The organism is Cytobacillus mangrovibacter (assembly GCF_042865275.1).
Taxonomy (GTDB): Bacteria; Bacillota; Bacilli; order Bacillales; family Cytobacillaceae; genus Cytobacillus; species Cytobacillus mangrovibacter.
On sequence record NZ_JBIACJ010000004.1, the window covers coordinates 288,357 to 345,109 of the forward strand.

Annotated in this window: 61 protein-coding genes, 2 riboswitches and 1 other annotated feature (2 of these 64 cut by a window edge); of the genes, 39 read left to right on the plus strand and 22 right to left on the minus strand. The window is 38.8% G+C overall.

The window, feature by feature from the left end:
- Positions 1-12: riboswitch (SAM riboswitch) on the plus strand; it begins 96 nt to the left of the window's first position.
- Between the two features lie 165 nt (positions 13-177).
- From ACFYKT_RS09940 to ACFYKT_RS10020, 17 genes are all read left to right on the plus strand, one after another.
- On the plus strand, positions 178-1,203 hold the full coding sequence (locus ACFYKT_RS09940; RefSeq protein WP_389219194.1) for a methionine ABC transporter ATP-binding protein: 1,026 nt from the start codon (positions 178-180) through the stop codon (positions 1,201-1,203).
- Complete coding sequence (locus ACFYKT_RS09945) at positions 1,196-1,864, plus strand: methionine ABC transporter permease (protein WP_389219017.1); 669 nt, start codon at positions 1,196-1,198, stop codon at positions 1,862-1,864. The genes ACFYKT_RS09940 and ACFYKT_RS09945 overlap by 8 nt, the downstream gene beginning before the upstream one ends.
- Positions 1,865-1,877: 13 nt before the next feature.
- Entirely contained in the window at positions 1,878-2,735 is an 858-nt protein-coding gene (locus ACFYKT_RS09950; RefSeq protein ID WP_389219020.1) for a MetQ/NlpA family ABC transporter substrate-binding protein, read from the plus strand.
- 992 nt (positions 2,736-3,727) lie between these two features.
- The gene (gene sufC, locus ACFYKT_RS09955) at positions 3,728-4,513 is read left to right on the plus strand and encodes a Fe-S cluster assembly ATPase SufC (RefSeq protein ID WP_389219023.1); all 786 of its coding nucleotides are present in this window, start codon (positions 3,728-3,730) and stop codon (positions 4,511-4,513) included.
- Positions 4,514-4,531: 18 nt separating this feature from the next.
- Complete coding sequence (sufD, locus tag ACFYKT_RS09960; RefSeq protein WP_389219025.1) at positions 4,532-5,842, plus strand: Fe-S cluster assembly protein SufD; 1,311 nt, start codon at positions 4,532-4,534, stop codon at positions 5,840-5,842.
- Positions 5,842-7,071 (plus strand): cysteine desulfurase, encoded by a 1,230-nt coding sequence (locus tag ACFYKT_RS09965; protein ID WP_389219031.1) that lies wholly within the window; start codon positions 5,842-5,844, stop codon positions 7,069-7,071. Before sufD ends, ACFYKT_RS09965 begins: the two co-directional genes overlap by 1 nt.
- Positions 7,061-7,492, plus strand: a complete 432-nt coding sequence (gene sufU, locus ACFYKT_RS09970) for a Fe-S cluster assembly sulfur transfer protein SufU (protein ID WP_389219034.1) — start codon at positions 7,061-7,063, stop codon at positions 7,490-7,492. Before ACFYKT_RS09965 ends, sufU begins: the two co-directional genes overlap by 11 nt.
- Positions 7,493-7,680: 188 nt before the next feature.
- Positions 7,681-9,078 (plus strand): Fe-S cluster assembly protein SufB, encoded by a 1,398-nt coding sequence (gene sufB / locus ACFYKT_RS09975; RefSeq protein WP_389219037.1) that lies wholly within the window; start codon positions 7,681-7,683, stop codon positions 9,076-9,078.
- Between the two features lie 412 nt (positions 9,079-9,490).
- Complete coding sequence (locus ACFYKT_RS09980) at positions 9,491-10,330, plus strand: DUF72 domain-containing protein (protein ID WP_389219040.1); 840 nt, start codon at positions 9,491-9,493, stop codon at positions 10,328-10,330.
- 120 nt (positions 10,331-10,450) lie between these two features.
- Positions 10,451-10,753 (plus strand): YunC family protein, encoded by a 303-nt coding sequence (locus ACFYKT_RS09985; RefSeq protein WP_389219043.1) that lies wholly within the window; start codon positions 10,451-10,453, stop codon positions 10,751-10,753.
- Positions 10,754-10,948: 195 nt separating this feature from the next.
- Entirely contained in the window at positions 10,949-12,034 is a 1,086-nt protein-coding gene (locus ACFYKT_RS09990; RefSeq protein ID WP_389219046.1) for an HD-GYP domain-containing protein, read from the plus strand.
- Positions 12,035-12,173: 139 nt separating this feature from the next.
- Positions 12,174-12,368, plus strand: a riboswitch (Lysine riboswitch).
- A 151-nt stretch (positions 12,369-12,519) separates the two neighbouring features.
- Positions 12,520-14,088: a Na+/H+ antiporter NhaC family protein gene (locus ACFYKT_RS09995; RefSeq protein ID WP_389219049.1), complete on the plus strand. Its 1,569-nt coding sequence runs from the start codon at positions 12,520-12,522 to the stop codon at positions 14,086-14,088.
- Between the two features lie 354 nt (positions 14,089-14,442).
- Positions 14,443-15,645 carry an ABC transporter substrate-binding protein gene (locus tag ACFYKT_RS10000; protein WP_389219052.1) on the plus strand — a complete coding sequence of 401 codons (1,203 nt, stop codon included), beginning with the start codon at positions 14,443-14,445 and terminating at the stop codon, positions 15,643-15,645.
- Positions 15,646-15,764: 119 nt separating this feature from the next.
- A complete protein-coding gene (locus ACFYKT_RS10005) occupies positions 15,765-16,640 on the plus strand; it encodes a branched-chain amino acid ABC transporter permease (protein ID WP_389219055.1) in 876 nt (291 codons plus the stop codon).
- An 11-nt stretch (positions 16,641-16,651) separates the two neighbouring features.
- A complete protein-coding gene (locus ACFYKT_RS10010) occupies positions 16,652-17,599 on the plus strand; it encodes a branched-chain amino acid ABC transporter permease (RefSeq protein ID WP_389219058.1) in 948 nt (315 codons plus the stop codon).
- Between the two features lies 1 nt (position 17,600).
- Positions 17,601-18,389 (plus strand): ABC transporter ATP-binding protein, encoded by a 789-nt coding sequence (locus ACFYKT_RS10015; RefSeq protein WP_389219061.1) that lies wholly within the window; start codon positions 17,601-17,603, stop codon positions 18,387-18,389.
- The gene (locus tag ACFYKT_RS10020; RefSeq protein ID WP_389219064.1) at positions 18,382-19,089 is read left to right on the plus strand and encodes an ABC transporter ATP-binding protein; all 708 of its coding nucleotides are present in this window, start codon (positions 18,382-18,384) and stop codon (positions 19,087-19,089) included. Before ACFYKT_RS10015 ends, ACFYKT_RS10020 begins: the two co-directional genes overlap by 8 nt.
- A 46-nt stretch (positions 19,090-19,135) precedes the next feature.
- On the opposite strand, the gene ACFYKT_RS10025 is transcribed toward ACFYKT_RS10020, so the two are convergent.
- Positions 19,136-20,128 (minus strand): M23 family metallopeptidase, encoded by a 993-nt coding sequence (locus ACFYKT_RS10025; protein WP_389219066.1) that lies wholly within the window; start codon positions 20,126-20,128, stop codon positions 19,136-19,138.
- A gap of 177 nt (positions 20,129-20,305) precedes the next feature.
- On the opposite strand from ACFYKT_RS10025, the gene lipA reads away from it, so the two are divergent.
- The gene (gene lipA / locus ACFYKT_RS10030; RefSeq protein ID WP_389219068.1) at positions 20,306-21,217 is read left to right on the plus strand and encodes a lipoyl synthase; all 912 of its coding nucleotides are present in this window, start codon (positions 20,306-20,308) and stop codon (positions 21,215-21,217) included.
- Positions 21,218-21,265: 48 nt separating this feature from the next.
- Here lipA and ACFYKT_RS10035 read toward each other — a convergent pair whose 3' ends face one another.
- A complete protein-coding gene (locus tag ACFYKT_RS10035) occupies positions 21,266-21,838 on the minus strand; it encodes a YhcN/YlaJ family sporulation lipoprotein (protein WP_389219070.1) in 573 nt (190 codons plus the stop codon).
- A gap of 130 nt (positions 21,839-21,968) precedes the next feature.
- Between ACFYKT_RS10035 and ACFYKT_RS10040 the strand changes: the two genes are divergently transcribed.
- A complete protein-coding gene (locus tag ACFYKT_RS10040; RefSeq protein WP_389219072.1) occupies positions 21,969-22,244 on the plus strand; it encodes a YutD family protein in 276 nt (91 codons plus the stop codon).
- A gap of 51 nt (positions 22,245-22,295) precedes the next feature.
- On the opposite strand, the gene ACFYKT_RS10045 is transcribed toward ACFYKT_RS10040, so the two are convergent.
- Positions 22,296-22,589 carry a cytosolic protein gene (locus ACFYKT_RS10045; protein WP_389219073.1) on the minus strand — a complete coding sequence of 98 codons (294 nt, stop codon included), beginning with the start codon at positions 22,587-22,589 and terminating at the stop codon, positions 22,296-22,298.
- A 320-nt stretch (positions 22,590-22,909) separates the two neighbouring features.
- On the minus strand, positions 22,910-23,176 hold the full coding sequence (locus ACFYKT_RS10050; protein ID WP_389219075.1) for a DUF3055 domain-containing protein: 267 nt from the start codon (positions 23,174-23,176) through the stop codon (positions 22,910-22,912).
- 190 nt (positions 23,177-23,366) lie between these two features.
- Here ACFYKT_RS10050 and ACFYKT_RS10055 point away from each other — a divergent pair, with 190 nt between their 5' ends.
- The 3 genes from ACFYKT_RS10055 (at position 23,367) to ACFYKT_RS10065 (ending at position 26,205) form a co-directional block, all read left to right on the plus strand.
- The gene (locus ACFYKT_RS10055; RefSeq protein WP_389219076.1) at positions 23,367-24,671 is read left to right on the plus strand and encodes an EAL domain-containing protein; all 1,305 of its coding nucleotides are present in this window, start codon (positions 23,367-23,369) and stop codon (positions 24,669-24,671) included.
- A 19-nt stretch (positions 24,672-24,690) separates the two neighbouring features.
- Positions 24,691-25,128: a type VII toxin-antitoxin system HepT family RNase toxin gene (hepT, locus tag ACFYKT_RS10060; RefSeq protein WP_389219078.1), complete on the plus strand. Its 438-nt coding sequence runs from the start codon at positions 24,691-24,693 to the stop codon at positions 25,126-25,128.
- A gap of 309 nt (positions 25,129-25,437) precedes the next feature.
- Positions 25,438-26,205, plus strand: coding sequence for a TIGR01457 family HAD-type hydrolase (locus tag ACFYKT_RS10065; protein ID WP_389219080.1), 768 nt, complete (start codon positions 25,438-25,440; stop codon positions 26,203-26,205).
- Between the two features lie 48 nt (positions 26,206-26,253).
- On the opposite strand, the gene ACFYKT_RS10070 is transcribed toward ACFYKT_RS10065, so the two are convergent.
- Entirely contained in the window at positions 26,254-26,754 is a 501-nt protein-coding gene (locus ACFYKT_RS10070; RefSeq protein WP_389219081.1) for a phosphatidylglycerophosphatase A family protein, read from the minus strand.
- Between the two features lie 472 nt (positions 26,755-27,226).
- On the opposite strand from ACFYKT_RS10070, the gene yutH reads away from it, so the two are divergent.
- The 4 genes from yutH (at position 27,227) to thrB (ending at position 31,771) form a co-directional block, all read left to right on the plus strand.
- The gene (yutH, locus tag ACFYKT_RS10075) at positions 27,227-28,234 is read left to right on the plus strand and encodes a spore coat putative kinase YutH (RefSeq protein ID WP_389219083.1); all 1,008 of its coding nucleotides are present in this window, start codon (positions 27,227-27,229) and stop codon (positions 28,232-28,234) included.
- Between the two features lie 257 nt (positions 28,235-28,491).
- Entirely contained in the window at positions 28,492-29,790 is a 1,299-nt protein-coding gene (locus ACFYKT_RS10080; RefSeq protein WP_389219085.1) for a homoserine dehydrogenase, read from the plus strand.
- Positions 29,787-30,848 (plus strand): threonine synthase, encoded by a 1,062-nt coding sequence (gene thrC, locus ACFYKT_RS10085; RefSeq protein WP_389219086.1) that lies wholly within the window; start codon positions 29,787-29,789, stop codon positions 30,846-30,848. The genes ACFYKT_RS10080 and thrC overlap by 4 nt, the downstream gene beginning before the upstream one ends.
- Positions 30,845-31,771, plus strand: coding sequence for a homoserine kinase (gene thrB / locus ACFYKT_RS10090; protein WP_389219088.1), 927 nt, complete (start codon positions 30,845-30,847; stop codon positions 31,769-31,771). Before thrC ends, thrB begins: the two co-directional genes overlap by 4 nt.
- Before the next feature lie 281 nt (positions 31,772-32,052).
- Here the strand turns inward: thrB and ACFYKT_RS10095 are convergent, their stop codons facing one another.
- On the minus strand, positions 32,053-32,292 hold the full coding sequence (locus ACFYKT_RS10095; protein WP_389219090.1) for a NifU family protein: 240 nt from the start codon (positions 32,290-32,292) through the stop codon (positions 32,053-32,055).
- A gap of 159 nt (positions 32,293-32,451) precedes the next feature.
- Here ACFYKT_RS10095 and ACFYKT_RS10100 point away from each other — a divergent pair, with 159 nt between their 5' ends.
- Complete coding sequence (locus ACFYKT_RS10100; protein WP_389219092.1) at positions 32,452-32,775, plus strand: YuzD family protein; 324 nt, start codon at positions 32,452-32,454, stop codon at positions 32,773-32,775.
- A 103-nt stretch (positions 32,776-32,878) separates the two neighbouring features.
- Here the strand turns inward: ACFYKT_RS10100 and ACFYKT_RS10105 are convergent, their stop codons facing one another.
- Entirely contained in the window at positions 32,879-33,946 is a 1,068-nt protein-coding gene (locus tag ACFYKT_RS10105) for an NAD(P)/FAD-dependent oxidoreductase (protein WP_389219094.1), read from the minus strand.
- A 422-nt stretch (positions 33,947-34,368) separates the two neighbouring features.
- Between ACFYKT_RS10105 and ACFYKT_RS10110 the strand changes: the two genes are divergently transcribed.
- On the plus strand, positions 34,369-34,608 hold the full coding sequence (locus ACFYKT_RS10110) for a YuzB family protein (RefSeq protein WP_389219095.1): 240 nt from the start codon (positions 34,369-34,371) through the stop codon (positions 34,606-34,608).
- A 55-nt stretch (positions 34,609-34,663) separates the two neighbouring features.
- On the opposite strand, the gene ACFYKT_RS10115 is transcribed toward ACFYKT_RS10110, so the two are convergent.
- Entirely contained in the window at positions 34,664-35,365 is a 702-nt protein-coding gene (locus tag ACFYKT_RS10115; protein WP_389219097.1) for a DUF2225 domain-containing protein, read from the minus strand.
- Between the two features lie 273 nt (positions 35,366-35,638).
- Between ACFYKT_RS10115 and ACFYKT_RS10120 the strand changes: the two genes are divergently transcribed.
- On the plus strand, positions 35,639-36,001 hold the full coding sequence (locus ACFYKT_RS10120) for a HesB/IscA family protein (RefSeq protein WP_389219098.1): 363 nt from the start codon (positions 35,639-35,641) through the stop codon (positions 35,999-36,001).
- Between the two features lie 106 nt (positions 36,002-36,107).
- Here the strand turns inward: ACFYKT_RS10120 and ACFYKT_RS10125 are convergent, their stop codons facing one another.
- Positions 36,108-37,103, minus strand: coding sequence for an NAD(P)/FAD-dependent oxidoreductase (locus ACFYKT_RS10125; RefSeq protein WP_389219099.1), 996 nt, complete (start codon positions 37,101-37,103; stop codon positions 36,108-36,110).
- Positions 37,104-37,455: 352 nt separating this feature from the next.
- Here ACFYKT_RS10125 and ACFYKT_RS10130 point away from each other — a divergent pair, with 352 nt between their 5' ends.
- From ACFYKT_RS10130 to ACFYKT_RS10145, 4 genes are all read left to right on the plus strand, one after another.
- The gene (locus ACFYKT_RS10130) at positions 37,456-38,673 is read left to right on the plus strand and encodes an NAD(P)/FAD-dependent oxidoreductase (protein ID WP_389219101.1); all 1,218 of its coding nucleotides are present in this window, start codon (positions 37,456-37,458) and stop codon (positions 38,671-38,673) included.
- A 363-nt stretch (positions 38,674-39,036) separates the two neighbouring features.
- Positions 39,037-39,162, plus strand: a complete 126-nt coding sequence (locus ACFYKT_RS10135) for a YuiA family protein (RefSeq protein WP_389219103.1) — start codon at positions 39,037-39,039, stop codon at positions 39,160-39,162.
- 198 nt (positions 39,163-39,360) lie between these two features.
- Positions 39,361-39,684, plus strand: coding sequence for a YuiB family protein (locus ACFYKT_RS10140; RefSeq protein ID WP_389219105.1), 324 nt, complete (start codon positions 39,361-39,363; stop codon positions 39,682-39,684).
- A 237-nt stretch (positions 39,685-39,921) separates the two neighbouring features.
- Positions 39,922-40,638, plus strand: coding sequence for a 3D domain-containing protein (locus tag ACFYKT_RS10145; RefSeq protein ID WP_389219107.1), 717 nt, complete (start codon positions 39,922-39,924; stop codon positions 40,636-40,638).
- Between the two features lie 98 nt (positions 40,639-40,736).
- Here ACFYKT_RS10145 and ACFYKT_RS10150 read toward each other — a convergent pair whose 3' ends face one another.
- Positions 40,737-41,213 carry a divergent PAP2 family protein gene (locus tag ACFYKT_RS10150; RefSeq protein ID WP_389219109.1) on the minus strand — a complete coding sequence of 159 codons (477 nt, stop codon included), beginning with the start codon at positions 41,211-41,213 and terminating at the stop codon, positions 40,737-40,739.
- A 246-nt stretch (positions 41,214-41,459) separates the two neighbouring features.
- Here ACFYKT_RS10150 and ACFYKT_RS10155 point away from each other — a divergent pair, with 246 nt between their 5' ends.
- Positions 41,460-42,962, plus strand: coding sequence for a leucyl aminopeptidase (locus ACFYKT_RS10155; protein WP_389219111.1), 1,503 nt, complete (start codon positions 41,460-41,462; stop codon positions 42,960-42,962).
- Between the two features lie 149 nt (positions 42,963-43,111).
- Complete coding sequence (locus ACFYKT_RS10160; RefSeq protein WP_389219113.1) at positions 43,112-44,425, plus strand: Na+/H+ antiporter family protein; 1,314 nt, start codon at positions 43,112-43,114, stop codon at positions 44,423-44,425.
- 93 nt (positions 44,426-44,518) lie between these two features.
- Here ACFYKT_RS10160 and ACFYKT_RS10165 read toward each other — a convergent pair whose 3' ends face one another.
- From ACFYKT_RS10165 to ACFYKT_RS10180, 4 genes are all read right to left on the minus strand, one after another.
- The gene (locus tag ACFYKT_RS10165) at positions 44,519-45,037 is read right to left on the minus strand and encodes a MerR family transcriptional regulator (RefSeq protein ID WP_389219114.1); all 519 of its coding nucleotides are present in this window, start codon (positions 45,035-45,037) and stop codon (positions 44,519-44,521) included.
- A 399-nt stretch (positions 45,038-45,436) separates the two neighbouring features.
- Positions 45,437-46,465, minus strand: a complete 1,029-nt coding sequence (locus ACFYKT_RS10170) for an alpha/beta fold hydrolase (protein WP_389219115.1) — start codon at positions 46,463-46,465, stop codon at positions 45,437-45,439.
- A 4-nt stretch (positions 46,466-46,469) separates the two neighbouring features.
- On the minus strand, positions 46,470-46,835 hold the full coding sequence (locus tag ACFYKT_RS10175; protein ID WP_389219117.1) for a hypothetical protein: 366 nt from the start codon (positions 46,833-46,835) through the stop codon (positions 46,470-46,472).
- A gap of 21 nt (positions 46,836-46,856) precedes the next feature.
- Complete coding sequence (locus ACFYKT_RS10180) at positions 46,857-47,630, minus strand: SDR family oxidoreductase (RefSeq protein ID WP_389219119.1); 774 nt, start codon at positions 47,628-47,630, stop codon at positions 46,857-46,859.
- Between the two features lie 199 nt (positions 47,631-47,829).
- Here ACFYKT_RS10180 and ald point away from each other — a divergent pair, with 199 nt between their 5' ends.
- From ald to ACFYKT_RS10195, 3 genes are all read left to right on the plus strand, one after another.
- Positions 47,830-48,960 carry an alanine dehydrogenase gene (ald, locus tag ACFYKT_RS10185; protein WP_389219121.1) on the plus strand — a complete coding sequence of 377 codons (1,131 nt, stop codon included), beginning with the start codon at positions 47,830-47,832 and terminating at the stop codon, positions 48,958-48,960.
- 160 nt (positions 48,961-49,120) lie between these two features.
- Positions 49,121-49,331 (plus strand) — a binding site (T-box leader).
- Positions 49,332-49,615: 284 nt separating this feature from the next.
- Entirely contained in the window at positions 49,616-51,046 is a 1,431-nt protein-coding gene (proS, locus tag ACFYKT_RS10190; protein ID WP_389219123.1) for a proline--tRNA ligase, read from the plus strand.
- Between the two features lie 111 nt (positions 51,047-51,157).
- On the plus strand, positions 51,158-51,403 hold the full coding sequence (locus ACFYKT_RS10195; RefSeq protein ID WP_389219125.1) for a hypothetical protein: 246 nt from the start codon (positions 51,158-51,160) through the stop codon (positions 51,401-51,403).
- A 98-nt stretch (positions 51,404-51,501) separates the two neighbouring features.
- Here ACFYKT_RS10195 and ACFYKT_RS10200 read toward each other — a convergent pair whose 3' ends face one another.
- Positions 51,502-51,897: a hypothetical protein gene (locus tag ACFYKT_RS10200; protein ID WP_389219127.1), complete on the minus strand. Its 396-nt coding sequence runs from the start codon at positions 51,895-51,897 to the stop codon at positions 51,502-51,504.
- A gap of 164 nt (positions 51,898-52,061) precedes the next feature.
- Here ACFYKT_RS10200 and ACFYKT_RS10205 point away from each other — a divergent pair, with 164 nt between their 5' ends.
- Positions 52,062-52,448, plus strand: a complete 387-nt coding sequence (locus ACFYKT_RS10205) for a hotdog fold thioesterase (protein ID WP_389219128.1) — start codon at positions 52,062-52,064, stop codon at positions 52,446-52,448.
- A 106-nt stretch (positions 52,449-52,554) separates the two neighbouring features.
- Here ACFYKT_RS10205 and mnhG read toward each other — a convergent pair whose 3' ends face one another.
- The 7 genes in view from mnhG to ACFYKT_RS10240 are tightly spaced (at most 3 nt apart) and all read right to left on the minus strand, a layout consistent with a single transcriptional unit that may run on beyond the window.
- Entirely contained in the window at positions 52,555-52,923 is a 369-nt protein-coding gene (gene mnhG, locus ACFYKT_RS10210; protein WP_389219196.1) for a monovalent cation/H(+) antiporter subunit G, read from the minus strand.
- Positions 52,907-53,191, minus strand: coding sequence for a Na(+)/H(+) antiporter subunit F1 (locus ACFYKT_RS10215; protein ID WP_389219130.1), 285 nt, complete (start codon positions 53,189-53,191; stop codon positions 52,907-52,909). Before ACFYKT_RS10215 ends, mnhG begins: the two co-directional genes overlap by 17 nt.
- On the minus strand, positions 53,191-53,667 hold the full coding sequence (locus ACFYKT_RS10220) for a Na+/H+ antiporter subunit E (protein ID WP_389219132.1): 477 nt from the start codon (positions 53,665-53,667) through the stop codon (positions 53,191-53,193). The genes ACFYKT_RS10215 and ACFYKT_RS10220 overlap by 1 nt, the downstream gene beginning before the upstream one ends.
- 3 nt (positions 53,668-53,670) lie before the next feature.
- On the minus strand, positions 53,671-55,155 hold the full coding sequence (locus ACFYKT_RS10225; RefSeq protein WP_389219134.1) for a Na+/H+ antiporter subunit D: 1,485 nt from the start codon (positions 55,153-55,155) through the stop codon (positions 53,671-53,673).
- Positions 55,148-55,489, minus strand: a complete 342-nt coding sequence (locus ACFYKT_RS10230) for a Na(+)/H(+) antiporter subunit C (protein ID WP_389219136.1) — start codon at positions 55,487-55,489, stop codon at positions 55,148-55,150. Before ACFYKT_RS10230 ends, ACFYKT_RS10225 begins: the two co-directional genes overlap by 8 nt.
- Positions 55,489-55,911 (minus strand): Na(+)/H(+) antiporter subunit B, encoded by a 423-nt coding sequence (locus ACFYKT_RS10235; protein ID WP_389219138.1) that lies wholly within the window; start codon positions 55,909-55,911, stop codon positions 55,489-55,491. The genes ACFYKT_RS10230 and ACFYKT_RS10235 overlap by 1 nt, the downstream gene beginning before the upstream one ends.
- Positions 55,898-56,753 carry the final stretch of a Na+/H+ antiporter subunit A gene (locus ACFYKT_RS10240; protein WP_389219140.1) on the minus strand. 1,541 nt of this gene lie beyond the right edge of the window, so the window shows 856 of its 2,397 coding nt (coding positions 1,542-2,397); the start codon falls outside the window, past its right edge — the gene reads right to left on this strand; the stop codon is at positions 55,898-55,900. The genes ACFYKT_RS10235 and ACFYKT_RS10240 overlap by 14 nt, the downstream gene beginning before the upstream one ends.

The window sequence follows — 56,753 nt, forward strand, 5'->3', positions numbered from 1 at the left end:
GGGAGATGAGAGAAAGGACAATAATTAATTTATGCCTTTCTGCTCATGTCAGAAGGGCATTTTCTGTTTTCTTTGAATGTTAAGTGCTTAGAGGCAAATACTGAATAGGTACTGTCTATTTTAAAAGTCTTCTAAATTGATATGGAAAATCGGATTTAAAGAGGGTGCAACATGACGATGATCTCAATAAAAAATATCCAAAAGATTTATCCTTCCAAACAAGGTCAAGTAAAAGCAGTTGATGATGTTAATATCGAAATTAATGATGGCGAAATTTTTGGTGTCATTGGTTACAGTGGAGCAGGGAAAAGTACATTAATTCGAATGTTGAATGGTCTTGAAATACCAACCGAAGGAACAGTAGTTGTTGCAAATAATGAAGTGTCTAAAATAAAAGGCAGCCAGTTAAGAAAGGCTCGCCAAGAAATTAGCATGATCTTTCAGCACTTCAATTTACTTTGGTCAAGGACTGTTAGACAAAATATCTCATTTCCGCTTGAGATTGCAGGTGTGTCAAAAAGAGAAAGAGCTAAACGAGTAGATGAATTAATCAAGCTTGTTGGTCTTGATGGAAGAGAGGATGCCTATCCATCACAGCTCAGTGGTGGGCAGAAGCAACGGGTTGGGATTGCTCGAGCACTAGCTAATAATCCAAAAGTATTATTATGTGATGAAGCAACATCCGCTTTAGACCCACAAACTACGGACTCGATTCTCGATTTACTTGTAGATATTAATGATCGTTTAGGATTGACGATTGTGTTAATTACACACGAAATGCATGTGATTCGAAAAATCTGCCATCGTGTTGCTGTGATGGAAGAAGGTAGAGTAGTTGAACTTGGACCAGTTCTAGAAGTATTTAAAAATCCACAAGAATTAATCACAAAACGTTTCGTACAGCAAGTCACTGAACCTGAGGAAACTAGAGAAACAATTGAACACTTGCTTGACTTATATCCTCATGGTCGTGTCGTGCAATTAGGCTTTGTTGGAGAGTCAGCAGAACAGCCGCTTATTACGAATATTATTCGGAATTTTCAGGTGACGGTTAATATTCTTCAAGGAAAAATATCGCAAACTCAAAATGGTTCTTATGGCACATTATTCATTCATCTTGATGGTGAGACAGAAGAGCTAGATAAAGCGATGAAATTTATCCATTCCCAGCAAGTTGGAGTGGAGGTGATCTCAAATGCTTAATGAATGGTTTCCAAATGTGAACTGGGAGAAAATGTGGGATGCTACGGTTGAGACCCTTTATATGACAAGTATTTCAGTAATAGCTACTTTTATCCTTGGTGCAGTAATGGGATTATTACTTTTCCTAACATCTAAAGGGAATATATGGGAGAATGGAATAATTAATAAAATCATTGGGGCGTTCGTTAATATTTTCAGATCGATTCCCTTCATTATATTAATCGTTCTCCTTATCCCATTTACGACATTTTTAATGGGCACAATGATTGGGGAAAATGCGGCACTCCCAGCTTTAATTATTGGCGCTGCTCCTTTTTATGCTCGAATGGTTGAAATCGGGTTAAGAGAAATTGATAAAGGTGTCATTGAAGCGGCTAAATCAATGGGGGCAAAAACAAGCACAATCATCTGGAAAGTTCTCTTACCGGAATCAATGCCTGCTCTTGTATCAGGTATTACTGTAACCGCGATCGCGTTAGTAGGCTATACAGCGATGGCTGGTGTTATTGGTGCAGGGGGTCTTGGGAATCTTGCCTTTCTTGAAGGCTTCCAAAGAAGCAGAGACGATGTTACCTTAATGGCTACAATTATTATTCTTGTCATTGTATTTATCATTCAATTTATTGGTGATTTCATAACAACAAAATTAGATAAACGATAAGGAGAGGTCAAAAATGAAAAAATTATTACCATTTGTATTCGCATTAGCAATTACTCTTTTCCTTGCTGCATGTGGAACATCAGACGAAAAAGGCAGTGAAAATGGTGCGGCAAGTGAAGGAAATGAAAGTGGAGAATCTTCTAAACTAACAGTAGGTGCTTCAAATGTTCCGCATGCTGAAATTCTTGAAGAAGCTAAACCAATTTTAGCTGAAAAAGGAATTGAATTAGAAATCGTTACATTCCAAGATTACATCCTTCCGAACAAAGCATTAGAATCAAAAGAATTGGATGCAAACTATTTCCAACATATTCCTTACCTTGAGCTTCAAATTGAAGAAAATGGTTATGACTTTGTTAATGCTGGTGGAATTCATATTGAACCAATGGCTGTATACTCGAAAGAATATGATTCAATTGCTGATCTTCCAGAAGGTGCACATATTATCTTAAGCAACTCAGTAGCTGAGCATGGACGTATTTTATCCATTTTAGAAAAAGAAGGCTTAATTAAGTTAAAAGACGGTATTGATAAAACAAAAGCAACACTTGAAGATGTCGTTGAAAATCCAAAGAATGTCGATTTTGATGCAAACTATGAGCCAAAACTTTTAACACAAATTTTCAATAATAATGAAGGCGATGTAGTAGTTATTAACTCGAACTATGCAATCGATGCGGGTCTTAATCCGATTGAAGATTCAATTGCCATTGAGGCGAATGAATCACCATATGCGAATATCATTACTGTTCGTAAAGGGGACGAAACAAAAGATTCAATTAAGACACTTGTGGAAGTTCTTCGTTCGAAAGAAATTCAAGATTTCATCCTTGAAAAATACAAAGGTGCAGTTGTACCTGTATCTGAATAATTTAAATAGAAAAAGCAGGCTCCTAATGGTGTCTGCTTTTTCTATTTGGAGGAATCTGCACTAATTATAAGAATGACGTGAATGAAAGCGTTTTACCCACGATATTTCAATTTTCTGCATTTAATTTCTGCGAATTTCGTCATTGTATGACGGCTGTGACGGTGGTAAAATTTGAACGTGAAATAAAATCGCACTGACGAAAGGATTGGTTTTTATTAACCAGCTACAGTTGAATTACACAAGCGATATGGAAAAAGCAATGCATGGAGCGCATGGTGTTGGATATGAAACTTATTGCAGAAAACATGACGTTCGAATGGAAGTCGAAAAAAGACGTCAAGAAGAATATGTCAAATGTCAGCAAATGGTTGCTACCCTAGAGAAAAAAATCCATTCCTAGTCTTAAAACAATATATTAATGAAGAAAGTGGGGAAATCAGCTTATCTAAACTGATTTCTCTTTTTTTTATAAGTAAGCTCGTTTTTAAAAGATTGTTACTTTTGAATAACATGTATGAAAAACTATTTACAAAAAAAATTGGTTGATTGGAGCGGAAGGTGCGAGACTCCTGCGGGAAGTGTGGGACAGGTGAGACCCCGCAGGAGCGGATGCTCCGAGGAGGCTCACCGCCCACCCCGCGGAAAGCGAGTACCTGGAGCGCAAATCAACCTCTACCAACTACGTCCTCAATAGTAACAATATTTGCGAAAACAGCTTTCTCTATACAAGTATGTTTAATTTAACTACATAAAAGAAATTATTGTGGTAAGAATAATTAAGTAAATGATTATGAAGATATAACAATATCGGTCAGTAAAAAAGTGTGATTTTCATACACTAATTGAAATATGCATAAAAGTTTTGTTAATGGTCTGAAAGAGTTGCTAACAGATTTCATTTGTTATAAGATTGTAATGAGAATAAAGTGAGAATAGAGGATTGCGGTTATTGCCGTAATATAAAATCTTCTTTTATTGATGGAGGTATAGTAATGGCAGGATCTAAATTAACTATTAATGATCTTCATGTTTCAATTGAAGACAAAGAAATATTAAAAGGTGTAAACCTTGAAATAAAAGGTGGAGAAATCCATGCAATCATGGGGCCAAACGGAACAGGAAAGTCAACGCTTTCATCTGCAATCATGGGCCACCCAAAATATGAAGTAACAAGCGGAAGCGTTACATTAGATGGAGCAGATGTGCTGGAAATGGAAGTTGATGAGCGTGCACGTGCAGGCCTCTTCCTTGCTATGCAATATCCAAGTGAAATTACTGGTGTAACAAATGCTGACTTCTTACGTTCAGCAATCAATAGCCGTCTTGAAGAAGGAAATGAAATTTCATTAATGAAATTCATCCGTCAAATGGATAAAAAGATGGATTTCCTTGAAATGGATCAAGATATGGCACAGCGCTATTTAAATGAAGGATTCTCAGGCGGAGAGAAGAAGCGTAATGAAATTCTTCAGCTAATGATGATCGAACCGAAGATTGCCATTTTGGATGAAATCGATTCTGGTCTCGATATTGATGCATTAAAGGTTGTTTCAAAAGGGATTAATGAAATGCGCGGAGAAGACTTTGGCTGCTTGATCATTACTCACTATCAACGCCTATTAAACTATATTACTCCTGACCATGTTCACGTAATGATGCAAGGCCGCATTGTGAAGTCAGGCGGACCTGAACTTGCGCAACGCTTAGAGTCAGAAGGATATGACTGGATTAAGAAAGAGCTCGGTATTGAAGACGAAACAGTTGGCCAAGAAGCGTAATTTGTTAGGAGGATCATTATGTCAACAGAAACAAAGTTACCATTTGATAAGGAATATGTGAGCTCCTTTTCAAAAGAAATGGGCGAGCCGGCATGGCTTACAGAGCTTCGTTTAAATGCACTAGCAAACGCTGAAAATCTGCCGATGCCAAAGCCAGATAAAACAAACATTAATAAATGGAACTTGACACAGTTCCAAAAACATATGGTAGACAGCAAAGACTTTACTTCTTTAAACGAACTTCCTGAAGAAGTACAAACATTGATTAACCTAGAAGATGCGGACCAAAATTTATATATTCAACGAAATAATAGACCATCGTATCTATCTGTTTCGAAAGAGCTTAAGGATAAAGGTGTTATTTTCACAGATATCTTTACAGCTTCAAGAGAACATGGTGATCTATTGCAGAAATATTTCATGCAAGATGGAGTAAAGGCTGATGAGCATCGTTTAACTTCCTTACATGCTGCTTTAGTAAACGGTGGAGTCTTTCTTTACGTTCCCAAAAATGTAGAGTTATCTGCACCGATCCAAGCTATATATATTCATGACAACGAAGAGGCTACTCTTTTTAACCATGTTATTATCGTTGCTGAAGACAATAGCTCGGTCACATATGTGGAAAACTATTTCTCAACAATGGATGCTGCAAATGGAGTATTCAATATTATCTCTGAAGTAATTGCTAAAGCGAATGCGAAAGTTCAATACGGAGCAGTTGATACGCTGGCTAAAGGGCTGACTGGCTATGTGAATCGTCGTGGAGTTGCGGATAGAGATGCACGCATTGAATGGGCGCTTGGATTGATGAATGACAGCAATACCGTTTATGAAAATGTGACCAACCTTATTGGTGATGGATCGTTCGGAGATACGAAAACAGTAGTCGTTGGACGTGGCGAGCAGACACAAAACTTTACAACTAGCATCGTTCACTTTGGCAAGAATACAGAAGGATATATTCTTAAGCACGGAGTTATGAAAGACGCTGCTACATCTATCTTTAATGGAATCGGCAAAATCGAGCATGGGGCTTCTAAATCAAATGCAGAACAAGAATCACGTGTTCTTATGTTAAGTGAAAAGGCGCGTGGAGATGCAAACCCAATTCTATTAATTGATGAAGATGACGTAACAGCGGGCCATGCTGCTTCTGTTGGACGTGTAGATCCATTGCAATTGTACTACCTGATGAGCCGTGGGATTCCGAAGACTGAAGCAGAGCGACTAGTTATTCATGGCTTCCTTGCACCAGTTGTCAATGCACTTCCGATTGAGGGAGTTAAACAGCAGCTGACTGCAGTTATTGAAAGGAAAGTAAGATAATGGATATCTATGATATTCGTCAACTGTTTCCGATCTTACACCAGGAAGTCAATGGGAAGCCACTAGTATACTTAGACAGTGCTGCAACATCCCAGAAGCCTGTTCAGGTCATAGAGGCAATAGATAAATATTATCGTGAAAGCAACTCGAATGTTCATCGTGGAGTCCATACACTTGGAACAAGAGCTACGGACGGCTATGAAGGGGCAAGAGAAAAGGTTCGCAAGTTTATCAATGCGAAATCAACGGAAGAAATTATTTTTACAAGAGGGACGACGACGTCTTTAAATACAGTTGCTGCAAGTTATGCAATGGCAAATCTTCATGAAGGAGATGAAATTGTCATTTCCTATATGGAGCACCATAGCAATATCATTCCATGGCAGCAAGTGGCAAAGAAAACAGGTGCGGTTTTAAAGTACTTGCCTTTGCAGGAAGATGGGACAATCGCACTTGAGGATGTAAGAGAAACTGTAACTGGACATACGAAAATCGTTTCCATTATGCAAGTATCAAATGTTCTTGGTGTAGTAAACCCTATTAAGGATATCGCCAAAATTGCTCATGAAAACGGAGCGATTATGGTGGTAGATGGGGCACAGAGTACACCACATCTAAAAGTAGATGTTCAAGATTTAGATTGTGATTTCTTCGCCTTTTCTGGCCATAAGATGTGCGGGCCAACTGGGATTGGCGTATTATATGGTAAGAAGCAGCTCTTAGAAAACATGGAGCCGGTTGAGTTTGGCGGCGAAATGATTGATTTTGTTGGCTTGTACGAATCTACTTGGAAGGAGCTTCCTTGGAAATTTGAAGGGGGTACTCCTATTATTGCTGGTGCCATTGGATTAGGTGCTGCAATTGATTTCCTTGAAGAAGTCGGATTAGACAACATAGAAGCACATGAACATAAGCTAGCTGCTTATGCGATGGAAAAAATGTCTACTATTGATGGGATAACCATTTTTGGACCGAAGGATGTTTCGAAGCGTACGGGACTTGTTACGTTTAATCTGAATGATGTCCATCCTCATGATGTAGCGACTGTATTGGATGCTGAAGGAATTGCCGTTCGGGCAGGGCATCATTGTGCACAACCATTAATGAAATGGTTAAAGCAATCAGCAACTGCACGCGCAAGCTTCTATCTGTACAATACAGAAGAAGATATTGATAAGCTTGTAAGCGGGCTTGTCAGAACAAAGGAGTATTTCAGCGATGTCTTCTAACAATTTAGATACTCTCTATCGGCAAGTAATAATGGATCATTATAAAAACCCCCGAAATAAAGGGGTTCTTGAAGATGATAGCTTAACGATTAATATGAATAATCCGACTTGTGGGGATCGAATTCAATTAACATTAAAGCTTGATGGTGAAAAGGTAGTTGATGCGAAATTTGAAGGGGAAGGATGTTCGATTTCGATGTCCTCTGCTTCAATGATGACGCAAGCGATTAAGGGGAAAAATATTGAAGAGGCTCTAAAGCTTTCAGAAGTATTTTCTCAAATTATGCAAGGAAAAGACTATGAAGATGATATCGATCTTGGCGATATTGAAGCATTGCAGGGAGTAGCGAAATTCCCAGCGAGAATTAAATGTGCAACTTTAGCTTGGAAGGCAATGGAAAAGGGATTGAAGGAAGAATAATATTCTTAATATTAATTGTATAAAAAAGTACAGAAATTTGAGAGTTGTCTAGCTTCAGCGCCTACCCCCTCGAGGTCACAAGCCAATCCTCCCAGAAAGGCAAAGAACGCCTTTCAGTGAGGCTCGTCTTGTGCTTGTCGGGGGTGAGCAAGGCGCTTACGCATTTCAATGAATGGAGGAATACGACGATGGCAAAAAAGATGCCTGAGATTGGCGATTACAAATATGGTTTTGCCGATAAAGACGTTTCCATTTTCCGATCAAAACGCGGTTTGACGAAAGAAATTGTTGAAGAGATTTCAAAAATGAAGCAAGAGCCACAATGGATGCTTGACTTCCGTTTAAAATCATTGGAGCATTTCTACAACATGCCTATGCCGCAATGGGGCGGAGATTTAGCGTCATTAAACTTTGATGAAATCACATATTATGTGAAACCATCTGAAAAAACGGAGAAATCTTGGGATGAAGTACCTGAGGAAATTAAACAAACATTTGATAAGCTTGGGATCCCTGAGGCTGAGCAAAAGTATTTAGCTGGGGTTTCAGCTCAATACGAATCAGAGGTTGTTTATCATAATATGCAGGAAGATCTTGAAGCACTAGGAATCGTATTTAAGGATACGGATTCAGCGCTGCGTGAGAACGAAGATATTTTCCGTGAGCACTTTGGGAAGACAATTCCTCCTACGGATAATAAATTTGCTGCGCTAAACTCTGCTGTTTGGTCTGGCGGATCATTTATTTATGTTCCAAAAGGAATTAAAGTTGATACACCACTACAAGCATACTTCCGAATCAACTCAGAGAATATGGGGCAGTTCGAGCGTACATTAATTATTGTTGACGAAGGTGCACATGTTCATTATGTAGAGGGTTGTACAGCTCCTGTATATACAACAAACTCATTGCATAGTGCGGTTGTTGAAATTGTTATTAAAAAAGATGCTTATTGCCGTTACACAACGATCCAAAACTGGGCAAACAACGTATATAACCTTGTTACAAAACGTGCTGTTTGTGAAGCCAATGCAACAATGGAATGGATTGACGGAAATATCGGATCGAAATTAACAATGAAATATCCAGCGGTTATTTTAAAAGGAGAAGGCGCACGTGGAATGACTTTATCGATTGCAATTGCAGGTAAAGGTCAGCACCAGGATGCTGGAGCAAAAATGATTCACCTTGCACCAAATACGTCTTCTACGATTGTATCTAAATCAATTTCTAAGCACGGCGGGAAAGTAACATACCGCGGAATCGTCCAATTTGGCCGTAAAGCAGATGGTGCACGTGCAAACATTGAATGTGATACATTAATCATGGATAATCAATCAACTTCAGATACGATTCCATATAATGAAATCATGAACGATAATATCTCATTAGAGCATGAAGCGAAGGTTTCAAAGGTATCAGAAGAGCAATTATTCTATCTAATGAGTCGTGGAATCTCTGAACAAGAAGCTACTGAAATGATCGTCATGGGCTTCATCGAGCCATTTACTAAAGAACTTCCGATGGAATATGCGGTTGAGATGAATAGATTAATCAAATTCGAGATGGAAGGCAGCATCGGTTAAAATGCTGTAAACACTGTCAAGGACAGTTTCCTTGCTATATCACCAGTTGTTGTCCCATAGATCTACTCTATGGGACAATTTTCTTTTCACGCCTCGGTTTATGTCCCATAGATTTGTTTTATGCGACAATTTTATTACCAATCCCCTTGTCATGTCCCATAGTTGTGTTCTATGAGACAATTATCTTTCCCCGCCCCCGGCCTATGTCCCATAGACGTTTTCAATGAAACAGTTTTATTTCCAAGCCCACAATTGTTCCTTTCCCGTAGCAGATATATTCCATGGAATACTGCAAATTCACATAGTCTTTGCCTCATGCGCTTGTACATACAATAAGTCCATTCCTCTTTTGGCTAATGGCCTTTTTCTTGTTACAATATAAATGTAAACCTTCCAAATAGAGGTGTGTTTCATGATATTAATTGGAGTAACTGGATGGGGGGACCATCATACCCTTTATACTCATCCCGATGCTAAACGGAATAAATTAATGACATATGCTAGTCATTTTCCAACTGTTGAAGTAGATGCCTCCTTTTATGCAGTCCAGTCAAAACAAAATGCAGAAAGCTGGGTAGAGCAGACTCCAGATAATTTTCAATTTATAGTGAAGGCTTATCAGGGAATGACAGGTCATGAAAGAGGAGAGATCCCTTATAAAGATAAAGGTGAGATGTTTGCTGCATGTAAGGATTCATTGGAACCATATCAAAATAAGTTGGCGATGGTTCTTTTTCAATTTCCGCCTTGGTTTGATTGTAGAAGAAAGAATGTAGATTATTTGCGTTGGTGTAAGGAGCAAATGGGAGAACTTCCTTGTGCGATAGAATTCCGCCACCAGTCATGGTATAAACCAGAGTATAAGGAAAAAACGATCCAATTTATAAAGGATGAAGGCTGGATTCATACTATTTGTGATGAGCCGCAGGCAGGAGCAGGTTCGATACCGATTGTGCTTGAACCAGCCAATACGGAAAAGGTATTAGTAAGATTTCATGGGCGGAATGTACATGGCTGGCAAAAGAAGAATGCCCCTAACTGGAGAGAAGTGCGTTATCTTTATAGATACAATGACAAGGAGCTTGCTGAGTGGGCAGAGTACTTGAAGAAGTTAGATGAAGCATGTAAGAAGGTGTATGTAGTTTTTAACAATAATTCTGGCGGAGATGCTGCTGATAATGCCAAGCAACTTATCCAAATGTTGAATCTTGAATATACCGATCTTGCCCCTAGACAATTGGAATTGTTTTAATGCCTATCCATGTAGGGCCAACGAATATGATACTTGAAATATAAAAGTAGGCTTGGTGATATTACACGCTTTTTTAGTCACTAGCATAGTTTGTAGTGGGTAGGAAAGGAGTGTAAGATCATGATTGATTTAAAGCCGATTGATATAAAGGGCCATACATTCCTGTGTGTCTCGGTGGAATTGCCAAAAACCAATTTACTTGTTGTAACAAGTGATAAAGGATATATCATGTGTGGTGCCCTAGATGTTGCGTTGCTAAATGAGAAGTTAAAGGATCGCAAAGTAATTGCCGGCAGAGCTGTGGGTGTAAAAACGATCGAACAGCTTCTGGAGGCACCATTAGAATCTGTTACCTATGAAGCAGAATCGTTAGGGATTCATAAAGGTATGATAGGAAAAGAGGCCCTTCTTAAAATGATATAAAAGGCATGCCGGAAAGTTCATTCCGGCTGCCTTTTTTATTCTTACTAAATTCTTTAAATGAATAAACTGTCAATATTTTTCGACAAAGTGGCAGTGGCATCTGTCACTTATTGGCGAAAAAAGGTATGATGGATAAAGGTGATTATTTATGAATACGAAAATGAAAAAACTACGGAAATTGTATAGGAGTAATTTATGAGATTAGTGACAACAACATCTGTAGAGGTCGATACAATTCTTGCTAGAGCTATTTATAATGAAACAGGACAAATATTACTAAACGAAGGTGTAGTGCTGAAGGAAGGAATGATTCAGCGTCTTCAAGCTTTGGGTATTAGTTATATCTTTATAAAAGATAATCAAACAGAAGATATTCAATACAAGAGCACTCTTTCAGATCCAGTTCGCAGGGAAGCGATTCAAACAATTAATTCGATTTTCCTTGAAATTCAAAAGGATGCTAACTTAACCAATTCTTTCGTTGTTGAAAAAGCTTCGAGGCGTCTATCAGAATTGATCCGTTTTTTAATGGCTGAATTAGCGGAGGATAAGGAATTAATAAATCTGCTTTCTGATGCTTTTTCCTACGATAATTATATATTTACCCATTCCTTAAATGTGACGCTCTATTCTTTAGCGATCGGAATGGAGCTGAAGCTTTCACCAAAGGAGCTTGAAACCCTTGGTTTAGGAGCCATTTTTCATGATATTGGAAAGTTGAAAGTACCTTTAGATGTATTGTTAAAGCCGGGAAGATTAACGGAAGAAGAGTATATTGCGATAAAAGAACATGCTGAGGCAGGTTTTCAAATATTGAGGAAGGTACAAACGATTCCCTTATTGGTTGCTCATTGTGCCTATCAGCACCATGAACGGATTAATGGATCAGGATATCCAAGAGGGATTTCAGGAAAGGATATTCATTATTTCGGAAAAATCATAGCTGTGGCGGATGTATTTGATGCGGTAACTTCCAATCGTGTGTATCGGAAAGCGATGCTTCCGCATGAAGGATTAGAGATTCTTTATGCAGGTTCAGGAACATTGTTTGAGAAGCAAGTTGTTGAAGCTTTCCGCTATGCTGTTGCTATTTACCCGGTTGGGATAACAGTTGAACTGAGTGATGGCCGAAAGGGAATTGTTTCTGGGCAAAATACAGGTCTAGGTGACCGGCCTATTATTCGAATTATGGAGCATGATGGTGAACAGGTAGAGCCATATGAGTTAGACTTGAAAATAGAGTTAAATATTGTTGTGACTGCTTGTGACACAACTTTTTAGATAGCAGAAATGTTAACAAGAATTGTCAATAATAAAGAGGAACTTCATAAAAAGTATTTATTATACTTAATGACAATAGCTTATCAGCATTCTGTTATTCTGATATAGTAATATACAATTAAATAAACCTTATCATATCCGATGGGGTAGAGGCGCGGAATTCAAGAGTAAGCTGTGTGAGGATGACAACAGTGATTACAGCTAAAAGGGAATTTTGCCGAAGCAAATGAATTGTGTCAACAATAATTTGTTGGGGTTACTTTGAATAAGGGTAACACTATCATTATGGAGGCCAAGTGCTTGATTTCCTTCATATTGGGGAGCTACAGGACGTGATGGAGAATCTAATTACTTAATAAAGAGTAATGGTAGACAATCTCTATCGTTATTCTTTTTTTATTTTTCTTCTATTATTATCAATTCCCTCTAAATAAAGGATTAGTATTCAAACGTATATCTCATACTAATTAAGAGGAGGAACAAAAATGGAAAATACCATTTTTTCACTAATCCCGCCATTTTTGGCGATTATCATGGTCATATTTACACGGAAGGTTTTGATATCCTTAGGTGTAGGAATCGTATCAGCCTCTCTATTACTAGCAGAGTTTAGTATAACAGGCACCATAAGTACCATCTATGATTCGGTAAAAGGCATCTTTGTATCAGATGGGGAAATGAATTACTCGAATATTTATATCCTTTTATTCTTAATCATACTAGGGATTATTACATCTTTTATTTCTATTTCTGGGGGAAGCCGAGCGTTTGGTGAATGGGCAATCAAGCGAGTGAAATCCCGAATAGGTGCACAAATCGTTACAGCCGTCTTAGGTATTATCATTTTTATCGATGATTATTTTAATGCGCTTGCAGTTGGTCAAATCTCAAAGCCAATCACTGATCGTCAGAAGGTATCAAGAGCGAAGTTAGCTTATTTGATTGATTCAACTTCAGCACCTATATGTGTTGTTTCACCTGTGTCTAGCTGGGGTGCTTCAATCATTGCGTTAATCGGAACGATTCTAGCAACACATAATATAACAGATTACTCCGCATTCTCTGCATTTATGCAAATAATTCCGATGAACTTATATGTTTGGGCCACTTTGGCAATGGTGTTCATTGTTGCTTTCAGAAATGTGGAAATTGGACCGATGAGAGTGCATGAACTGCGTGCTGTAAAGGAAGGACTGGTTACAGATCCTTCAAAGCCAGCTGCAGGAGAATTGAAAGAGGATTTGCCGACTAGTTCAAAAGGAACTGTTGGGGATTTAGTATGGCCGATTGTTGCCCTAATTGTTGGAACAGTTGGGACAATGCTTTGGACAGGCTATGAAGCGGCTGAGGAAAAAACGATCCTAGCTATTTTTGAATATACGGATGTTACCAAGTCATTGATTCTAGGCGGGCTTCTCGGGTTAATCGTAACTTTAGGCTTTTTTATCCGTCAAGTGGTTATATTAAAAGCTGTAAACGGGAATGTCTTAGGAAAAGGAGTTTGGGCAGGGACAAAGTCGATGCTTCCAGCTGTGTATATCCTTTTATTTGCTTGGGCTATTGCTGATTTAATCGGACGTTTAGAAACAGGAAAGTATTTAGCTGGCATTGCAGATAGCACAAATTTAAATTCTTCATTTCTGCCGTTTATCCTTTTTGTTATCGCTTGTATTATGGCATTCAGTACAGGAACATCATGGGGCTCTTTTGGAATACTCCTTCCGATTGCTGGGGATATTGCAGCCGCAACAGATGTAAGTCTCTTATTGCCGGCTTTAGCAGCCGTGTTAGCTGGTGCTGTATTTGGTGACCATTGTTCACCGATATCCGATACAACCATCCTTTCAGCGACTGGTGCAGGATGTAATTTGATGGATCATGTAATGACGCAGATTCCATATGCTGTGACCTCAGCTATAATTGCAGGAATTGGCTATTTAGTGATTGGATTTACGGGCAGTACGGTTCTTGCTCTCTTAGCAGTTGCACTTCTACTTATTCTTTTTGCTATAATAGCTGGCAGAATTTCAAAAGTGGACTGGCAGGAGACATAAATAATATAAAGGAAAAGGCTTTCTCATGTTGAGAGAGCCTTTTCAAATGTTTTGATAGTAAAAAAATAATAGAAGAAAAAATAATTCTAATGTAATTGTAAAGAATAAATATTTTGAAAAATTATAATCTTGCTAAAATATTGTTTTGACAGATAACTCTAAAAATATTATACTATTTTTAGATTAGAGCAAGTAGTTAGAAAATATCATATTTTACATTTTGTTTCAGAAAGTTAGGAGTATGGTCGGGCTATTTGAAAAGGTTATGAGAGAGTGTGGGCCTGCGTATAACCAGATACAAATGCAAGATTACGCTTTTAATTATCGGAACAATCAGACAAAGGGGGATTAGGGATGTTTTTTAAGAAAAAGATTACTTCAGTACTTATGGCTTCAACATTGGCAGCTGGATTATTAGCTGGCTGCGGCGGTGGGGAAAAAGCTGGTACAGAAGGCTCAAAAGGTTCTAGTGGTGGAGATACCATTAAAATAGGTGCGAACCTTGAGCTTTCAGGTCCTGTTGCTTCATATGGACAAGGGATAGCGGCAGGGATTGAGCTTGCTGTTGAAGAAATCAACAATAGTGGCGGAGTAGATGGAAAGAAAATCGAAATTATCAAAGTAGATAATAAATCTGATGCTGCAGAAGCAACGAACGCAGCGATTAAATTAACAAACCAAGATAAAGTAACGGCTATTATTGGTGCGGCTACTAGTGGAAATTCAGTAGCACAGGCTGAAATTGCTAATTCTAATAAAACGATTCTATTATCACCATCTGGTACGAGCCCGAACGTAACAGTTGGAACAAATGGAGATGTGAATGAATTTGTTTTCCGTACTTCTTTCATTGACCCATTCCAAGGAACAGTTGCAGCTAATTTCGCTTCTGGAGATTTAAAAGTGAAAAATGCAGCTATCTATGCAGATAATGCGAGTGACTATGCAAAAGGCCTTGCAGCTTCATTTAAGGAAACGTTTGAAGGTGCAGGTGGAAAAGTTGTATCAGAAGAATCTTATGTGGCAAAAGATACGGACTTCCGTTCGACATTAACACGTATTAAATCTGCAAATCCAGAGTTTATCTTTATCCCTGGTTATTATGAAGAAGTAGGCTTAATTATTAAGCAAGCTCGTGAAATGGGTATTGATGTTCCATTTATGGGAGCTGATGGTTGGGATTCACCAATTCTTGTTGATTTAGCTGGTGCAGATGCTTTAAATAACACATTCTTAACAAATCATTACTCAGCACAAGATCCAGATGAAACGATTCAAAAATTTGTAACTAGTTTCTCTGAAAAGTATGATGGAAAGTCGCCTGATGCATTTAATGCACTTGGCTATGATTCAGTTTACTTCTTAGCAGATGCAATGAAGCGTGCTGGCAGTACATCGGATGCAACGAAAATTAAGGATGCTCTAGCAGCTACTAAAGATTTAGCGCTTGTAACTGGTATTGTTACTGTTGACGAACTACACAACCCAATTAAATCAGCGACTGTTTTAGAACATAAAGATGGGAAGCAAGTCTTCAAATCTAAGGTTAATCCTTAAGAGAAGCTGGAGAAATGGGGGGATAATCTATCCTCCCATTTCTATTGAAAAGGGTGCAAAAAATGTAAGTTTTTGGAGTGTAAGCTTTTTTCGCATTTTAGTTGAGGGAGTGAAAATTCATGGAATGGATACAGCAATTAATAAACGGTATTTCACTCGGCAGTATCTATGCATTGATCGCGCTAGGATATACGATGGTTTATGGAATAATTAAATTAATTAACTTTGCTCATGGCGAAGTTTTTATGATTGGTGCTTTTGTCGGTTTTTATGCCATCTCAGGTTGGGGCCTAGGCTTCTTTCCTGCATTATTGCTGGCAATGGTTGTCTGTGCTCTATTTGGTGTACTGATTGAGCGGATTGCTTATCGACGACTTCGAAATGCCACTCGGATTGCTGCATTAATCACGGCAATTGGTTTATCTCTTCTCATACAATATGTAGTTATTTATTTTAGAGGTGCACAACCTGAAGCTTATCCAAATGTATTATCTAATAAAACATTTGACTTCTTTGGAGCACAAATAAGCAGTCAATCCATTTTAATTCTTTCTGTCTCAATTATTCTAATGATCCTTCTACAATTTATTGTTCATCAAACAAAGATTGGAAAGGCTATGCGTGCTGTTTCCCATGATATGGATGCTGCCCGTTTAATGGGGATCAATGTAAATACAACCATTTCTGCAACATTTGCTATTGGTTCAGCTTTAGCAGGAGCGGCAGGTGTATTCTTTGGTGTGTATTATACAAAAATTGAACCACTTATGGGAGTTATCCCTGGCTTAAAGGCGTTTGTTGCGGCTGTTTTAGGCGGAATCGGAATTATTCCAGGTGCAATGGTCGGAGGTCTCGTACTTGGAGTTGTGGAAACAGTGGTAAGTGCATTAGGCTACTCTCTATGGAGAGATGCGGCAGCCTTTATTATTCTTATATTAATTCTTTTATTCAGACCGTCGGGCATCTTCGGTAAAAATGCTAGAGAGAAAGTGTAGGTGGGAAGTCTATGAAAAAGGTAAAAGGATTTTGGCTCTTTTTAATTTTATCAATTGTACTTTATGGAACGGTTCAACTTCTCATCAACGCCGGTATCTTAAATCAATTCTATTCTAATACGCTCATTTTTATTGGCATTAATATCATCTTAGCAGTCAGTCTTCATCTAGTCATCGGAATTACGGGCCAGTTCTCGATTGGACATGCTGGGTTTTTAGCAGTAGGGGCTTATATTTCGGCTATATTCACTATGAAATTACAGCTGCCATTACCAATTGCTATATTAGTTGGTGGGATTGTAGCCGCTTTAGCTGGTCTTATTGTCGGGATTCCAAGTCTTCGCTTAAAAGGGGATTACCTGGCGATTGCTACTTTAGGATTTGCAGAAATTATCCGGATCGTATTCTTAAATATTGATTATGTAGGTGGAGCGGCAGGGATGCAAGTTTCCCACTTAACGAATTGGACGTACACTTTCATTTGCCTATTTATTACGATCGTCGTTATTATGAACTTTACAAATTCAAGACATGGACGTGCATGTATTTCCGTTAGAGAAAACGAAATTGCGGCAGATGCGATGGGAATTAACACTGTTTATTATAAGGTAATCGCTTTTGCCTTAGGTTCCTTCTTTGCAGGGGTTGCAGGCGGATTATATGCACATAACTTCTATATTATACAGCCAACAAACTTTGGCTTCCTTAAATCATTTGATATTTTAATTTTTGTTGTTTTGGGTGGGCTTGGCAGTCTTTCTGGTGCTGTTATATCCGCTATCCTTCTTACACTCGTTTCAACCTTCTTACAGGATTATCCTGAGACGCGAATGATTATCTATAGCCTTGTGCTTGTAATCGTTATGCTATATCGTCCACAAGGATTGATGGGGACTCGAGAAATCACAGATATCTTCGGTAAGTGGAAAAATGTGAAGAGTGTGAAAGGGGGTAACTAGTATGGGAAGTACGCCTTTACTGCAGGTTCGTAATACCGGCATCCAGTTTGGAGGACTTAAGGCTGTTTCGGATTTAAATATGGAAATCCATCAGGGAGAGCTTATTGGGCTCATTGGACCAAACGGAGCTGGGAAAACAACATGTTTTAACTTACTAACAGGTGTTTATGTACCTACCGAAGGAAGTATTGAATTTGAAGGAAAAAAACTGAATGGACTAGCCCCTTATCAGGTTACACGGAGAGGGATCAGCCGTACATTCCAAAATATTCGATTATTCAATGAACTGTCTGTAGTGGATAATGTAAAAGTAGCTTATCATTCTTTAGCAAAGCATTCTATTTTAAGTTCTATTTTGCGTCTGCCTTCACATATTTCTGGGGAGAAAGAGATGGAAGAAAAATCTATAGAGTTTCTTAAGATTTTTAATCTTGATCAATACAAAGATGAAGTAGCAAAAAATTTACCGTATGGTCAGCAAAGAAGATTAGAAATTGCAAGAGCTTTAGCAGCTGGGCCACGTCTATTATTGCTTGATGAACCAGCAGCTGGGATGAATCCGCAAGAAACGAAGGAGCTAATGGAATTAATCGCCTTTGTTCGAAATAAGTTTGATTTGACCATTTTATTAATTGAACATGATATGAATTTAGTCATGGGGATTTGTGAAAGAATTTATGTATTAGATCATGGACAGCTTATTGCAAAAGGTTCACCAGAAGAAATTCGTAATCATCCGAAAGTCATCGAGGCGTACTTAGGAGAGGAGGTTCCGAACGACCATGCTTAACGTCGATCAAATGAATGTTTATTATGGAAACATACATGCACTTAAAGGGGTTTCCTTAGAGGTAAATGAAGGGGAAATTGTCACTCTGATTGGAGCGAATGGAGCGGGAAAAAGTACTCTTCTGAAGACCTTGTCTGGACTTCTTAAACCAAAGAATGGAACGATTCAATATTTGGGAAGTTCGATTGCTGGAAAACCTGCACAGGAGATTGTGAAATCAGGAATATCTCATGTGCCAGAAGGACGTAGAGTCTTTGCGAATATGACAGTTGAAGAAAACCTGGAGCTTGGTGCCTTTTTAAGAAAGGACAAGAAAGAGATTCAAAAGGATATTGAAAAGGTGTACAAAACATTTCCACGTTTACTGGAGCGTCGTAAGCAATTGTCTGGAACGCTCTCTGGGGGAGAACAGCAAATGCTGGCGATGGGCAGGGCAATTATGGCAAAGCCAAAGCTCCTTTTACTTGATGAGCCTTCAATGGGATTAGCACCGTTAATGGTGAAAACGATCTTTCAAATTATTGAAGACATTAATCGAGATGGAACAACGATTCTATTGGTTGAACAAAATGCGCATATGGCTTTGTCAATTGCTAACCGCGCTTATGTTATTGAAACGGGTCGTGTTATTGTTTCTGGTACAGCAGCAGAACTTCAAGCAAGTGAAGAAATCAAAAATGCCTACCTTGGTGGACATTAATTTAAAGACGAAAAACCCCAAGTTTGGGGTTTTTCGTCTTTAGAGATTACTTTGCCTTTGCTCTTGCACGTTCCTGTCGCTCCCATAGTCTTAAATGAGGATAGGGGTCAAAGGACCATTCTGTGCGTCCATTATCCTTATATATGCCATAGTGGAGATGGGGTGGAAATTTTCCAGATGTACCAGGCGGTCCGTATCCAGAACTTCCTACTCCGCCAATCAGCAGGCCTGGTTCAACAATTTGACCAAGCTTTAAGTCTTTAGCAAAGCCGCTTAAATGGGCAAAATAATGATAATTATTATTAATGTCCCGAAGGCCAATTCGCCAGCCTCCGAAACGATTCCAGCCTTTCATTTCGATAATTCCATACGCGGTAGCTCGAACAGGAACACCGTAATCGGCAAAAATATCGGTTCCTTCATGCATTCTTCTTCCGCCCCAGCCCCGTGCAGCGCCCCATGTATTTTTATAACTATAATTACTTCTTAACGAAACCGGAAATGCATGCTCATCAAGGTTTAAACGTCCGTATTTTTTGTAAATTTTTGCTTTGCCAATTATAATACTGACTGTCTTATCTCGTTTATAATAATCCCATAAGCCCATTTTTATATGATCATGGTCGGTTCCATAGGATAGAAGGTATTGGGAGAAAGCAAATAGCACATCCTCATCACTTGAAAGGGATGCTTTACCGTCTCCATCCCCATCCACACCCATTCCATTGAAAAACTGGATGGATATAGGATTGTCATCAGATAGATCAGGATTTAAAGGGCCAGCCCATTCCTCAGGCTTGAAATAGATGCCTGTAAGTCCCTCTGCTTTTGGAATATCCTTTCTTGCTTGCCGTACGTTCCGCTCATATTGGTCAATCCCTGCGAGATAGTACCAGGGGATATGTGAAACGGATTCCATTCTTCTGTATAATTCCATTCTCTGCTCGTAAATAGTGGGCTCGCTTGTTTGAGCCTGCCCGAACGTACTAAATGATACTGACAACAACAATGTGAAAAAAACTGTGAGAAAGAGCCGCACAAAAATCCTCCCTTCATCGTTAGTATGCCTATTTAGTTTGTGGGATTTCCAGAAATTCATATCCATCAATTATTGGTAATGCTGTTATATTCGACTTGTCCTTGATTCTCCCATATGATAAAGTGACATCAGGTATAAGAAAATGTTGATTTTTTTATAAATGGGGTGGGAAATAGTATGAATAAGCAAGAAGAATATTTACGCAAGCCGGAATGGCTAAAAATAAAATTAAACACCAATGATAATTACACAAGCTTAAAGAAAATGATGAGAGAAAAAGGACTGAATACGGTTTGTGAAGAAGCCAAATGTCCAAATATCCATGAATGCTGGGCCGAAAGAAGAACAGCTACTTTCATGATCCTTGGAGACACTTGTACAAGGGCATGTCGTTTCTGTGCAGTCAAAACTGGCCTACCGACGGAATTGGATTTACAAGAGCCCGAAAGAGTGGCGGACTCTGTTGCATTGATGAATTTAAAGCATGCGGTTGTTACGGCTGTTGCTAGGGATGATTTAAAGGACGGCGGTTCGGCTGTTTTTGCTGAAACGATTCGAGCAATCCGAAGAAAAAGTCCATTTACAAGTATTGAGGTTTTACCATCTGATATGGGTGGCGTATACGAAAATTTAAAAACTCTTTTGGATGCCCGTCCGGATATTTTAAACCATAATATTGAAACGGTTGAACGCCTTACGCCAAGAGTAAGAGCACGTGCGAAATACCATCGATCATTAGAACTGTTACGCCGTGCAAAGGAGCTTCAGCCGGATATTCCAACGAAATCTAGCTTAATGATTGGACTTGGAGAAACAAAAGAAGAGATCATTGAAACGATGGATGCACTGCGTGCGAACCACGTGGACATTATGACAATTGGTCAATACTTGCAGCCTTCTAAGAAGCATTTAAAGGTGCAAAAGTATTATCATCCAGATGAATTTAAAGAATTGAAAGAAATTGCTTTAAGCAAAGGCTTTAGTCATTGTGAAGCTGGTCCGCTTGTCCGTTCTTCTTACCATGCGGATGAACAAGTAAATGCGGCCACACAGCGAAAACAGGCCATGAGTGAAATTAAAGAAGCGTAATGCAGAAGAAAGAGTTCAGCTAATGTAGAGCCGAACTCTTTTGTTCATTTATTTTCCTTGAGGAGATTTTTGGATGTCCTTTATTAGCTTGTCAATGGCAAAATGCGCATTGCGGCTATCTGAATCCAATGTGGCGAAGCTTTCCACATTTTGTCTTAATGCGGTATTATCACTTACATAAATGTTATACCAGCTTGGGACAACAGACATGGCCATCTTTTTCACTTGATCGGCTGTATGGTTTCGTGAATCAGTATCTGTGGCATAAATGATGATCACTTCTTTATCAGTTACAAGTGTAGATACATCGTACACATTGGGTACCTCTGTACAATACTTTCCAATAATGTCAGCCACTTTTTCTCGGTCAATTGCTGCATAATGATCATAGGAGACATTTTCACCCACGATTGGACTTCTATGATGGCGAACATAGCCAAAGTCTTCGCTTTTATTGGTTGATCCATTATTTCGATTATAAATATCAGCTCGCTGATCATTTACATTGATCGTGTTCCCGCTTTCTTCATAAAGACTATCCTGCGCCATATTGCTATTGTTTTGACAGGCAGTTAAAGAAGTGAGACCGCAAATACCGATAATAATCAATGATTTTTTCAATTAAAAGCACCTCCTCATTAATAGAATTACCAAGTGATTATTTTTTTCTCTTAGTAATTGATGGGGAATCAGTTATAATTTAATAAATAAAGTAAGCGCTTTTCGCATTTCGATTGAATGAGGTGAAAAAATGGTCTGTATTAATAATGTTTGCTATGAAGTGATCGAAGAAAAGCGAGATGGCTTTAATGAGGAAGCATTTCGCGGCAGGTATAGTGAAATTTTGACGAGATATGATTATATCGTAGGTGATTGGGGATATGGCCAGCTTAGATTAAGAGGTTTTTTTGATGATCAAAACCAAAAAGCAACTTTTGATACGAAAATCAGCACATTAACGGAATACTTATATGAATTTTGTAATTTTGGCTGTGCCTATTTTGTTGCAAAGAAAGTGGAAAAGTAAAGATGTATGAGGCAAAGACAACTTTGATTATTTGGTTGTCCTTGCCTCATTTTACTGTTGATAATCGTTGTAGGGTGATTGCGTGCTTGTATTAGGATCATCGTGCGGAGGATGGGCTCCATCCATTTGTCGTGGCATCCCTTCATGCAATGTTTTATTTTCGTAATTATAAGCACTATGTTTTCGTTGCCCAGGCAGCCAAGGAGTGCTCTTATTTTGTACGAGCTCATCTTTATTAATAGGAGAACCATATGCCCCTTCTGGATATTCTTCGGCTGTAAGAAAATTTCTTTGACTTTCGACATTTGAAAAGTCTGTATAGATTCTTCGGTCTTTATCACCCATTCAAGTCACTCCTTGATATGTTCAAATAATAAGGCTGTTTTCGACAACATTGTTGCTAACGGAAATGTAGTGTGTAGAGGTTGATTTCCGCTCCAGGACGCTCGCTTTCCGCGGGGTGGGAGGTGAGCCTCCTCGGAGCATCCGCTCCTGTGGGGTCTCACCTGTCCCACTCCTCCCGCAGGAGTCTCGCGCCTTCCGCTCCAATCAACTAACTTTTTTTGTCAACAATCTTTTTGAAAACAGTAAATAATAAAGGAGAATCTTCATTTAGAAGATTCTCCTTTATTATTTGTAATGATTAGGACATTCATTCAATGTGCTTATACTAACTCAAGCAGGAAGGAACGTAATTCTTCTGCATCTTCCTCAGAAAGATTAAAGGCATATTCTAAATACCCTTCTTCTTCTAAATCATCCGGGCCAATAATCGCAAAGCGACTCCCCTGAATATCAAGAACTATTTGTTTTCCATAGTATCTATCAGATTGAATGATCGCTAAATCAAAACGTTGGTTTTCTCCGACAAAGCTAACGAATCGTGTTCTCGTGTTCACAATTTCATCATATAAAAAAAATCGATCAGTCATAAGTAAAGTTCTCCTTTTAGTATGTTCTTCCTGTATGAATGATAACCTCCATTCTATCTTAACAGAACAAAAAGAAATTCTCACTTTCCTAATTATTATTTCCATAAATCTTTCTAGTTACGGAAAAATAAGCTAGGTTTGTGATAAAATAAAAATAAGTAGAATGTCGCACCTGAGAGGAATGAGGCAAATGGCCCTTCAATGCAATAGGGTATTAAAGAGCTTTAGCAAATGGATGAAAATCTTTCTTCCATTACCCAAAATGAGATTTTATCCGCCTCAGTTTATTGTTCGTGATCCAATTACAAAAGGGGTTAAGCGAGCATTCAAAAGTGGCAATGAAGTAGCAATTGTTGTATTTACAATCAAAAATTTGCGTGAGCTTTCCAATCAGCTTGGCCAACTGGGATATACAAAATTTATTGCATGCCTAAAGAAGACGTTTCGAGAAGTCATTAAACTTGAAATCGAAGAAGATGATATCATTGCCCTCCATGATTACTCTAGTGATGGACTGACTTTGTTTTTATCGATTGATCATAATCATCATTGTGTGACAGAAATTGATAAGCGAATGAGAAAGATTATCCGCGAGGTAGAGAAAAACTTGTATGCTGAAATGCCGGCAGCACAGCCAATTTTTGATACAGGTTATATGTTTATTGAAAAGAAGCATTATTCTATTCAGGAAGCAATATTAAAAGCGAACCAGCAGGCACTGGCAATGGCTGAAAAACGAGTTCGTTCGGAATTCAATGATATGCTGTATACCGTTAATAAGATAGTCGCTCAGAAGGATATACGTATGCTTGCTCAACCTATTATTAATGTGGCTACAGGTGAGGTGAAGGCATGGGAAATGCTGACGCGAGGGCCAAAAGGCACAGGCTTAGAAAGCCCGCTGCAGCTATTCTCTATTGCCAAACAAACGGGGATGCTTTATGAGCTTGAAATGATTGTATTTGAGAAAACATTGGAGCAAATTAAAGCAACTGGCTGTACACAGGATATCTTTATTAATTTTACACCGATTACATTAGGAAATGATCGGTTTATAAGAGATATTAAAAAGATGCTCTTAAAGAACAAAAGTATTTCTCCGCATCAAATTACGCTCGAAATTACTGAAAGAGACTCCATTGATGGAATGGACAACTTTTTATACAATATAAAGGTATTAAGGACTTTAGGTTTTCGGATCGCGGTTGATGATACCGGTGCTGGATATGCTAGTTTGCATTCCATTAGTGAAATTATGCCTGATATTATTAAGATTGACCGTTCAGTCATTCAGGATATCGATAAAAACTCAGTTAAAGAATCGATGCTGCAAGGACTTCTTTTAATAGCAAGAGAAGCAGGATCACTTGTTGTGGCTGAAGGCATTGAAAATAAGGAAGAAGCTTCAGTTCTATCGAGAAATAGAGTGGACTTGGCGCAAGGATATTTCTATGCTCGTCCGAAAGCTCTAGAAAAAGGATTGAAATCATCCTAATTGAAGAAAGGTGAGAGATATGTATTTTGTTGATAGGGAGAAGATAGAAACAACGCTCCAGTATTTAGAACAGCAATTTTCCCTTTTTGAAATGATAAAAGAATGGCATTCACCGATTGAAAAAGCGGCAATGGCACGGACAACACAAATGATGATTGAGGCAATTCTTGATGTCGGGAACGCAATGATTGATGGATTTATTATGCGGGACCCTGGAAGTTATGAGGATATCATTGATATTTTGGATGACGAAAAGGTTATTCATGAGGAACTAACCGTTAGCTGCAAACAAATAATCAAATATCGAAAAATGCTTGTACAGGAGTATACAGAAATCAATTACGAAGAAATCCTAGCGGTATTTACTGAACACTTACCTGTCATTAAAAAGTTTCCAACGAACGTAAGGGAATACTTATTAAATGAGCTAGGTCCTGTATCAGCTTTTCGAAAATAGGAAAAACTTTTTTAAAGGGTCGGAATGTATCCGACCTTTTTCTGTGGTTCTTTTCTAAAAGATTATTGTTTTTGAATAAGTTTTCTTCTTCTCAAAAAGAATGGTTGATTGGAGCGGAAGGCGTGAGACTCCTGCGGGAGTAGTGGGACAGCTGAGACCCCACAGGTGCTTTAGCGCCGAGGAGGCTCAGCGCCCACCCCGCGGAAAACGAACGCCTGGAGCGGAAATCAACCTTTACCCATTCAAAACTTTGCACAAAATCTAATAATTGTTTAAAAATAGGCTAATGAGAAGGCAGGAGAGATTCAAATGAGGAAATATAAAGGATATTTAATTGATTTAGATGGAACAATGTATCGAGGCACAGAGTTGATTGAAGAAGCAGCAGACTTTGTGAATCAGCTGCGTAAGTTGGATTTGCCATACCTTTTTGTTACGAATAATTCTTCCAGAACTCCTGAACAAGTGGCAGAGAAGCTCCGGTCATTCGAGATACCAGCAGATCCAGAGCAGGTATTTACAACAAGCATGGCAACAGCAAACTACATATATGAGCAAAAAAAGGATGCTTCTGTGTATGTGATAGGAGAGGAAGGAATTCGGACAGCGCTGGCTCATAAGGGGCTAACATTCGCTGAAGAGAATGCTGATTTTGTCGTTGTGGGTATTGACCGTTCCATCAATTATGAAAAGCTGGCGACTGCTTGCTTGGCTGTTCGAAATGGTGCCACATTTATCTCAACAAATGGGGATATCGCTATTCCAACGGAAAGAGGCCTCCTTCCAGGTAATGGCTCGCTAACATCAGTCATTACAGTTTCAACACAAACGATCCCATTGTTTATTGGAAAACCAGAATCAATTATTATGGAACAGGCTTTACAAGTGCTTGGAACGAAAAGTTCTGAAACGCTTATGGTAGGAGATAATTATGATACGGATATTTTGGCTGGGATGAATGCTGGAATGGATACACTGCTCGTTCATACAGGAGTCACGACCAAGCAATTGTTATCTGGTTATGAGAAAAAGCCGACATATGTTGTGGATTCGCTTAATCATTGGCAGTATTTATAGAGAAAAAAAACCAAAACGCTTGGATCCAAGCGTTTTGGTATGTGAATATTATTTTGTTCCATGTGCTCTATGGGCTAAGCGGCTGGATGCTGCTGCTGCAATGGCTCCAACGATATCATCTAAGAATGTATGGCACTTCCCTGAACTTTTATCATTTAAATCACCTAAAATACCGGGTTTTAATTTATCAATATACCCAAAGTTTGTAAACCCAATGGATCCGTACACATTTACAATGGATAAGGCTAAAACTTCATCAACCCCGTAAAGACCTTCATCAATTTCGATTACATGCTGCAATGGTTCAAGAAGTTTCTTTTCCTCTGCAAGCACATCAAGTTGAATTCCTGTTAAGACAGCATTTTGCACTTCCCTTTTTGAAAGAACGCGCTCAACATTGTCAATGCAATCTTGCATTTGTAAATCTGGGTGATATTTCTCTTGAAGAAAGTAGACTAAATCAGCAATATCTTGAATTTCTACCCCACGTTCATGCAGCCATTTTCGCGCTGTTTGCTCAATAATATCAACAGATTGTTCTTCATTCATCGGCTCCACCTATTTTCTGTTATTTTTCATTAAATATATACTAACTTGACAGAAATTATGCCTTTCCTGCCCCCTGGAAATATTTGCCCCTCCATCATATCTTAGCGCTTCGGTTTTAATCAAGGGATGAAAGGCATTAATTGTTTATTCTAGCTGGACAAGAAAAGAACAAGTTTTGCCTAAATCATTCATATAATGTCCTAAGGTACTTGAAAAGGCTCTTTTCTAAATAATTGTTGTTTTTGAATAAGTTTTCTTCAGATAAAAAAGGTTGTTGATTGGAGCGGAAGGTGCGAGACTCCTGCGGGAGGAGTGGGACAGGTGAGACCCCACAGGCGCTTTAGCGACGAGGAGGCTCACCGCCCACCCCGCGGGTCGCTGCGCATCCTGGAGCGGAAATCAACCTCTACCAACAACTGCTTCATTAGCATCAATATTTGTGAAAAAAGCCTTGAAAAAAAGAGGTGTAAATATGTTGATCCAATTACTTGAAAAGCAATATGGAATTGAGATTGATGAAGAAATACGTGTTGGAAAATATCAAGCGTGCAGAAAACAAGGGCAAATCTATTTATTTATACCAGTAGAAGGGTTTGGTGATGAAGAGCTTTTTGAATTGGAAATGCTTGCTGAGCATCAAGCTAGAAACGGGGAGAAATATTGCAGCACTTTTCTAAAAACAAAGGATGGCAAGCAATTTAGCGAGTGGGAGAATAGAAGATATTGTGTATTAAAAAATGAACATATTCAGAATCGGAAAGTAAATCATTTTGGCAGAAAACTAGCGAAATTCCATTATAGAGGCAGATCTGTTTCTTTTGCAGTGAATAAATTGAGCCGCATTGGCCAATGGAAGCAATTATGGGAAACAAGAATTGATCAGATGGAGAGAGTATGGAATGATATGCTATTCCAGCAGCCTGATAATGAATTCGAACGGATGTTTTTGGAATCATTTCCATACTATATGGGAATAGCAGAAAATGCCATCCAATACCTTGTAGACACAGAGCTAGATGATGAACCTTCAATGATGGATAGCGGGACTGTTTGTCATGTGAGATTCACAGAGAATACATGGGGAAATTCATATTATATCAAGAATCCCTTTGATTGGGTTTTTGATCATTCTTCAAGGGACCTTGCAGAATGGACAAGAGAGAAGTATTTCCACAATATAAAAACATATGAGCCAGACCTGCGGAAGTTCATCTCAGATTATCAAAGCATCACCCCGCTATCCTCGTTTTCATGGAGACTTTATTATGCACGAATTCTCTTCCCGCTCCATTATTTTCATTGTATTGAAACCTATTATGGATCAAGCTCAGAACAAGAGAAAAAGCTACTTGAAGAAAAGCTTCATAAATTTTTGCAGCAATCAGATGATCATGAACGATTTCTTGCCCGGTTTTATGAATTTTCCGAAGCACCAGTGCTAAAGTGGAAGATCCCATTGATAGATTGGTTAAAAAAATAGAAGCAGCCTGTAGGGTGTGGCCGGAATATTGATCAGTTTGCTTGATCATTTTTTTCGACTGTATCCCTTCAGGCTTTTCTTTTTACTTGGATGAACGCGAAATTAGAATGTGTAAGTGGAGACAATAAAAAGTCATTTCGTCAGAATAATGAGAAAAACTATTGTATTCAGAAGAGATCAGCACTATAATGTCTACTATACAAATACAAATGTACATACAGGAAAAACATCAATTGGTATTACTAAGGGGGATCATAATGGAGGAAATTTCAATTGGATTATTAGGTTTAGGAACTGTGGGATCTGGAGTAGTGAAAATCATTGAGAACCATCAGGATAAGCTCACCCACCAAGTAGGATGTCCAGTAAAAATAAAAAAAATCCTTGTAAAGGATTTACATAAAGAACGGGCCGTTGAAGTTAACCAATCTATGCTTACGTCTAATCCAGATGAAGTCTTAAATGACCCGGAGATTGATGTGATTATTGAAGTGATAGGAGGCGTTGATGAAACAAAGAATTATATAAAGCAAGCATTGCTCAATCGGAAGAATGTAGTAACAGCGAATAAAGATTTAATGGCGTTATATGGTGCTGAGCTTCTGATGACTGCTTCAGAAAATGGTTGTGATCTTTTTTATGAAGCAAGTGTTGCAGGAGGCATTCCTATTTTAAGAAGTCTTGTTGATGGATTGGCCTCTGATCGGATTACAAAGATGATGGGGATTGTGAATGGAACGACTAATTTCATCCTAACAAAAATGACAAAGTTTGGCAGTGCGTATGAGGATGTGTTAAAGGAGGCACAGGAGCTTGGTTACGCTGAAGCAGATCCAACTGCTGATGTGGAAGGACTTGATGCAGCAAGGAAGATGGCCATTCTTTCAACACTAGGGTTTTCAATGAATATTGATTTGGCCGATGTGAAAGTACAGGGGATCACAGGTATTACAGAAAGTGATCTAGAATATGGCAAGCAACTTGGATACACGATGAAGCTTATTGGAATTGCTAATCGAGAAGGAGAAAAGGTTGAAGTGAGTGTTCAGCCGACTTTATTGTTAGAAACCCATCCGCTCGCATCTGTTCAGAATGAATTTAATGCAGTCTATGTATATGGGGAGGCTGTTGGAGAAACGATGTTTTACGGACCAGGTGCAGGAAGTTTGCCGACCGCTACAGCAGTTGTCTCTGATCTTGTTGGGGTGATGAAAAATATGCGTCTTGGCGTGACAGGAAAAAGCGCGGCAACTCCACAATACAAAAAGCAGCTGAAGGAACCAGGGGAAATCTATTCAAAATATTTCTTGCGTTTACATGTAGCAGATGAAGTAGGAGTCTTTGCTGATATAACGTCAATATTCTCTGAACATCATATTAGTTTCGAGAAAATTCTTCAACTGCCACTGAAAAATAAGGGGCTTGCAGAGATTGTATTAGTTACCCATCAAGCTTCATTACAAGACTATGAAGATAGTTTAGTTAAATTAAGAGATTTGCATGCCGTTCAGACAATTGAAAGTTCATACAGGGTGGAAGGGAGTGCAATTGTATGAGGTGGGAAGGACTATTAAAAGCCTATAAAGATTATTTGCCAGTGAATGAGCATACACCTTTACTGACATTAAATGAAGGAAACACACCTCTTATCAGGTTGAATAAGCTTTCTGATGAATGGGGAATTGACCTTTATGTGAAAACAGAAGGCACAAATCCAACTGGTTCATTTAAAGATCGGGGAATGGTCATGGCCATAGCAAAAGCAAAGGAGGAAGGCAGTGATACTGTTATATGTGCTTCAACAGGCAATACTTCTGCAGCAGCTGCTGCATATGCAGCTCGAGCGGGATTAAGATGCATCGTCGTTATTCCAGAAGGGAAAATTGCGATGGGGAAGCTTGCACAGGCAGTGATGTACGGGGCTGAAATCATTTCTATTGAAGGAAACTTCGATGAAGCATTGGCGATGGTAAGAAGGATTAGTGAAACAGAATCTATCACTCTAGTAAACTCGGTCAATCCTTACCGTCTAGAAGGGCAGAAAACAGCTGCCTTTGAAATATGCGACCAGCTAGGAAGTGCACCTGATATTCTTGCCCTTCCAGTCGGAAATGCCGGCAATATCAGTGCCTATTGGAAAGGGTTTAAAGAATATCATGAAGGAAAAGAGACTGGATTGCCGCGAATGCATGGGTTTGAAGCAGATGGAGCAGCAGCGATCGTACATAATCGGATCTTTGAACATCCTGAAACGGTTGCCACGGCCATTCGAATTGGAAACCCTGCAAGCTGGCATTTAGCAACGGAGGCTTTAAGAGAATCAGCAGGTAAGATTGATGAAGTAAGTGATGAAGAAATTCTCTGTATGTACAGAAAGTTAGCCTCTTCAGAAGGCATTTTTGCTGAGCCTGCCTCCTGTGCTTCACTTGCTGGAATATATAAGCAGCTGCGTAATGGGGAGATTCCTCATCAGACAAGAATAGTTGCCATTTTGACAGGAAATGGACTAAAGGATCCTAATAGTGCCATTGAATATAGCCCGGTACAGCCTATTGTTTTACCAAATGATATGTTTGCAGTTGCTGAGCATATTAAAGGGGTTGTGCGTGCATGAGCGAAGAGGAAATGCTCATCATTAAGGTCCCAGGCAGTACGGCAAATTTAGGTCCAGGCTTTGATTCGGTTGGCTTGGCATTGGCCATTTATTTAACATTAGAGGTGGAAAAAGGGGACAGGTATGAAGTTATCCCTCTATCTGAAAATTTAAATGCTTTCCCAAAAGATGAAACGAATTTTGTTTTTCAAATCGCTCTGGATACGGCAGCAAAGTATAATAAAAAGCTGCCAACCTGTCGAGTGAGAATGAACAGTGATATTCCGCTTGCAAGGGGATTAGGCTCCAGTGCAGCAGCTATTGTGGCAGGAATTGAACTGGCTGATTCACTTTGCGGGCTTCATTTAACAAAACAAGAAAAACTGGAAAGAGCATCAATGATAGAAGGTCATCCTGATAATGTAGGTGCAAGTCTTTTTGGTGGCCTGGTTGTAGGGTGTCAGCTAGAGGAGGTAAGCGTTGTAACGTTTCATCAACTAGAACTAGACATTGTTGCTGTCGTTCCAAAAGAAGAACTATTAACAAAGGAATCAAGAGGCTTGTTGCCAAAGACCCTTTTATATCAGGAGGCAGTACAAGCTGGTGCGATTGGCAATGTGCTTATTGCTGCTATATTAAAACAAAACTTTAAGCTCGCTGGAAAAATGATGAAGGCTGATCGCTATCATCATCCATACCGGAAAGAAATTGTCCCTCATTTAGCCCAAATTGAAGAAATGGCGCCAGATCTAGGAGCATTTGGAGTAGCTTTAAGCGGGGCAGGCCCAACCGTACTATGCCTAGTGGAAAAGGGAAAAGGCACTTTTTTAGCAGAAGAGCTTTCTAAAGCATTGCCAGAAATGAAATACCTTCGTCTGAAAATAGATCAAACTGGAAGCAAGGTCTATTCATCGTTAGTAAGTGAGATCTGTCCGTCTAATTAAATGACACTTATTTAAAAATTGCTGTTTTGGATTAGTTGTATAAATGAAAACTGTTGACAAAAAAAGTTGTTGATTGGAGCGGAAGGCGCGAGACTCCTGCGGGAGAAGTGGGACAGGTGAGACCCCGCAGACACAAAAGTGTCGAGGAGGCTCAGCGCCCACCCCGCGGAAAGCGAGCGACCTGAAGCGGAAATCAACTTCTACCATCTATATTTTCATTAGCAAATGGTTGCGAAATCAGCCCATAAAAAAACGATGTCAAATTGACATCGCTTTTTTTATTAAAATACTTGTTCAACTTCTGTGATGCCAGGTACTTCTTCTAAAAGCGCACGTTCAATACCTGCTTTTAAAGTGATGGTTGAGCTTGGGCAAGTACCACATGCGCCAAGTAAGCGAAGCTTTACAATTCCATCTTCTACATCAACTAGTTCACAGTCTCCCCCATCTCTTAGAAGGAATGGACGCAATTTATCTAATACGACTTGAACTTGTTCAAGCATGGTTGTTTGTTCTGCCATTGTAATCTACTCCTTTCATAATACTTATTATAATCATTCTCACTGCAAAAATCTATTTAAAGAAGCCGATTTACTCGAAATGAGAAATTACTTAAGTTTCTAACATCATAATATTGTAAAATAGAATAAAAGGTACTTATAAAAAAGGGGGACAATCGTATGAAGCAAGAAATTGAAATGACTGTTTATGGTGCTGAGCAGCTATGTCCAAGTTGTGTAAACCTTCCTTCTTCTAAGGAAACATATGAATGGCTGAAAGCTGCAATAGCTAGAAAATACCCTAATCAGCCTTTTAAAGTAACATATGTAGATATCCTTAACCCGCCAGAAGATGAAGAGAAGAAAAACTTTGCTCAAAGGGTGATAGAGGAGGATATGTTTTACCCCGTTGTTTTAATTGAAGATCAAGTTGTTGGGGAAGGAAATCCAAGGCTAAAAACCATTTATGCAGAAATGGAAAGACGCGGATATACAGCAGTATGAAAAAAAGAGAGCATTCCAATATAGGAGTGCTCTTTTTTCGCTGTATATAATCTGATGTTGTAGATAACTTGGTGGCGAATTAGTCTACGTTCAGCTCCAGCGCCTACCCGCGGTGATTCTTATACATCCACAAAATCCCGGATTTTATCATTCGTGCCACACGGCCTGTAATTGGCCGCTCAGCAACAACTCCAAACCCATGCTTTTTGCCAAGTGAGCCAAGAACCCCTTTTAGTTTAATGGTAGGCAATTCTTCAGGTAATTCTTCATTATTCCAACGTTTCAATAGAATTTGTACAATCTGCTCCGCTTGACCTTCTGCAAGCTGCGCACTAGGTGCATGCGGCAGGCTTGCACAGTCACCAACAACATAGATATGTTCATCTGTTGGAAGATTATGATGCTTAGTTAGAATAACACGGCCCTGTGTATCTTTCTCAACATCCATATCCCTTACGACTTTATTCGGCTGAATCCCTGCTGTCCACACAATGGCATCACATGGAACGGGTTCATCATGATTAAAAAGGATGTTTTCTTCTACTCGTGTAATATTGGAGTGGCTGACAATTTCAACACTGTGGTCTTCAAACCATTTTTCTACATAGGTACTTAATCTTTCTGGGAATGCTGATAGAATGTGGCTGCCACGATCAAATAATTTAATTTTTAAATCTGGACGGCTCTCATGAAGCTCTGAAGCAATTTCTACTCCGCTTAATCCAGCTCCAACAATTGCTACCACTGAACCTGGGGTTAAGTTATTTAATGCTTGATAAGTCGCACGTGACTTTTCGATTGTTTGGATGCTATATGTATGCACATCTGCACCTGGCACATTATGATACTTATCTTCGCATCCTAGGCCGATGATTAAATCATCAAATGATACAGGACTATCCTCATGCAGGATGACCGTTCGATCTTCAAGATTTACACCCATAATTTCCCCATACTTAATTGTTAATCTTGGATGCTCCGGATAGCTAACCCGTACATGCTGATCCGAAATAGTGCCTGCAGCCAATGCGTAATACTCTGTTTTTAAACAATGATAAGGAACACGATCGATTAAAGTAATAGATACATCTTCTGGAAGTTGATTGGGCAAAAGCCTAGCAAGAGCCCTCATCCCGCCATAGCCCCCACCAAGTATAACAAGATTTTTCATTGTAAATTCCCCTTTAAGTCTGTTCTAAAGTAGTGATTTTTCTGAAAAATAGCCTTAAAAAAATAGAAATATTAATAGATAGGCTTGTTAAAGCTAAATGTTGATTACTACACTCTGTTGATTGGAGCGGAAATCAACAGTCTAGTTTCACAAAGCCAATAGTTAAGTACCTTTATCCAATAGAAAGTATAACGAAATTGTGACAAAATCACAACAGTTATAAGCTGAAACTTGACAAAACAAGCTAATAGGTTTTTAATGTCAATCCGACAAAGAACTATAAAGAAGGTGAATACAAAAGTTATTGCAGATTTAAGTGAAAAAAGGTAGCATTAGGTGTGAATGAATAGTGAATTTGCCTGCTTGGAGCAGCTTAAATAGATAAACAATCGTTCAAGGGTATAAATTAAGAGGTGATAAAAGTGATAAAGCCAATCATCGAGTTTTGTTTCAGTAATCTGGCAAGTGGCTCACAAAAGGCTTTAGAAATATTGGAAAAGGATTATGACCTTGATGTGATAGAGTATGGCTGTCTTGGCTATTGTGGGAAGTGTGCGAGTACTCTTTTTGCACTTGTAAATGGTGAAGTTGTTACAGGCGAAACCTCAGAAGAATTAGTGAAAAACATCTATCAATTTATTGAGGATAATCCTATGTTCTAGAATGACTCCTGATTACTATAAAAATCCCCTATGGTTTCACACCATAGGGGATTTTTTATATAATATCTTGTGCTGCTTTTTGTTGTTCGCGAATATCATACCATCGCTCTTTGGCCATATTGATAATGCCAGTTTCAACCGTTCGTTTCTGCTGTTCAATTACTTTTGAGAAATACTTGACAGCTTGCTCGATCTGATAAGTTCTTCTTGCTAGTTCTCCAATTAAATAAAGGATGCGAACTTCAGATACCTGTGTCCCTCTAAAGTCATCCGTCATATAGGATTCCATATATGCATTCATCGCCAGCGTCATAAAGCGCTGTTCTTGCTCTTCATTTTCAAGAATTCGATAGAGCCAAGCGAGTCTAACGTATGTTCCAGCAATAATAATATATTTTTCTTTCTTCAATAAACTACAATAAATGGCTAATTTATATGTTTTTATTGCATCAGTGATTTTTCGGTTCTGGCCGAAATCATGTGGGACCCACTGGCTGCATACTTTTGATTGGATTTCTTCAACGGACCCAGGTGGAAAATAAGGTGAAAAATCGTCTGTTGAGGAATAACCGCAATGTGGACAAACATTTACATGATATAAAATTGGATTGGCCTCTAATGAGGAATAAATTGGACAAAAATCAGTATCATAGCTCATCACTTTAATAAATCTTGAACGAAGTTTCTTCGTCGTAAATGCCTTTTTGCACATTTTACATTCGCATTTTTTGTCATAAATGGGTTCAATTTCTGTCACCTGAGATCGCCTCCTTGGTACAAAAGATTTATGTCGTTTTTTTATAAAAGTCATACATTAATACTATAATTATACTCTATTCAGTGGTAAAAGCACTAAAAATACATGAACTTTTAAGAACAAATGAGTAAGTTTACCTATTTGTTTTAGCTACCCTTCAAGCCTATTTATAAAAATGGATGGATTCTGATTAGTTGAGGACCGAAGTGTTAGTGTATATACTATTAATAAGATGAATTTGTTTTTAAATTTAAAAACAAGGAGGGAATAAAGATGAATGAAGTGGTTATTTTAACTGAAGCGGCTGCTTTGCAAATAAAAGAAATGATGAAGGCGAATGAGGAAGAAAATTCTTATTTACGTGTTTCTGTAAAAGGTGGCGGTTGCAGCGGCTTATCATATGGAATGGGTTTTGCCTATGAGGTGGAGGAAGACGATGCCGAATTCGAACAATATGGCATTCACGTTCTTATTAGTAAGGAGGATGCAGCGATCCTTCAAGGGACGAAGATAGATTATAAACAATCCATGATGGGCGGCGGCTTTACGATTGATAATCCGAATGCCATTGCTTCATGTGGCTGTGGATCATCATTCCGCACGGCAACAGCAGCTGGGACGCCGGAAGAGTGCTAATAATGAAATGTTGGGGTTGGCTGGTTAAGCTTTTATGAGTGTGCTTACATTCAGCAGCCAAATGAAAAAAGGTATCCAAATTTTAACGTTTGGATACCCTTTTATATTAATTAAACATAGAAGAGCTGTGTAATGGCTGGATTTTTGCTTTTGGATCAATGTAAGCCTTTGCATTATTTACAGCTGTCGGTGCTTCACCAAAGCCGCAGGCAATAAGCTTCACTTTTCCATCATATGTACAAATATCGCCAGCAGCATAAATACCAGGAATATTCGTTTCCATTTTTGAATTCACTACGATGGAATTCTTTTCGATTTCAAGTCCCCACTCTTTAATCGGACCAAGTGAAGAAACAAAACCATAGTTACAAATAACCGCGTCTACATCAAGTGTTTCTTTTTCCTTATCAGTTACACCCTCAAGGACAACTTGTGCAATCCCATTGTCACCTGCGATTAATTCAGCAGGAATGAAAGGTGTTTTGATTTCAACCTTAGAGTTATGGAGATTTTCAACACTATGTTCATGAGCACGGAATTTATCGCGGCGGTGAACAATCGTTACTTTTTCAGCAATCGGCTCTAGCATTAATGCCCAATCAACCGCTGAGTCCCCACCACCAAAAATAACTACTTTTTGGCCAGCAAATTGATTTAAATCATCAATAAAGTAATGAAGATTTTTTCCTTCATATTGTGCAGCACTTTCAAGCTCTAAGCGGCGCGGTTGGAATGCACCATTTCCAGCAGTAATAACAACTGTTTTTGTATAATGAATTTCTTTGTTTGTAGTCAGCTTGAAAATACCATCTTCCTGCTTTTCGAGTTTTTCTACTGATTGTTCAAGAGCAGTAGCAGGCTCGAATTTAGCCATTTGTTCCTTTAAATTGTTAATTAACTCTTGAGCACGCACTTTTGGAAATCCAGCAACATCATATATGTATTTTTCAGGATAAAGGGCCGATAATTGACCACCAAGCTGTGGCAAGCTCTCAATAATTTTTACAGAAGCCTGTCTCATTCCACCGTAGAATGCAGTGAATAAACCAACAGGTCCCCCGCCAATAATAGTTATATCGTATACTTTTTGATCTTCTTTCACTCTGTATCCCCCCAAAATTATAGTGCAACTTCCCCCAATATCATATCATAAATTAATATAAAGCTCACTCTTTGGGGAAAATATTATGAAAAGGGGAAATACTCTAAACATATCCGCTGAACAGAAATTTAAGAGGGGAAGCGTTGGAAAAAGGTGCTAAAGTTTAAATTTTCAAAATGCCTTTTTTACCTTTTTAAGCTTGAAAATTAAATGGAAAAAGAATAATATGTAATGTGAGCATATTGTTAATGTTTTGTGACAATTTATCAACATTTTTTTGACTGTTTTAGTGAATTGCATCACAAACTCTTTATTATAATATAGAAAATACTAAAAAGGTGGAAGATACACGTTGAGAAAGGCGAAAATTGTTATTTTAGGAGCAGGTTACGGCGGTTTAATGACTGCGACTCGTCTACAAAAAGCAGTTGGGGTGAATGAAGCTGAAATCGTGTTAGTAAATAAAAATAGCTATCACTATGAAACAACTTGGTTACACGAAGCATCTGCTGGTACTCTACACCATGACCGTGTTAGATATGAAATTAAAAATGTCATCGATACAAATAAGGTTAACTTTATTCAAGATACAGCTGTCGAAATTAAAACTGAAGAGAAAAAGGTTATCTTAGAAAATGGTGAAATCGACTTTGACTATTTAGTCGTGGCCCTTGGTGGGGAATCAGAAACATTTGGTATTAAGGGATTAAAAGAATACGCTTACTCTATTGTAAACGTTAATTCTGCACGTCAAATCAAAGAGCATATTGAATTCCAGTTTGCAACTTATAATACAGAAGAAGAGAAAAAAGATGAGCGTCTGACAATCGTTGTTGGAGGAGCTGGATTTACGGGTATTGAATTCCTTGGTGAGCTAGGAAACCGAATTCCAGAGCTTTGCAAAGAATATGATGTAGATCCACAAAAAGTGAAAGTGATTTGTGTTGAGGCTGCACCAATGGTTCTTCCGGGATTTGATCCAGAGCTTGTTAATTATGCAGTTTCTCATCTAGAGAAAAAAGGTGTAGAATTCCGTATTGGAACGGCTATTAAAGAAGCAACACCTGAAGGTATTATTGTTGGTAAAGGCGAAGATGAAGTAGAAGAAATTAAGGCAGGTACGGTTGTATGGGCTGCGGGTATTCGCGGAAATGCAATTATTGAGAAATCAGGATTTGAAGCCATGCGCGGCCGTGTAAAAGTACAGCTTGACTTAAGAGCTCCTGGTCATGATAACGTCTTCATTATTGGGGATTCTTCTTTAATGATTAATGAAGAAATTAACCGTCCATATCCACCAACTGCTCAAATTGCGATGCAGCAAGGGGAAACATGTGCAAGAAATCTAGCTGCTTTGGTTCGCAACAAAACCGAATTAGAAACATTTAAGCCGGATATTAAGGGAACTGTGTGTTCGCTTGGTGAAGATGATGCAATCGGTGTAGCGTTCGGCAAGAAAATGGTTGGAGCAAAAGCTTCATTCATGAAGAAAATGGTTGATAACCGTGCATTATACATGATCGGTGGCCCTTCGCTTGTTATGAAAAAAGGGAAATTCAACATTTTATAATTAAGTGGTTATATAAGGGGTCAGGCAGTCGAGCCTGGCCTCTTTTTTTGGGAGAGAAAATAACAATAACATTAGAAATAGCGTCTCAAATCGCATATGGTTTGGGACGCTTTTTTTGCTGTCCTTCATGAAGCTGATGTAGCTTCTTCCTCCTAGAACGCACCAATAACTAGCCAGCCTGACTACCTATCTCGAAAATTAATATTGAATTTTCTGAAAATAGGAGAAAGGAAGAGAATTTAAAAGGAATTCCTAATTGTATGCGTTTCCAGTCACCCTTTTTCGCTGATTTTAGCACTTTTCATTTTCTCAATTTCTTGATATATTATCAGAAAATTCAGTTACAAAAAGGAGATGGAGAGAATGACAGCTAAGAATTATGAATCAAATGGATGTGCATACTGCTCAGGAAAAGGGTATTTTCAGCTTTTACTTGGTGGGTCGGAAACTTGCACATGTTGTAGTGGTTCAGGTCAGAAAAAAGAATAAATACACTCGCTTTGACTTGGCATTTCTTTATTGCCCAGCTCCAAGCCAAGCTGCTCAAAAGGTTAAAGGTCACAACCTTTTAGACAGCTTGTCTTATGCTTGTCAGGGCTGACCAAGGAGCTTCCGCATTTCTTTATTGACTCCCATTTGTACATTCAGTACACTAAGTATTGATGTGCAAAGGGAGGAACAAAAAAGATGGAAATGACGATTTTCGTATTGCCTATTTCAATGGTGCTTTTCTTCGTATTATTTTTTGGGATTGGCTTTATCTTAAATATGCTTCTAAGAATGTCATGGATTATGGCGATTGTATATCCAATTATTGCTATTTTTATAATTGATAAAGTTCGATTTATTGAATATTTTAATAATAGTAAAGAGTCATTTTTGAGTTTAGGTACTGAATTATCCCAGTTGGCTACTGCTGATATACTTATCCTATCCAGTGGACTGGCAGGAGCTATTGGAGCCGGTATAACGATGAAAATCCTTCGTAAAAAAGGGTACCAAATGTTCTAAATATAGGTTCTGTTCTATTGATAACAATCTTTTAGAAAAAAGCCTAAAATATAAAAATCTCTGCTTCGTGCAGAGATTTTTTTGTTTTTGTAGAAGTGATAAAAAACGTAAAAACTCCTTGGAAATAAAGGGCTTTTTGCCAAAATCAGAATGGATAGTTTCCTCCATTTCATTCCTGTGATGAATATTTCATTGAAAGTTGGGAAATGAATATTCTTGGGAGGAGTGAAATTATATATGAGAAGAATAAAAAATTGGACAAGACGAATAATAATGTCAACTTTATTTATTGCCGCATTATTAACGACCTTTCAATCAATATCGGGAGTGGAGGCAAGATCTCTTATTAATTATTTTGGTAGTGAAGAGATGAGCACGAACGAACAATCTGATCAAAATCATTTTGACCATACATTTAAGAAGATTGAAGTTGCTTTCAAATTTTTAAAGCGATTCGTGAATGGTGATTTACAAATCTCTTCTAGTAAAGCCGTATCTGGACATCCGCCAACTTTAGAAGAGTCCATTGATTGGACACAGTATCCAATTAAGACGGTTGTGGCAACAGGCTATACGGCCTATTATGAATCAACAGGTAAGCACCCCGACCACCCTGGGTTTGGTATTACATATTCTGGAGTAAAGGTGAAAAGGGATTTGTATTCAACGGTAGCCGCAGACTTAAATGTATTTCCGATTGGAACCATTCTATTTGTACCTGGCTATGGATATGGCGTTGTTGCAGATAAAGGTGGCGCCATTAAGGGAAATAAAGTTGATCTTTATTATGAGACAGTGGATGATGTGTATAATAAATGGGGCAAAAAAACATTGGATGTCTATATCGTAGAAATGGGTGATGGTTCCATCACCGAGGAAGAGCTTCATGCCCTTAATGAAAATGAATCCATGCAAGTCTTTCGTCAGCAATATATTAAGTCAGAACAGGAATAATGTTCATAAAAACAGGCAACTTCCTTTTCGTGGATTTGCCTGTTTATCATTTACTATTTAATTATTCAATAGGAATCAAGTCATTCAGAGCCTGCCTATTAATGAAGCAGAAAGTGAAGAAATAATGTTAAAAGTACACCTGTCAGCCCGCCGAAAAAGACTTCGATCGGTTTGTGTCCAAGAAGCTCTTTCAATTCTCTTCTTTTCTCTTGCTCCGCCTTTTTTTGCCAGTGTTTGGCTTCCTCTACAAAACGGTTAAACTCCGATACTAATTGATTAAGGACAATTGCTTGTTCCCCGGCTTGCCTGCGAACGCCTGTTGCATCAAACATCGTAATGATCGCGAAAACAGCAGACACGGCAAAGATAGCCGAATTTAAGCCTGTTTCTAAAGCAACACCAGTTGATAGAGCAGTTACAGCAGCTGAGTGTGAGCTTGGCATCCCCCCGGTACTTGTAATGAGCGACCAATTTAATTTTCGAGAGGCAATAAAGTGAATCGGAACTTTTACAAATTGAGCAAAGAAGATGGCCGCAATGGCAGACCATAGGGGGAAATTCATCAATAATTCCATTTACAACCCACCCTTTTGTATAGATCACAATGTACCTTAATGAGGCAGATTGCGTAATTTAATCATTGAAAAATAAGTGCGTAAATTTCATCCCGTTTGTTAAGATGATAATAATAATTCAGAAAGAGTGCAAATGTTTTTTGTAGAATGACTTCATTAATTTTTAATTTATCTTAAGAAGATTAGCTAGTCGAAATAGTTTTCAATTTCAGATATAATGAAAGCATCTTTTATGGGGGTGAAGCAATGTTTACAGTAAAGACAGAAATGAACTATTCAAATGAACATGAGTGTTTAATTATTGGTTTATTTGAAAAGCCGAATAAATTTGATGGGATTCTTTCTCAAATAGATAAGCTATTCAATGGTCAATTAACAGAGCTTGTCAAAAGTGGGGATCTTTCAGCAAGAAAAAAGGTCATTTCAAAAGTACATACATTTGGAAATATCGGTGCAAAAAGATTATTTGTGGTTGGACTTGGACGAGAAAAGGACTATTCTTTCGAGGTATTGCGCGAGGCATTAGGGAAAGCTTTTAAAGCAGTAAATTCAGCAAAATTATCTAGTGCTGCGCTTTTCTTAGATTCATTTATAAATGAAAATGTAGATGCACTTGATGCAGCACATGCTGTCAGTGAAGCGTACGCATTATCTACCTATCGATTCGAAGGATACAAACAAAAGTCGAATGAACCTAATCAATCAATTGAAGATATTTCCGTCTATTGCGAATCAGCTGATGAAGAAGATGTGAAAGCTTCGTTAACCGTTGGGTACGCATATGGGAAAGGAACAAATTCTGCACGTACACTTGTTAACTTGCCAGGTAATATGCTGACGGCAACCGATATGGCAAACTATGCGCAAGAGTTAGCTGTGAAATATAATTTTGAAGCGGAAATTCTTGAAAAGGAAGATATGCTCAAACTTGGTATGGGTGCATTACTAGCGGTAAACCAAGGCTCTACCGAACCTCCAAAAATGATCGTTCTGAAGTATCAAGGAAAAGAAGAGTGGAAGGATGTTATTGGTTTAGTTGGGAAAGGAATTACTTTTGATACAGGTGGTTATTCTATTAAGTCAAAAGACGGCATTGTCGGAATGAAAACAGATATGGGTGGAGCTGCTGCTGTTCTAGGAGCAATGGAGATTATCGGTGAACTAAGACCAGAGCAAAATGTCGTAGCTGTTATCCCATCTACAGATAATATGATTAGCGGCAATGCCTTTAAACCAGATGATGTCATCACTTCGATGAGTGGAAAAACGATTGAGGTATTGAATACGGATGCAGAGGGTCGATTAGTTCTTGCAGATGCCGTTACATATGCATTGCATCATGGAGCGAACTACCTAGTGGATGTAGCAACATTAACAGGTGGTGTGATTGTTGCTCTAGGAATGGAAACAACAGGAGCTTTAACGAATAATGAAGCATTATGGGAGCAGGTTCTTGAAGCTTCTTACGAGGCTTGTGAACCAATCTGGCGCCTTCCTTTATTCGAGAAAGATAAACAAAGGGTTAGAAGCAGCAAAATAGCTGATTTAAATAACTCACCTGGACGTGAAGGGCATGCCATTATGGGTGGTGCATTCGTAGGTGAATTTACAGAGGGTAAACCTTGGGTACACTTAGATATCGCAGGAACCTCTACCACTCGTAAGGAACACGACCTTGGGCCATCCGGTGCTACTGGTGTAATGGTTCGAACACTTGCCTTACTTGTAGAAAGATTTGAAACTGAATAGAATGAGGCTTAAAGCTCCGGGACTTTCCTGGGGCTTTTTTTTTCGAAAAAAATTGACAAAAAGATATAAAATATGATAATTTTATTATCATATTTTAACACTCTACCAATTTAATATAATAAAGTAAGAGAAGAGAAAGGAAGTACACCATGAATGCTGTCATAGTTGCTGTTTTAGTTATGCTAATATTAAGCCTTTTACGTGTGAATGTCGTTTTATCCTTAATTGCCGGTGCCTTGATAGGTGGCTTAACAGGTGGTTTAGGTATGGAACAAACGATTGAAGTATTCTCCAATGGTCTTGGAGGGAGTGCCGAGGTAGCATTAAGCTATGCTCTGTTAGGTGGATTTGCTATTGCAATATCTAGAACAGGCCTGCCAAATTTAGTTGTAGAATGGATTTTGCAAAAGGTTGGAAAAGAAGGAGAATCCAAGGGGAAGACATTATCTAAAGCACTTATTGTTTTATCTATTTTAATAATGGCCTGTTTCTCTCAAAATGTCATTCCTATTCATATTGCTTTTATCCCCATTCTTATTCCCCCACTATTAAAGGTGATGAATGAACTAGGGATTGATAGGCGTTTGATCGCTTCTGTTTTAACTTTTGGTTTAACAGCTCCGTATATTTTGCTTCCAGCTGGTTTCGGAAAAATCTTTCACGAGATTCTAGCAGATAATATGGAAAGCAGCGGGCTTGCTGTCGATATGAGTGATATTCCAAGAGCGATGCTTATCCCAACAGCAGGGTTAGTAGTTGGACTGCTAGTGGCTATATTTATCTCTTATCGAAAAAAGAGAATCTATCAGCAAAATGCAACAGTTGATATAGAAAAAAGAGAATACAGAAAATCAGGGATCATTTTCTCGTTCATTGCTATAATAGCTGCCCTTTATGTTCAAATTCAATTAGACTCAATGATTTTCGGTGCATTGACTGGAATTCTTGTTATTTACGTAAGTGGTGCGGTGAAATGGAGAGAAGCGGATGAGCTTTTAACTGAAGGGATGAAAATGATGGCCTTTATCGGCTTTGTCATGCTTGCTGCCTTCGGATTTGCCGATGTATTGAAAGAAACTGGGGATGTAACAAGTCTTGTTGAACAATCAGCTGCGATTATTGGCGATAATAAGTCGCTTGCTGCCCTTCTTATGCTAATTGTCGGCCTGCTTGTTACGATGGGGATTGGCTCTTCCTTTTCAACGATCCCGATTATTGCGACGATCTTTGTGCCGCTTTGTCTTGAGCTTGGATTCAGTCCAATGGCAACGATTGCTTTAGTAGGAACGGCAGCCGCACTAGGAGATGCAGGCTCTCCGGCATCTGATAGTACATTAGGGCCAACAGCTGGGCTGAATGTAGATGGCCAGCATAATCATATTTGGGATACATGTGTCCCAACATTCTTACATTATAATATCCCACTCATCCTCTTTGGCTGGTTGGCAGCAATGATTCTTTAATCTTAAAAGCAGCTTCTTTTTTATAGAAGCTGCTTTTAACTAGTTGAAAGACAGTAGCAATGGGCGGTATACAGGGATAGTGGAGACTGGAAATTAAAAGCCGAATAGCGAGGTGATGAAGCTTTTCTTTTTTAGATTCTTTTTCGGTTTTTCTTGGTCAAAAATAAATAAGTTTTCTGAGGGAATGCTCTTCTTTATTCCATTTGCTTCATCTTCAAGATGTTCTATACGTTCGTGAAGCTTCTTTACCTCAGCTTGAAGCTCCTCTATTTCCCGACGATGCTGTAAGAGCTGGTAAGATACAACATCATCCGCTTTTTGATTTAATCTTTGATCAAAGTCATTCATTCTTGCGATAAGCTTTTCAGTGATTGAATCGTTCACGGCGGCTTTTACTGTTCCTTTACGTGTCTTTTTCTCTACTGAGAGATCTTGTAGCATGACTCCTGTTTTGAGCTGTTCCTGAACATGCTTTAGTAATGTAATGTCTTCATCTGTAAATAGATAGTGACCAAGTTCATTTCGTTCCATTTTGAGCTCCAGCTGTTTGACCCACCGCTGAATAGTGCTTGGCGAAACCCCTAGCAACTTTGCGACTGCACTTGTATTCATCCTAGAATCCCCCTTTAATAACAAACAATGAGTGCACCCCTCTTTGTTTGTCCTATCTATGATTGGATTCTTCCTTAAAGAACAGATTCCTTCCTGTGTGACAAAACAAGTTTCTATTCGGCAAAGAAAGTGAATATATTACAAGTTTTTGATGAATGTCGATTCGTTTCTTTATACGGATAAGTACTTTTTATTCTGTTTTAAAAAAGTCCTTAAATACAATTGCAGCAAACCCAAAATAGCTGTGTAGGGAAATATTTGTAGAGATAGATGGCATGGAATTGTATAGATAATACATAATAGCTCTCTCCTTTTCATTAAAATGCTTCCCCCTGATGAAATACCGCCTCTTCATCAGGGGGAAGTTCGTTTGCAATAAATAATTTTCGTGATGAGGTTTTACTTGATTGGATTTGACCTGTTTGAAAGCCAGCTGGTAAGATATTCTGGCGCTTTGCCATCCTTTGCAAGGCTGGCATGTCCCCCTTGAAGGACATGAAACGTCTTATCATTACTTGAAACAAGGTCAAGTATGGGCATGATCTGTTCTTGAGGAACAAGTCGATCATGGCTAGCGCTAACTGCAAGTAAGTTTGCTTTAATATTTTCTAGCTTTACTCGGTTGTCTCCGATCATTAAGCTGCTTTTGATCAACTTATTTTCTTTGCCAAGGTCATTCATCATTTGTTTTAAAGTGGCACCAGAGAATGGGATATGACTCTTAGCCCAATAATTATAGCGGCTCCATTTGATGTTTCGTTCTTCGTTGTCCGCATGGCTCAGCAAAGAAAGGTAAGGAGAGTAATAGATAGGAGCAGTGACAAGCCTCATGCCCCCTTTGATAGAAGAAGCGGGAATAAGGCCCCAAGCATCAAGGATGGGATCGATATTTAGTTCTCCATCTTGAAGTAATTTGGCCCCTTCAGTAAAAACGGAAACGACGGAAAAGTCGATTGGTGCAACAGAGAGAATGAGATTTTTGATCGGTTCTTCGGAAATGGCTGTATAGATAGCCGCAAATGTCCCCCCCATACAAAATCCCATCAATGAAATTTCCTCAGCATTTGAATGAAGCAGAGCTCTTTGAACCCCTTTTTTAATATAGCGAAGAATATAATCATCCATTGTTAGATCCTTATCCTCATATCCAGGTATTCCGAAATCGAGAAGATATACGTCATACCCATTAGCAGTTAATGCTTCTATCAGGCTATAGCTAGGACCAAGATCAAGAATAAATGGTTGATTAATGAGAGAATATACTAGAAACAGTGGTACATTGTATTTCTTTTCTTCTGGGGGATAATGCCACAGGGTCGCTTTGTTTTTCTTCCACACGGCAACACGTGGGGTCATTCCAACTTCAGGCTCCTTGATGGCTATGGTTTTGTAAAAGCCTGTCAGCCTATTTAATTTGATTTCTTTCATTTGATTATTCCACCACTCTTTTTGAATAGGAATGGTTGTTGGTGATCATGTTCTTTAAGTCCTCAATGGAATGATTTAAATGGATAACCTGCTCTTCAAGTAAGTCCAATTTCTCTTCAGCTTGAATAAATAATTTCGTTGTATTGGCTACATCACTTTTAGTTGGAAAATTGAAGGGGATAGACAAATGTTCAACGGTCTGTTGCAGCTTTTGAATGGAGGCGGCCACTAGCTGTGAGCGGGCATTCGTTTCTTTTAGAATATCTGGTTGATTTAAAGCTTCTTGTATTGAGTCATTTAATTCATACTCTACCTTCATTCCTAACTTTTTGATGGTATTCAATATTTCTTGTGTGTGATTGATCATCACTGTATTCACTCCTTTCTATCTCTAAATGGAAGATAGCAATCCGCCATCAACGACGAGTACTTGTCCTGTAATATAGTCAGAAGCCTGGGAAGAGAGAAAAAGGGCTGCGCCTTTAATATCCTGGTCAGTGCCAAAGCGGCCAGCAGGCACTCTCCTCAAGATGATATGACTTGTTTTTTCAAATGCTTTTGTTTTTTTACTAGGAAAAAAGCCTGGAGCAATTGCATTCACTTGAATATTATGTTTAGCAAGCTTAACGGCTAGATCTGTCGTTAACGCGACGACAGCCCCTTTACTTGTACTATAAGCAATCGCATCTAAAAAGGCAGGATCTGTTCCTTTTAGTCCAGTAACAGAGGAAATATTAATTATTTTTCCATTCCCCTGCTTAGCCATTACTTTACCTACTGCTTGAGAAAATAGGAACATTCCCTTCAAGTTTACATTCATGACTTTATCCCATTGGTCTGCGGTAATATCTAATACAGGAGCAATCCATGAAGTGCCGCTATTATTAATAAGCACATCGATTGTTCCGAATTGCTGAATAACTTGATCTACTACATTTTGAATATCTTCCTGGTTAGTAATATCGCATTTGATAGCCATTGATTGAACACCCGTATTCACTAATTGCTCACAAACCTTTTGACAGTTTTCTATGTTTCTAGAGCAGATGACGATGTTTGCCCCTGCTTCTGCTAATGCAATGGCCATTTGTTCTCCAAGTCCTTGGCCGCCGCCTGTTATGATGGCTGTTTTATTCTTTAAATTAAATAGTTCCTTTACATTCAAATAATATCCCTCCTTGTGACAAACATACGATAACTGACTTCGCTATATTATAGACAAGCTCAAGGCAAAGGGTGCAAAAAATGAATCGTTCGCCCGAAGTGAATCTTCAGGTTGATTATTCTGTATCTTATTATTATACTTAAGGTAGTTTTGATAATATTTTGATAATATAATTGCTGTTTTGAAGGGGGATATTAGGATGATTATCGGAGTACCAAAGGAAATTAAAAACAATGAGAATCGTGTCGCAGCAACTCCTGCTAGCGTTTATACACTAGTGAAGGCAGGTCATCAGGTTTTAGTAGAAAAGGATGCTGGTGTTGGAAGCGGTTTCACGAATGAAGATTATAAAGAGGTTGGTGCAGAAATCGTATCAACGGCAGCAGACGCTTGGGCAGCAGAAATGGTTATGAAGGTTAAAGAACCTCTTGAATCAGAATATACATATTTCCGTGAAGGGTTAGTCTTATTTACTTATTTACACTTAGCAGCTGAGCCAGAATTGGCGAAGGCATTAGTTGATAAAGGTGTTACAGCGATTGCTTATGAAACAGTGGAAGTCAACCGTACATTGCCATTGCTAACACCTATGAGTGAAGTAGCGGGACGTATGGCAACACAGATTGGTGCACAATTCCTTCAAAAGACAAATGGCGGCAAAGGGATTCTGCTTGCAGGCGTTCCTGGCGTTTCACGCGGCAAGGTAACAATTGTCGGTGGTGGCGTAGTTGGTATTAATGCAGCTAAGATGGCAATCGGACTAGGCGCATCTGTAACGATTATTGATTTAAGTCCAGAACGTCTTCGTCAGCTTGATGATATTTTTGGAAATAGTATTCAAACATTAATGTCTAATCCATTCAATATCGCTGAAGCAGTGAAGGAAAGTGACCTTGTAGTTGGAGCTGTATTGATTCCAGGAGCAAAAGCACCAAAGCTTGTGACTGAAGAAATGGTTAAGAGCATGTCTCCAGGCTCAGTTGTGATCGACGTAGCTGTTGACCAAGGCGGAATTTTCGAAACGGTTGACCATATTACAACACACGATAACCCAACATATGAGAAGCATGGAGTTGTTCATTATGCAGTGGCAAATATGCCAGGTGCGGTTCCTAGAACATCTACAATTGCTTTAACAAATGTAACGATTCCTTATGCATTGCAAATTGCTAATAAAGGGGTTAAGAAAGCAATCGATGAAAACCCTGCATTAAAGCTTGGTGTGAACGTAGTGAATGGCAGCATTACATATGAAGCAGTAGCAAAAGATCTTGGCTATGGATATGTATCAGTTGACTTTGCTTTCGGAAATACAGCAGCAGCAAAATAATTACAGATCCCCTTTGACCTTTGGTTAAAGGGGACTTTTTTCGCTTTAATATTTATTGGACAAAAACAATTATATTCGCCAAACCCAAGTGACCATGGCGCTTATGCTTTTCTTAGTAGATTGACATTTGCATCAAATATTTATATAATTTCAAAAAAATAGTTAAACATTGATGAGGAATAGTAGAATGAGAACAGTTTATTATAGAGAGGGAGCCGTTTGCTGAAAGGTTCCTATAAGCCGCCATTTGAACCTGCCTCTGAGTTCTGTATCAATTAAAGATTACAGCGGATTTAACATTCCGTTATCATGTTAGAGTGTAAAGCTTTGCTTTAAATTAGGGTGGTACCGCCAAGCAATTGGTCCCTATTTTATGGCAGAGCTTTTTATTTTAGGCACTTTTCAATTAGGTTGTTGCTATTAAATAGAATGTGTACATGAAGCTATAGAAAAAAGTTTGGTTGATTGGAGCGGAAGGTGCGAGACTCCTGCGGGAGTAGTGGGACAGGTGAGACCCCGCAGATGCTTTAGCGTCGAGGAGGCTCACCGCCCACCCCGCGGAAAGCGAGCACCTGGAGCGGAAATCAACCCTGCACACACTTATACTTTAATTAGTAATAATGATTGTCTATTTTATAAAATTGAGGTGGATTAAATGGGAAAAGAGTTTGTAAAGGATATCACGGCAATGGATGTAGATTTTGCACAGTGGTACACAGATGTTGTGACAAAAGCAGATTTGATTGATTATTCAAGCGTTAGGGGTTCAATGATTATCCGCCCATATGGATATGCTCTATGGGAAAATATTAAGAATGAGTTAGATAGTCGTATAAAAGAAACAGGGCATGAAAATGTATATATGCCACTATTCATTCCTGAAAGTCTGCTACAAAAGGAAAAGGATCATATTGAGGGCTTTGCCCCGGAAGTAGCTTGGGTAACGCATGGCGGCGATGAGAAATTAGCGGAACGCTTATGTGTGAGACCAACATCTGAGGTGCTGTTCTGTGAGCATTATAAAAACATCATTCATTCTTATCGCGATTTGCCAAAGCTATACAATCAGTGGGCAAATGTGGTGAGATGGGAGAAGACAACCCGCCCATTCTTGCGTACACTTGAATTCTTATGGCAAGAGGGACATACATGCCATGCGACAGATGAAGAGGCACATGAAGAAACAGTCAAAATGCTGAATGTATATGCAGATCTTTGTGAAAATGTGCTGGCTATTCCAGTTGTAAAGGGGCAGAAAACAGATAAAGAGAAGTTTGCGGGTGCAAAATACACCTATACAATTGAAAGCCTTATGCACGATGGAAAAGCATTGCAGTCAGGTACTTCACACCATCTAGGTGATGGGTTTGCAAAAGCATTTGGCATTCAATTCACAGACAAAGATGGCAGTTTACAGCATGTTCAACAAACGTCATGGGGCTTTACGACTCGAATCATTGGTGCGATGATCATGGTTCATGGAGATGACAGAGGATTAGTGATTCCTCCAAATGTAGCTCCCGTCCAGTTGATGATTGTTCCAATCGCCCAACATAAGGAGGGTGTCCTTGATTATGCATATGGGTTGAAAGAAACATTAGCTCGGGTCGCACGTGTTGACATTGATGCAAGTGACAAAAAGCCGGGCTGGAAATTTAATGAGCATGAAATGAAGGGAATTCCCCTTCGACTTGAAGTAGGACCAAAGGATATTGAAAAGCAGCAAGTGGTACTGGCTAGAAGAGATACAGGGGAAAAAATGATTGTATCAGCAGATCAGCTAGAAGCAAAGATTACAGAAACGCTTGCGGACATTCAAAGAAATCTTTTTGAAAAGGCACGAGAACTTCGTGAGGAAAAAACGTTTACAGCATTGAACTTTGACGAATTGAAGGAAATATTCAAGATTAAAACAGGCTTTGTTAAAGCGATGTGGTGTGGTGACAGGGACTGCGAAGAACAAATAAAAGAAGAGACAGGCGCAACCTCAAGATGCATGCCTTTCCATCAAGAAACCATTTCAACAGAATGTGTATGCTGTGGAAAGGATGCAAAGAAATTAGTATATTGGGCTAAAGCCTATTAATGTATGGGTAATCTCCTAGCAGAAACGACTCAATGTTTATAAAAGCCCACTCAAATCGGCAGAAATAAGCATATGAAGTAGTGTAGGAATAAATAATAGGAGGTTACCCATATGTACAATATGAGAAGAGGTCCACATCCAGCGGATACAAGATTCTTCTTTGCAGGCCCTTTAGTAGGTGGATTATTTGGGGGGCTTTTAGGCGGCTTTGCTGGTGCTGCAATTGCTAGACCCCGTCCAATCTATGGACCGCCGGTGCCGTTTTACGGACCAATGCCATTTTATGGCCCGTATGGACCGACCCCATATGGACCCGGCCCATACGGACCCAATCCATATGGATATGGTGGTTTCTAATACACAATGTATGTGATGCGAATAGTAAAAAGCTCTCAACCATTCAGAGAGCTTTTTTGCATGGCATGATTCAATGTCTTGAGGAGCATCACTGCAGCTTATGACCACCTTAACTTTAGTGACAGCTCACAGCAGTTATTATAATCTTGGCCTGAATTGAAATGCAGCTTGAGTCCGTCTGGGGTATAAGTAACCTTTGGAATAATTTTTAACCCAGTAGATTTAATTAATTTCTCTACTTTATCATCATGGGATTGTTGAGCAGCACTCATTAAATCAAAAGAAAACTTTCTTGATTTGGCCATCTCTGCTAACAAATGACTGGCGTCTTTCATTAGCATCTCCATACCTTTAGCTGAGTTCATAAACATCCCTGGGTTTACATCTGGATAATGCCTATACATATTTGGCGGGCAGCATGAATAAGAACGGTTATCATACCATTGATTGAGTGGGTAGTTTGGATGATAAGGGTAAACATAATGAGGGTTCATCGATATTTTCCCCTTTCTTTATTCAATTACAATCCTTCTCCTCGTTATCGTTTCAATATATGCAGGTGGAGCTTTTCACGTGTTTTTTGTAATCATTATCTTTTAAAATGGTGGGAATATTCTGTTATAGTAGAATGAGATAAGTAGAAAAGGGGAGAAGAAGTATGAATTTAGAAAATACACTTATTAATGCACTTGGAATAGAAATTACTACTTTGGAAAAGGGGAAGGTTGTAGCAACAATGCCGGTTGATCATCGGACAAGACAGCCCTTTGGCTTGCTGCATGGAGGTGCTTCAGTTGCTTTAGCGGAAACCGTTGCAAGCATCGGTGCTTTCGAGCTTGTAGATAAGGAAACGGAATCGGTTGCTGGTTTAGAAATTAACGCCAATCATGTAAGAGGAAAGCGTGAGGGCATTGTGACTGCCATTGCAACCGTTCTTCATCAAGGAAGAACGACAATGGTATGGGATATAAAAATTGTAGATGAGGATGACAAGCTTATTTGTGTGTCAAGATGTACAATGGCTGTGATTAAAAAAAGTAAATAATTATGTTAGTAAAGTAAAAGCCTGTGGAGTGTGCGATTAGAAAGTGATCCAAAGAACGGATCAAAATTCTGCTCACATACCCCACAGGCAATTTTATTATTTAAAATTACTTTCCTTTTTTGGATGAATTAGAAACAGTTATTTTCATCTTTAAATCATCCTGGACACTTTTGTCCCAAAGTTTGACGCCAGAATTATAAGCGGCACGACTGATTAAGTGACCGGCAACAGGAGAGGTGACGAAGATAAATACGATCCCAAGAATAACCCGAGAATTCACTTGGCCATCTTTCATATAAAAGTAAAGAAACGTGCCAAGTAGGACAGCTAAGACTCCTAAAGTTGCAGCTTTTGAAGCAGCATGGTTTCTCGTATACACATCAGGAAGTCTAAGTACACCGAATGCGGCAACAAGGCTTAGGAATGCACCGATTAGTATTAAAGCTACTATGATAATTCTAAAGATCTCGATCACGTTCAAGAGCAACCCCCTTTTCTAAGTATTTGGAGAATGCTACTGTCCCAATAAAAGAGAGAATCCCGAGCAGTAAGATAACCTCTAGAAAAGCGTTTGTATCTAAGAAAATAGATACGAGTGCAACAATTGCAACTAGATTAATTCCGATCGCGTCAAGCGCTACGATTCGATCAGGCATGGAGGGCCCTTTAATGAGCCTATATATTAATCCTAGAATAGCAATGGACATACATAGGATAGCAATTTTAACAGCTAGTAAAATCATTAGCGGCTCACCTCCATAATGGCTTTCTCAAATGTATTTTTGATAGAATCAATCGCTTCCTGCGCATCATCCATATCGATTGTATGGATATAAAGAATTTTATTATCGTCAGAGACATCCACAACTAGCGTCCCTGGTGTTAATGTTATTAAATTGGCAAGAATAGTAATTTCCCAATCCTTTTCTAAAACCGTTGGAAGTGCGAAAATCCCTGGTTTTATATCAAGCTTCGGTCTCAGCACTAGTTTCAGGACACTGATATTTGAGAGAATTAATTCCTTTATGAAAAGAAGTCCTAGGCTAATAATGGCGATAACTCTTCCTAGGTAAAAACGAGATCCAAAAAAACGTCTAAACGTGAAGAGAATAACCATTCCGAATAAATATCCTTTTAAGAAGGCAACGGGCTCATATGACAATGTGAAAAACATCCACAGAAAACCTAGAAATACATTTAATAAAATTTGAAAGGCCATTCCTTACCACTCCTTTAAGACTGCATCAATATAAATACTTGGGTTAGCAAGTGTTTCGGCAGCCTGTGAGATATAAGGGAAGATAAATTCCGAACCAGCCCCATATAACACGGAGATCGTTACAAGAATTACTGGTGCAATTAAGAGTTTTCGTACAGGTACTTTCTCTTCCCCTTTATAATCCTGCGGAGTTCCCCAGAAACCATTGATAAAGATCTTCATGATTGAAAACAATACAAGCAGGCTTGATGCCAGCACGATTCCTGCGCCCCAAAAATGTTCGCTTTCAAATCCACCTTTGACAATCAAGACCTTGCCGACAAAGCCGCTAAATGGAGGAATTCCCGCAAGAACAAGGGCGGCGAGGAAGAAAGTCCATCCCAGTCCAGGATAGCGCTTAATTAACCCGCTAATTTTTCTTAAATCGCTTGTCCCGGTTATGGTGATAATGATGCCAATTAATAAGAATAGCCCTGCTTTAATAATCATATCATGGATGAGATAAAATATTGAACCAGCTATGGAATCTGGAGTCATAACTGAAACTCCGAAAAGAATAACTCCAATAGCAACGATGATATTATAAATAATAATCTTCTTAATATCTGAGAAGGCAATGGCCCCTATTGCTCCAACGATAATCGTCATAATCGTGAGGATCATTAGCAGCTGATGGGTATAGCCCGTATCATGTATGAAAAATAATGTATAGGTCCTCATAATTGCATAGACCCCAACTTTCGTCAGCAATGCCCCAAATAATGCCATAACTGGGGCAGGTGGAGCGTAGTAAGATCCAGGTAACCAGAAGTATAACGGAAAGATCCCGCCTTTTAATCCAAAAACGATTAAAAATAGAACAGCAATGACCGTTATGATTCCGGATTGCCCAAGTTCACTGAGGCGAACTGAAATATGAGCCATGTTTAACGTTCCGACCACTGAGTATAAATAAGCAACGGCAATTACAAATAAAGCAGACGAAATGACATTAACTAAAATATACTTAATTGTTTCGCGCAGTTGTATTTTTGTCCCCCCAAGAACAAGCAAGACATAAGAGGCCATAAGTAAAACTTCAAAAAATACGAACAGGTTAAAGATATCCCCTGTAGTAAAAGCACCAACGACCCCAACAATCAGAAAGTTCAATGCAGGGTAATAAAAATGTTTCTCCCTTTCGATTCCAATGGAGCGAAAAGAATAGATGACACTTGTAAAAGCGATGATTGTTGTTGTTAAAACGAGTAGAGCAGAAAGCATATCCGAAACAAGTGTTATTCCGAAAGGAGCCTCCCAGCTAGAAACATCTAATGTTTGAATCCCACCGTTTCTTACTTTTTGCACGAGCATAAATGCCACAATAACATTAAAGAAGGCAGATATAGCAGCAATCCATCGTTGAATGACAACGTTCTTAGCAAAGAAGATTAATAGGATTCCTGTAAGAAATGGAATTAGCAGCGGTAAAATCAAAAAGTTAATCATTTCCTTCATTCCCTCTCAATCTTTCTGTATTATCCGTGCCAAGCTCTTTATATGCCCGATAAGCAAGGACAAGGAAGAAGGCTGTAACACCGAAGCTAATGACAATAGCAGTCAGGATTAAAGCTTGCGGAATCGGATCTGTATAGGAACTTGCTTCTTCTCCAAGCAGAGGAACAGTCCCTCTCTTTAAGCCACCCATTGTTAGAATGAGCAAATGTGCTCCGTGACTAAGTAAACCTGTGCCGATAATGATTCGCAATAAACTCTTTGAAAGCATTAGATAAGTGGCAGACATGAATAATATGCCGATCACAAAAGCCATTAATATTTCCATTATTCATCCTCCCCAATCGTTTGAATAATGGTCATCGTTACACCGACAACAACTAAGAATACACCAAGATCAAATAATGTTGCTGTATGAAGGGATGTATCACCCAAAATTGGCAAGTCTACATGGCCAAAAGCATGAGTGAGGAATGGCACATTGAAAAATAACGAACCTGCAGCTGTTCCGCCTGCAAAAAGCAGGCCTGTTGCTGCCATGTAGATATAGTTAACAGGTAATATTTGAGAAACTGTCTTCATATCAAAGGCCAGCATAAGTAAAATGATTGCACCCGATGTGAGCAAGCCGCCAACAAAGCCGCCTCCAGGTGTGTAATGACCAGCAAAAAAGATATGAATTGAGAAAAGAATAATGATAAACAAGACAACTTTTGTTGTTGTTTGAAGGATTAGGTCATTTGTTTTCATTTTTCTTTCCTCCCCCCATTCGTAGTTTTATCATTGCAAAAATTCCTAAGGCTGCAATCGTCAGTACGGTAATTTCAAACATCGTATCAAAGCCACGGAAATCAACAAGGATAACGTTTACCATATTTTTCCCTGCTGCTTCAGTGTAGGTGTTTTCAACATAGTATTCAGCGATCGAGTCGAATAGCTTATTGCTATGTGCAGAGAGGGCAATCAATGTGACAATTGCTCCAACACCTACGGAGATGATCGCATTTGTAAGCTTGAATCGAACTTTCTCTTCATTTCTCTTCTTTGGCAGGTGATAGAAACATAGAAGGAATAAAGCAACAGAGATCGTTTCAATTACGAGCTGTGTGAGTGCCAAATCAGGTGCACGGAATAAGACATAGAACAATGACACTGTATAGCCGACAGCACCTAGAAGGATAATCGCGGTCATCCTAGATTTTACAAACAAGATACTTATGGAACCGATGACAATTGCTAAAGCCAATAACACTTCATAAAAGCCAATAGATGAAACATTGCTCGTATCCCATTTAAATGCATTCTTTACAGCGAGTGTTGTTGCTAAGATGAAAATAAAAAATGCAAAGATATAGACAAGATAAGAACGAATCGATCCATTCATATACGTTTTTGTTAATTTATTTGAAGCGCGTTGTATAAATTCTAAGCCGCTATCATAGAAGCGATTTAAAGTCAGCTTCTCAGGGAAGAGTTCGTATATCCTTCTCCATTTTGGAAGTGTAAGGAATAGTAAAGTTCCTAAAGCAATCACACCGATTGTCATGAATAATTCAGGTTTAAAGCCATGCCAGAAGCTAATATGAACATCA

Excerpts from the sequence above, each read along its gene's own strand:
- ACFYKT_RS10055 (WP_389219076.1), top strand. The coding sequence starts at position 23,367 with ATGGCCCTTCAATGCAATAGGGTATTAAAGAGCTTTAGCAAATGGATG.
- ACFYKT_RS09995 (WP_389219049.1), top strand. The coding sequence starts at position 12,520 with ATGGAAAATACCATTTTTTCACTAATCCCGCCATTTTTGGCGATTATC.
- sufU (WP_389219034.1), top strand. The coding sequence starts at position 7,061 with ATGTCTTCTAACAATTTAGATACTCTCTATCGGCAAGTAATAATGGAT.
- ACFYKT_RS10160 (WP_389219113.1), top strand. The coding sequence starts at position 43,112 with ATGAATGCTGTCATAGTTGCTGTTTTAGTTATGCTAATATTAAGCCTT.
- ACFYKT_RS10140 (WP_389219105.1), top strand. The coding sequence starts at position 39,361 with ATGGAAATGACGATTTTCGTATTGCCTATTTCAATGGTGCTTTTCTTC.
- thrB (WP_389219088.1), top strand. The coding sequence starts at position 30,845 with ATGAGCGAAGAGGAAATGCTCATCATTAAGGTCCCAGGCAGTACGGCA.
- ACFYKT_RS10230 (WP_389219136.1), bottom strand. The coding sequence starts at position 55,489 with ATGGAAATATTAATGGCTTTTGTGATCGGCATATTATTCATGTCTGCC.
- ACFYKT_RS10105 (WP_389219094.1), bottom strand. The coding sequence starts at position 33,946 with ATGAAAAATCTTGTTATACTTGGTGGGGGCTATGGCGGGATGAGGGCT.
- proS (WP_389219123.1), top strand. The coding sequence starts at position 49,616 with ATGGGAAAAGAGTTTGTAAAGGATATCACGGCAATGGATGTAGATTTT.
- ACFYKT_RS10200 (WP_389219127.1), bottom strand. The coding sequence starts at position 51,897 with ATGAACCCTCATTATGTTTACCCTTATCATCCAAACTACCCACTCAAT.
- ACFYKT_RS10235 (WP_389219138.1), bottom strand. The coding sequence starts at position 55,911 with ATGAAAACAAATGACCTAATCCTTCAAACAACAACAAAAGTTGTCTTG.
- ACFYKT_RS09945 (WP_389219017.1), top strand. The coding sequence starts at position 1,196 with ATGCTTAATGAATGGTTTCCAAATGTGAACTGGGAGAAAATGTGGGAT.
- ACFYKT_RS10070 (WP_389219081.1), bottom strand. The coding sequence starts at position 26,754 with ATGAATGAAGAACAATCTGTTGATATTATTGAGCAAACAGCGCGAAAA.
- ACFYKT_RS10225 (WP_389219134.1), bottom strand. The coding sequence starts at position 55,155 with ATGATTAACTTTTTGATTTTACCGCTGCTAATTCCATTTCTTACAGGA.
- ACFYKT_RS10220 (WP_389219132.1), bottom strand. The coding sequence starts at position 53,667 with ATGGCCTTTCAAATTTTATTAAATGTATTTCTAGGTTTTCTGTGGATG.
- ACFYKT_RS10195 (WP_389219125.1), top strand. The coding sequence starts at position 51,158 with ATGTACAATATGAGAAGAGGTCCACATCCAGCGGATACAAGATTCTTC.
- ACFYKT_RS10120 (WP_389219098.1), top strand. The coding sequence starts at position 35,639 with ATGAATGAAGTGGTTATTTTAACTGAAGCGGCTGCTTTGCAAATAAAA.
- ald (WP_389219121.1), top strand. The coding sequence starts at position 47,830 with ATGATTATCGGAGTACCAAAGGAAATTAAAAACAATGAGAATCGTGTC.
- ACFYKT_RS10150 (WP_389219109.1), bottom strand. The coding sequence starts at position 41,213 with ATGGAATTATTGATGAATTTCCCCCTATGGTCTGCCATTGCGGCCATC.
- ACFYKT_RS09940 (WP_389219194.1), top strand. The coding sequence starts at position 178 with ATGATCTCAATAAAAAATATCCAAAAGATTTATCCTTCCAAACAAGGT.
- ACFYKT_RS10100 (WP_389219092.1), top strand. The coding sequence starts at position 32,452 with ATGAAGCAAGAAATTGAAATGACTGTTTATGGTGCTGAGCAGCTATGT.
- ACFYKT_RS10135 (WP_389219103.1), top strand. The coding sequence starts at position 39,037 with ATGACAGCTAAGAATTATGAATCAAATGGATGTGCATACTGCTCAGGA.
- ACFYKT_RS10045 (WP_389219073.1), bottom strand. The coding sequence starts at position 22,589 with ATGGGTGATAAAGACCGAAGAATCTATACAGACTTTTCAAATGTCGAA.
- hepT (WP_389219078.1), top strand. The coding sequence starts at position 24,691 with ATGTATTTTGTTGATAGGGAGAAGATAGAAACAACGCTCCAGTATTTA.
- ACFYKT_RS10015 (WP_389219061.1), top strand. The coding sequence starts at position 17,601 with ATGGGAAGTACGCCTTTACTGCAGGTTCGTAATACCGGCATCCAGTTT.
- ACFYKT_RS10005 (WP_389219055.1), top strand. The coding sequence starts at position 15,765 with ATGGAATGGATACAGCAATTAATAAACGGTATTTCACTCGGCAGTATC.
- ACFYKT_RS10040 (WP_389219072.1), top strand. The coding sequence starts at position 21,969 with ATGGTCTGTATTAATAATGTTTGCTATGAAGTGATCGAAGAAAAGCGA.
- ACFYKT_RS09980 (WP_389219040.1), top strand. The coding sequence starts at position 9,491 with ATGATATTAATTGGAGTAACTGGATGGGGGGACCATCATACCCTTTAT.
- ACFYKT_RS10205 (WP_389219128.1), top strand. The coding sequence starts at position 52,062 with ATGAATTTAGAAAATACACTTATTAATGCACTTGGAATAGAAATTACT.
- ACFYKT_RS10145 (WP_389219107.1), top strand. The coding sequence starts at position 39,922 with ATGAGAAGAATAAAAAATTGGACAAGACGAATAATAATGTCAACTTTA.
- ACFYKT_RS10155 (WP_389219111.1), top strand. The coding sequence starts at position 41,460 with ATGTTTACAGTAAAGACAGAAATGAACTATTCAAATGAACATGAGTGT.
- ACFYKT_RS10010 (WP_389219058.1), top strand. The coding sequence starts at position 16,652 with ATGAAAAAGGTAAAAGGATTTTGGCTCTTTTTAATTTTATCAATTGTA.
- ACFYKT_RS10000 (WP_389219052.1), top strand. The coding sequence starts at position 14,443 with ATGTTTTTTAAGAAAAAGATTACTTCAGTACTTATGGCTTCAACATTG.
- ACFYKT_RS09985 (WP_389219043.1), top strand. The coding sequence starts at position 10,451 with ATGATTGATTTAAAGCCGATTGATATAAAGGGCCATACATTCCTGTGT.
- sufC (WP_389219023.1), top strand. The coding sequence starts at position 3,728 with ATGGCAGGATCTAAATTAACTATTAATGATCTTCATGTTTCAATTGAA.
- ACFYKT_RS09990 (WP_389219046.1), top strand. The coding sequence starts at position 10,949 with ATGAGATTAGTGACAACAACATCTGTAGAGGTCGATACAATTCTTGCT.
- ACFYKT_RS10050 (WP_389219075.1), bottom strand. The coding sequence starts at position 23,176 with ATGACTGATCGATTTTTTTTATATGATGAAATTGTGAACACGAGAACA.
- ACFYKT_RS10095 (WP_389219090.1), bottom strand. The coding sequence starts at position 32,292 with ATGGCAGAACAAACAACCATGCTTGAACAAGTTCAAGTCGTATTAGAT.
- ACFYKT_RS10020 (WP_389219064.1), top strand. The coding sequence starts at position 18,382 with ATGCTTAACGTCGATCAAATGAATGTTTATTATGGAAACATACATGCA.
- ACFYKT_RS10215 (WP_389219130.1), bottom strand. The coding sequence starts at position 53,191 with ATGATTTTACTAGCTGTTAAAATTGCTATCCTATGTATGTCCATTGCT.
- ACFYKT_RS10080 (WP_389219085.1), top strand. The coding sequence starts at position 28,492 with ATGGAGGAAATTTCAATTGGATTATTAGGTTTAGGAACTGTGGGATCT.
- sufD (WP_389219025.1), top strand. The coding sequence starts at position 4,532 with ATGTCAACAGAAACAAAGTTACCATTTGATAAGGAATATGTGAGCTCC.
- ACFYKT_RS10170 (WP_389219115.1), bottom strand. The coding sequence starts at position 46,465 with ATGAAAGAAATCAAATTAAATAGGCTGACAGGCTTTTACAAAACCATA.
- yutH (WP_389219083.1), top strand. The coding sequence starts at position 27,227 with ATGTTGATCCAATTACTTGAAAAGCAATATGGAATTGAGATTGATGAA.
- sufB (WP_389219037.1), top strand. The coding sequence starts at position 7,681 with ATGGCAAAAAAGATGCCTGAGATTGGCGATTACAAATATGGTTTTGCC.
- ACFYKT_RS10165 (WP_389219114.1), bottom strand. The coding sequence starts at position 45,037 with ATGAATACAAGTGCAGTCGCAAAGTTGCTAGGGGTTTCGCCAAGCACT.
- lipA (WP_389219068.1), top strand. The coding sequence starts at position 20,306 with ATGAATAAGCAAGAAGAATATTTACGCAAGCCGGAATGGCTAAAAATA.
- ACFYKT_RS10065 (WP_389219080.1), top strand. The coding sequence starts at position 25,438 with ATGAGGAAATATAAAGGATATTTAATTGATTTAGATGGAACAATGTAT.
- thrC (WP_389219086.1), top strand. The coding sequence starts at position 29,787 with ATGAGGTGGGAAGGACTATTAAAAGCCTATAAAGATTATTTGCCAGTG.
- ACFYKT_RS09950 (WP_389219020.1), top strand. The coding sequence starts at position 1,878 with ATGAAAAAATTATTACCATTTGTATTCGCATTAGCAATTACTCTTTTC.
- ACFYKT_RS09965 (WP_389219031.1), top strand. The coding sequence starts at position 5,842 with ATGGATATCTATGATATTCGTCAACTGTTTCCGATCTTACACCAGGAA.